Raw genomic sequence first — 57,671 nt, 5'->3', positions numbered from 1 at the left:
ATCGGAGCAGGAATAGGTCTTCAGCTCTTAAATTACATCTTGAGGACGTATTATCCTAAATTCTGATTCTCTCAGATCGCCAATCTCCAGTTTGCCGATCCGGTAGCGGAACAGGTCCAGCACATTTGAATCAAAATGTTCGAACATCCGTCTGATCTGCCGGTTCAATCCCTGCCTGAGTTCAATTTCATAGGTTCTGTTTCCCAGGGATTTTATCAGGCAGGGGAGAGTCATTGATTTGCTTCCGTTTACATCTTTGATTTCCACTCCATGTTCGAATTCAGTAACAGCAGATTCCGAAAGCTCCCTGTCCACTTTTACCCTGTAAAATTTTGCTACATTTTCCTTGTCTGATGAGATCCGATTCAGAAAATCATTGTGATTGCTGAGAATCAGAAGTCCGCGCGAATCCTTGTCCAGCCGGCCTGCGAAGCGCAACCCTGTATCGATATTTTTAGGAATCAGCTCAAAAATGGTCCTGCTTCCACATTCTCTCTTGCGGGAGACCAGGAAATCCACAGGTTTGTTGAGCGCCAGATAGATGAAAGCCTTTGGCTTCACTATCTCTCCGCGCACAGTGATCCTGTCGCGCTGGAAATTGACCGGCTGGGCGGGATCCAGAGTCTTCCGGCCGTCGACAGCTACCAGCCCCAGCCGGATCAGCTGCTTGGCTTTAATCCGGGAGCAGAAGGAGAGCTTGGACAGAGCTCTGTATAAAGGGCAGACTCCGGTTGATTTATTGAAGTGCTTTTGTGGTTTCAGAAAGGCCATGGCATCAGCTTTCCAGAGCTTTTTTCACGGCCAGTGCAAGGGATTTTAATGAAAATGGTTTCTTCAGATATGTATTTGCTCCGAGATTGAGGGTTTCGGTTACACTTTCAGTTTTCGAAAATCCGCTCATGACCACTGCTTTTTGCAGAGGAACGATCTTCTTGATTTCACGAAATGTATCCAGTCCATCCCAGCCTGGGTCCATGATCATGTCAATGAGCACCAAGTCTGCTTTTTCTTTTTGCAGAAAATCCACTGCAGATTTGCCTGATGCAGCCAGACTGACATTGTATCCGAGGGATTTCAAGAGTTCCATGGCCAGTTCCCTCTGTTCAGGCATGTCATCCACCACCAGAATCAATTCTCCATTTCCCCCCAGTTCGGAGATCTGTTGTGAGTCTATCACGATTTTGTCTCTGGAGGCTGGAAAAAAAAGTTCGAAGCTTGTGCCTCTTTTATTGCTTTTAACGTCAATGTATCCCTGATGATCCTGAATTGTGCCCCAGACTACCGTCAGACCCAGTCCGGTCCCGCTGCTGCCCATTGACTTTTTTGTGTAGAATGGTTCGAAGATTTTTTTGAGGTCTGCAGAATCAATCCCTGTGCCTTCGTCCGAGACGGAGAGTATGGCATATTCGCCTTTCAGCACGTTCATATACCCTGAGATGTTCCGGTCCAGAAATCGGTTTTCCGTCATGATACTGATTTTTCCACCTGCAGGCATGGCTTCGGCTGCGTTAATGAGTAAGTTGGAAATGGACTTGATGAGATGATGCGATGAGCCTGAAATGTTCAGCAGTTCGTCAGCAAGCTCCATGCTGACTGTGATATCCGGGAAATGGCTTGACAGAAAACAATGTTCAGGGGAGATCAGGTATTCCTTTATCAGGTTGTTCAGATTGATTATTTTCTTATCTGCCACACCTCTGCGTGTGAGAGTAAGAAGGTCCTGGACAACGGCCGCGGCCCGCTCGCCTGAATCTCTGATCGCTGTAAGCGGTTTGACCATCCTGTGGCCAGGCTCGACCATAGAAAGCAGAATTTCCGGATACCCGATGACTGCTGAGAGAATATTGTTCAGATCGTGAGCCACGCCTCCAGCCAGAAGCCCGAGCAGTTCCATTTTTTCGGCTCTGGCCAGCCGTTCCTCAAGAAGTTTATTGTCATTTTCAATGGCTTTGAGTTCGCTGATCTCATTCCCAAGCGCGAGCAGACATTCCTTGCCGTCGACGATGACTTTCTCCGCGGAAAAAAGGAAAGTCAGCACCCGGCCTGATTTTGTGAAAAATTTGACTTCCTGATTCCTGAAACGCTCGTTCTGCTTAAGCATTGTGACGATCCTGTTCCTGTCATTGAGGTCATACCAGATTGTCATGGTGAGCGCTGATTTATTAAGGATTTCGGTTTTATCATATTCGAACAGCCGGAGAAATTCGGCGTTTACATCAATGAATGTGCCATTTTCCAGGGAACTGAGCGTGATTATGGTGGGACTGGCATTGAAAATCCTGGAGAATTTATCCTCGGAAATGCGGCGTCTCTCTTCATTTTTTTTGAGGACTGTGATATCCAAACCTGAGACGAGCAGAAAATCCAGGTTGTTGATCTTGATTTTATCAGCACCCCAGAGAACTGAGATGATGTTTCCTGATTTCTGGCGGATCGGCAGTTCGAAATTCCTGATGCACCCTTCCTGTTTTAGCTTCGACACAAAATCATCCCGGTCGTCGGTGTTGACCCACATGCCCACTTCAAATGAGGTGTGGCCGTTGGCTTCTGCAGCGGAAAAACCTGTAATGGTCTGAAATGCCTGGTTGACTTCCAGGAAACGCCCTGTGCTCATCTCTGAAAGACTGATGCCTACCGGACTGGATTGGAAAATATTCTGAAACTTTTCTTCAGAAACACGCAATTTTTCCTCGTCTTTTTTATGGGCGGAAATGTCCTTGAAGGTGACTAGAATACAGGCCCTGCCTCCCACGTCGATGGTTTCTCCTGACCAGATTATGGTTATGACGGATCCGGCCTTGGTTTGGATATCCAATTCAAGTTCATGCACAAAACCATCGGTTTTCATTATGTTGAGGACTCTTGATTCCATTTCAGGAGACCATAGCCCGAGTTCGATCACAGTATGTCCTATGGTTTCTTCTTCTGAATATCCGGTGATTCCTGTAAATCCCTGGTTGATCTCGATAAACTTCATGGTTTTCAGGTCAGTCAACGTGATCCCGATCGGGCAGTTATGGAATGTCTTGCGGAATTTCTCCTCGGAAATCCGGCGCTGCTCTTCGGACTGCTTCCAGGCTGAAATGTCCTGGCAGGTGGCCAGCATATGCTCTTTACCGAATATTTTCAGTATCTCTCCGGCCCAGAGCAAGGAAACTATCTTCCCGGATTTGGTTCGGATTTCCAACTCCATGCCTTCGACACGTTTGTTTTTCCTGAATTCCCTGATAATTTTAAAGGGAGTTTCCGGATCGATCCATAAACCAAGTTCGTCCGGTTCACGACCGATGGCTTCCTGAGCTGTATAGCCGGATATTTTTATGAAACCCTGATTCACTTCCACAAATTTCCTCGTTTCCATATCTGAAAGTGTGATGGCTATCGGGCAGTTATGGAATGTCTTGTAAAATACTTCCTCCGATATGCGGAGCTTCTCTTCAGAATTCCTGCGGTCAGTGATGTCGATCACCGAGGAAAGAAGGAACGGCTTATCGTCCAGCTGAATTCGTTCGGCGGTGTAGAGACAGGAGCGGACTTCACCGGTTTTGCTCCTGAAATCAACTTCCACATTGCGTACCCGCCTGCACTGTTTGATTACAGAAACAACTCCGTCCCGTTGTTCGGGTTTAGTCCACAGTTTCAGTTCTGCAGTGGTCTTTCCGATAACTTCTTCTCTTTCCATGCCCAGCTGGCTGAAAAATTCAGCATTTGCGTCCACTATGATGCCTTCGTCGAGGGTCGTGATCACCATGATGATCGGGCTGAAATAGAAAACATCGTAAAATGTGCCGGAACCTGGTTTGAATTTGAATGGAATGTCGCTCATAAGTCTATAGTATCAGTATCAGCGGGGATTGATCAATACTTAAAAATATGATTCAAAGTCGCGTAAGCAGAAGATTCGTTTAACTCTTCAGATCTTTTCCTGCGTATTTGTCAGCCGGAATATTCTGTTGGTTTAATCTGCGGAAGTTTCTTCCACTGTGACTTCAGGAGACAGGAGCAGTGTCGAATTGATCGAATTCTTTTCCAGCTCCTTCAAAAGCTTTGGTTTGGCAGTTAGGGGAAAATCATCGGGGAACGTCACTCTCACTTTGATGTGGGAAAGAGAAGCCGGGGATTTTTTGGGTTGAGCTGAGACTGTCACCTTGAATTCACTGAATTTCTCCAGATTGTGCTTCTTGATGAACCTGGTGATCTCCATTCCTGCTCCGCTTCCCAGAGCTGCCAGAAACAATTCTTCCGGATTAGGTCCTTCATTGTCTCCACCTTCTTCCGGGGAAAGATCGCTGGCAATGAAATGACTGCCTGTAACAATGTCCCACTGAAATCCGTTGTTGTAGGTAAGTTCCACTTGATACATCGTTCGGTCTCCCTTATAATTTGTCCATGATGCGTTATGCCATCGAGCTTTCACCCGCGGACATCTATCTCTGCCTGGAAGCCGACAGCCTGAACCTGCTTTTTCACGCAGGCCTGGCAGGATTATATCATGCGCTTGAAATAAATGGAAACGAATCCGAATCACTTTTTTGGATTTGCTTTTTTGAAAAAGAAACAGCTATCATTAGATCTGATAAAATGAAAAAAATATTCGAGCTGATCAGTGTCTTTATCCTGCAGACAGTACTTTTGAACCTTTTTCTTTTTCTGATCTACTTCTTACTTTTCAGCGTTGCCTGGATTTTTCTAAGTATCAATAAGCTTTTTTCCTTCACAGGCTGGAAAGATTCACTGTTTGTTCAGCCTGAGGATTTTTCTTCGGATTTTGAGGAGTGGAAAAGGCAATCTTAATTTCAAGGAGTAAGGAATGGGCAAGTTTTTTTACATTTTTCGTGAGACAATCTACATGATTAAAAAACACAAACTCTATTTCATTTCTCCGATCCTGATCCTGTTCGCGTTGCTCGCCGTCCTGATCTACACGATCGGACCTACGGCGGTGCTGTCGTTCATCTACGCAGGGCTTTAGATGAACATTCTGGGAATTTCCTGCTACTATCATGACTCAGCAGCCTGCCTGGTCTGCGACGGCAAGGTAGTGGCTGCCGCTCAGGAAGAACGCTTCAATCGCAAAAAACATTCTGCTGTTTTTCCGATCAGCGCTGTTAATTTTTGTTTAAATCAGGCTGATTTAACGATCAATGACATCGATTACATCGTATTCCACGAAAAACCTTATCTTAAATTTTACCGCGTGATCAGTGCCTTTATCCATTCCTTTCCCAGATCAGCCGAGGCATTTTTCCGTGTTTTGCCGCTTTATCTGGGAGAACGACTGATTTTCCCTCTGCTGTTAAAGGGCGAATTGGGTTACGGCAATCAAACCCTGTTTTCCAGGCACCATCTTTCGCATGCCGCCAGTGCCTTCCTGGTATCTCCCTTTGAACGGGCTGTGATTGTAACAGCGGACGGATTGGGGGAAATGGCTACACTGACTGTTGGGATAGGAGAAGGTAATGACATTAAAATGCTGAAGCAGCTTAATTATCCTAATTCCCTTGGGTTGCTTTATTCTGCCCTGACATCCTATCTGGGATTTGAAGTCAACAGCGGAGAAGGCAAAGTGATGGCTCTGGCTGATTACGGGGAGCCGGAGTTTTACCCTGAATTCAAGAAGATCGTGCGGATCAGGGATGACGGCAGCTTTGAGATCGACTTTCGATATTTTGATTTTGAGAGCGGCGGATTGATGTACAAAAAGGAATTCGTGCGAATCTTCGGACCTCCAAGGGAAAAAAACGGGGAGCTGAACTCGAAGCATTTCAATCTGGCTGCCACATTGCAGAAAATCGTTGAAGATTGTGTTCTAACGATTGTAGGGCGGGCTGTTTCAGAAACCGGCTGCAGTAACGTCTGCCTTGCCGGAGGGATTTTTCTCAACTGCGTTTTAAACAGTAAAATCCTTAATCTGACCGATGTCAGGGATATTTACATCCAACCTGCAGCTGGAGACACCGGCTGCGCATTGGGAGCAGCTCTGCTGGTTTACAATGTTCTGATGGTCAAGCACAGGGATTTCGTGATGAAATCAGCGAGCCTGGGTCCAGAGTATGGGAATGGTGAGATCCGGATGATTCTGACTAACAGCGGACTGAAATACCGGGAAATGGAAGAGCCGCAGCTTTTGAAATATCTGGCTGCCAAGCTCGCGGGCGGGAAAACTGCAGGCTGGTTTCGGGGCAGGATGGAATTCGGACCCAGAGCGCTAGGCAACAGGAGCATTCTTGCCGACCCCCGCATCCCGGGCATGAGGGATCATCTCAACCAGAACGTCAAGCATCGGGAGTGGTTCAGGCCTTACGGTGTGAGTGTGCTGCGCGAGAAAATGGGGCAATGGTTTGACAGGGAGTTCACTAATCCATTCATGCTCCAGACAGCGAATGTACTAACTGAAAAGAAGACCGTCATACCCTCTGCAGTTCATATCAATGGCTCGTGCAGGGTCCAGACAGTGACCTGCGACGACGGCCTCTATTACGACCTGATCCGCAGATTCGACGAATTTACTGGTGTTCCGATGCTGATCAACACTTCCTTCAACGACAATCATGAACCGATCGTCTGCACTCCTGAAGATGCTTTGAAATGCTTTCTCAGCACCCAGATCGACATGCTGGTGCTGAACAATTTCGTGATCGAGAAAGATGGGCAGAAGGGAAAATGAGATATACGCGGTGACTGTTTGAAGTTCCTTAGAATCACATTTTTACTGATACTGCTTTGCCTGGTGACCTTTGCATTAAAGGGGAGTATGAGGAAGCCACCGTTGCAGAATAAAGTATCCAGCCTGGACTCGGTTTCACTTACTGTCAGGGAGTTGAAAAATCATGTCTACACCCTGTCCCACGAATTCGGTGACCGCAGTACCCGGAAGTATCATGCAATGCAACAGACAGCGGGCTATATCGCGGACAGGCTGGAAGCCTGCGGACTGGATGTCACTGAACAGAGTTACCATGTTGTGGGCAGGCCGGTTTCGAATCTAATAGCCGAGCTGGCAGGAACGGATCCGACTGCGGAAATCCTGATCGTGGGAGCGCATTACGACACCTGTGACAATCCCGGGGCTGATGACAACGCGAGCGCTGTGGCGGTGCTGATTGAGGTGGCGAAGAAACTCAGTGCATCAAAAACCAGGCGTAAGATCCGCTTCGTGGCTTTTGTAAACGAGGAGCCGCCATATTTTCAGACCGAATACATGGGCAGCAAAGTCTATGCGAACAAACTGCGCGAGAATGGTGAAAAAATATATCTTGCCGTGATTCTGGAAATGCTCGGTTATTATTCAGATGAACCGCATTCGCAGAAGATTCCGCTGCCACTTGTCTGGAAATACCCTTCCACAGGAAATTTTCTCCTCGCTGTCGGCGATAAGAATAGTTCGGCTGCTATGGAGAAGCTCGCTGGCATGTTCCGCCGCTCCTGCAGTCTGCCTCTTTATGAACTGACGAAGTATTCCTTCATCCAGGGAGTAGATTCGTCGGATCACTGGTCTTTCTGGGAGAACGGCTATCCGGCGATCATGATCACAGACACTTCTTATTACCGCAACCCTTATTATCATACTGCAGGCGACACTTACGAGAAACTGGACTACAACCGCATGGCTCAGGCAGTGGAAGGCAACAGTGCAGCAATTCTTGAACTGGCGAAGTAACTCATTTCACTACCGCGGCCTATTCCGGATATTTCGCGTTCAGCAGCAAGTAATCCTTTTCCAGGTCTGCTTCGTAAATCTCAGGTGCCCATTTCAGCGGCATCAGGTCGTCAAAGCTCAGGTTGAAATAGACACGGTTTCCTGTGACTGAGAATTTGGTCTTGTTGCCTTCTGCGGTTGAGAGAATTTCAATGTTATGGTTGAGGATCCTGGTGATGTAGCTCAATCGCCGGTTGAGATCCACAGGCCGGTCGGATTTCCGGACTGCAGAGTCGAGCGAAAACCAGTCCGGTTTCAGCACTTTCAGGGAAAGGACCAGATCAAGCATCGCACATTCCGGATCATTCCTGAACTGGAACGAGATGCCGGCTTTCTTTCCCGGATTGAACCTGGTTTCAATGATCTGCGGGGAATCAGGCGGCTGCCTGGCTGTGAATTTGAGCAGCAGTTTGTTGAGAAGACCGTTGCCTAGAAAAGCCTGGAAATCTTTTCTGCCGTTCAGAACCGGTTTCAGGGAACTGGAGATCACAAGCATTCTCTCCCTCAGCTGGGCGGTCTGAATCCGGATTTTACCCAAAGACGGAAGAAGTGCCAATTCAGAAGGGGAGAGTCTGACAGTGGCAAGATACTCTGCAGAATCCACAAAAGTAGCCGAGATCTTCCGGCCGGGGTTTCCGACAGGAATGGAATTGATGGCGTCAATCAGATAGTGCAGATAGCGTCTGGTGTCGTCTTTTTCTTCTGAAAGCAGGCCGTGCAGGCAGGAATTGATGTTAAGATCCACTGCTCCGCTTTCACAGGTCGACAGCTCCCCTATGAATTTCAGTTCAAGCGGCAGCGACTGAATCCTTATCTGCACTTTGAGGACAAACTGATCCCGCCGCAGGCTGACCGAGGGGTCCGAGATCCGCGTACCGTTGAAAATTACAGGCAGCAGAGAATTCAGCCCTGATTCACTGATGCAGATCTGAAAATCTGCCGGATCAAAGGCATGCACAGCTGTGGAAATCAAAAACAATGCGAGCAGCAGACGTCCGGACATGGACATAGTCTATCAATCAACGTTAAATACTGAAAGTTGAATCTTGACTCGCACCCGTGACCAGACTAAATTGTAAGCATGCTTAGGATTCTGAAAACCAATGATGCGGAACTGGTTGAAATAGATCTGGAAAAGATCTGTCCAGAAGTCTGGATCAATCTTGAAGCTCCCAGAACAGAGGAAATGACTTCAGTTTCGCTTAAAACAGGCATCGGATTCGACATACTGAGAGCAGCCCTCGACCCTGAAGAGAGCTCCCGAGTTGAGATTCAGGATAACTGCATACTGGTGATTATCAATACCCCTAAAATAATGGGAAGCGACCGCTATGACACTGTACCGCTCGGGATAATCGTGTCCGAGAATTTCATGATCACTGTCTGCCTGGAAGAAAATGAGCTTCTCAGGGAGTTCCTCAATTCAAAGATCAAGCATTTCTGGACCGATAAAAAAACCAGGTTTCTGTTCCAATTGCTCCTGAAATGCGCCACCATGTTCCTTAAGCTCCTGACCCAGATCAACCGCCGTACTGACGAACTGGAGAGAAATCTTCGCAGATCGATGCGGAACGAAGAAATCTACCAGCTGATGGAACTGGAAAAGAGCTTGACCTATTTCACGGCTTCATTGCGCGGGAATCAGATTGTGACTGAAAAACTGCTCAAGTTGCGGGCTAACGAGCAGTTCACACTGCTGCAGGCCTTTGAAGAGGACGACGAAATCCTGGAAGATGTAGTGGTCGAAAACAGACAGGCTCTGGAGATGGTCCAGATGTATGGGGATGTCCTCTCAGGCATGATGGATGCATTCGCCTCAGTCATCAGCAACAACCTGAATATTGTGATGAAATTTCTGACCATGGTCACGATCTGCATTGCCATTCCTACCATGATTTCAAGCTTCTGGGGAATGAACGTGAATGTTCCCTGGGGTGTCAACACCACTGGACATCCTTTTGGTTTCTGGTTTGTGGCGGGCCTGTCAGGAGTTCTGTTTCTGTTCAGTCTTTATGTTTTCTGGAAAAAAGGGATGTTTAAATAAAAAAAATCCGGGGTTATGCCCGGATCAGTTGAGGAGGAGAGTATACAATTAAGCTTTTGATCAGGCGACGGTAATTTCAAACCCTTCCTTCAGTTCAGGTTCCGATTTCAGTTTCAGTTCATTTCCCAAAGGTTTGCTCGGCAACAGGTTTTTAAGTTCCAGCTCCTTCTGATCTGTATAGAAAGTCTTGTTGAAACTGTTTTCCAGGTTGTTTTGCTCGTTAAGTTCTTCTCTAAGCCATCCATTGAAGCCATTGTGCATGTTTTTTAAAATGCTTTCCAGGAAAAGCTTCTTTTTCTGCTGAAAATAACCGGTATCTTCTGCTGGAATGATGTCGAGCTCCTGTGCTGCGGGTTTCATGTCCAGTCTGATTGTCCTGTCAGCAGTCCGTCCAAGCGAATAGGCCAGAAATTCCTCGCGCAATGGGTTACAGTCAGCATAAACGGCTGTGAAAAGCAGTACCAGTAAAAGGATTCCAAGTGTTTTCATGATTCCCCCAACGGTCTTTCGAATGTTTATCGTCAGTTCAGGCAGAAACTTGAGCGGATTCTGGCGAGGGACAGTGATTTCTGCTATAATAAAAAAAATAATAAAACGGAGGAAAATATGCATCTGCCGGGCGGTATATACTTTGAACCGTGGCTTGTCTGGGTGCTGGTAGGCATCGCCTTCATCATCTTCGAAATGCTTACAATGGCCACCGGTTTCGTGATGCTGTGTTTCGGCGTGGGCGCAGTATTCACAGGACTTCTGGCTTTTCTCGGCGTTTCATTCAAATTCCAGTTGCTGGCCTTTTCTCTGATCACTCTGATTGTGCTGGCTACTTTCAGGGATGTGTATCTCAAGCTGATCTCGAAAAAAACTGATAGTTATGTCAGCAATGTCGGAGGTTTGATCGGAAGGGAAGCCACTGTCACTGAAGATATTGACAACAAGAATGGAATCGGGCGCGCCAGGGTGGGCGGAGAGCTCTGGGCTGCCCGCAGTGAAAATGATTCGATTGTCAAAGCCGGGATGTTGGTGACTGTAAAGCAGGTTGATGGAAACAAAGTCATTGTTGCACTGAAAGAAAGCAAATAAAGGAGGAGTGGATGTTTTTACTGGAAACCAGTTTTGGTTCATTTGTGCTGCTGATTCTGGCCGTGATGGTGATTGTACTTGGATACAAGGGCATTGTGCTGGTCAGGCAGGCGGAAGTGATGATCATTGAAAGACTTGGAAGTTATTACAAAACCCTGGATTCCGGGCTGCATTTCATAATACCCATGATCGACCAGAACAGGCGCATTGTCTGGAGATACGTGGAAAACGACATGCTCACCAGGCGTCAGGTGGTGAGGATCAGGGAAATCGACAGGATCGACCTGCGGGAAGCGGTATACGACTTTCCCAGACAGAACGTGATCACCAGGGATAATGTCGGGATTGAAATCAGCGCGCTTCTCTATTTTCAGATCACAGATCCTAAAAAAGCCGTTTACGAGATCGCCAACCTGCCTGAAGCCATTGAGAAGCTGACCCAGACCACCTTGCGTAATGTGATCGGTGAAATGGACCTTGACCAGACTCTGAGTTCACGCGAAACGATCAACAACAAGCTGCGCCTGATCTTGGACGAAGCCACTGACAAATGGGGCGTCAAGGTGCACAGAGTGGAACTGCAGGACATCAATCCCCCTGACGAGATCAGAGTAGCCATGGAAAAGCAGATGAACGCTGAACGAACCAAGCGTGCCAATATTCTGGAAGCCGAAGGCTTCAAGAGAGCAGCAGTACTGAAAGCGGAAGGTGTCAGGGACGCTACAGTCGCCGAAGCCGAGGGCACAAGGCAGAAGCAGATCCTGGAAGCTGAGGGCAAAAGGCAGCAGCAGATACTGCTCGCTGAAGGGCAGGCCGTGGCAATCAGAAACGTAGCTGATGCCGAGTCCAATGCCATTGATTTCATCAAAAGGGCGATCGGAGATAAAACCAATCCAGTCAGCTATCTGGTGGCAATCAAGTATATCGAAGCTTTTACCAAAATGTGCACAGAAGGCAAGAACAAGACCATTTTCCTGCCATTTGAAGCATCCACGCTTTTATCTTCACTGGGATCGGTAAAAGAGATTTTCAGCTCGATCAATCTTAACCCGGATGTCGCTCCTGCAGCTGCGAAGCTATCCCAGAACCCGTCCATGGAAACAGGAAAGAAATGAAAGTCGAATTTCTGGGACTGAACCGGCAGTACAGGCAGTTGAAGAATCAGTTGGACTGCGCCCTCCAGGCTGTGATGGCCAGGGGGGCTTTCATTCTCGGACCTGAAGTCCAGCGATTTGAACAATCCATGGCCTCTTATCTGGGAGTGAGGGACGCGATCGGCTTGGCTTCAGGTTCGGACGCCCTGCTGCTTAGCCTGATGGCACTCGGCATCAAGCCAGGCGACGAGGTGATCACTACCACTTACAGTTTCTTTGCCACCGCCTCCTGCATTACCAGGCTGGGTGCGAAACCGGTATTCTGCGACATTGACCTTCGGACTTTTAACCTGAATCCGGAAGAAGTGAAGAAGAAGATCACTGGAAGGACAAAAGCTTTGATCCCAGTGCATTTATACGGTAACCCCTGCGACATGGAAGGATTGTCTGAAATTGCCGGATCACATGGACTGGCGATAGTGGAAGACAGCGCGCAGGCGATCGGTGCGGAATACAGGGGACGGAAAATCGGTTCCTTCGGGGTAGCTTCCTGCTTCTCCTTCTATCCTACAAAAAATCTCGGTGCTTACGGAGACGGCGGTTGTGTAGCAGTGAATGACCCTGAACTTTCCGAACGTATCAGGATTCTGAGAGTGCACGGTGCCAAGAAAAAATATTTTCATAAATTCATAGGTCTGAACAGCCGCCTGGACGAGCTTCAGGCCGCAGTCCTCAATGTGAAGCTGCCACAACTTGACAGCTGGAACCAGCGGAGACGGGAAATAGCAATCCGCTACAACAAGTCGTTTAAAGGCATCTTTTCCATCCCTGAATCTGATCCGGACGTCACTCATGTCTATCATATGTATGTGCTCCTCCACCATCAAAGGGACACCATCAGAGAGCGCTTATCCGAGCTTGGAGTTTCCACCATGATTTACTATCCGCAGGCTCTCCACCTGCAGGAGTGCTTCGCGGATCTCGGCTGGAAATCAGGAGATCTGCCCAATTCAGAGCTGGCCTGCAGGGAGAACTTCGCACTTCCGATTTATCCTGAAATGACCGACGAAGAAGTGGATTATGTGATCGAGTCTCTGCTCAAGATCGCTGATGAACTGAAATGATCAAACACCTGCAGCTTGCCCTGACAAATTACTGCAACCTGGATTGCATCATGTGTCCACATACTCTTGAGACAGGAATGAGAGAGAAGCATGAATTTCTGCCGCTTGGAGTTCTTCAAAAAATCCTGGAGTGCGATGTAGGATTCCAGACCATCTATTCATTTTATCTGGGTGAACCACTTGCTCACCCGGATTTTTACCGGATCATGGAACTGCTTTTTTCCAGGAACCTGGAGCAGAGGTTTTTCCAGAACATTGAATTTTATACAAACGGCACCTATCTGAATCCCGACCTTACCAGCCGTCTTTTTTCGCTGCTAAACTGCCACAGGGAGCAGGGGAGGATCGGCAGAATCTATTTTTCCCTCGACGCTGTTACTGAGGAAACCTATCATTGCATCAGACGAAATGGGGAGCTGAAAAAAGTGGAAGAGAATGTCCTCAATTTTCTTTCGCAAAGAAAGAAATCGGGACTTGACTATCCGAAAGTCAGCCTCTGTTTTCTTGTAATGCCGGAAAATCACGAAGAAACCCGGAAATTTGCAGTCACCTGGCAATCCAGGCTTGCCGAATTCGGGGATGCTGGTCTGATCAGCACTTTAAACAATGAAGAATTTTCCGCTCTGGGGAAAATGGGTGATAATGTATTTATCAGGCCTCTGAGGTCTTACAAAGGCGATCAGGAGGAAATGGACAGGCTTTTCCTGTCCGTTTCAGCTGAGCTGGGGATTTCGGCGATTTCCACCAGGGAGGAGCGGGAGCTGGACAATAGTGTAGGCATGCGATCCGGGGGCAGGAACAATCCCTGTGCGCATCCTTTCACGTCTCCACTGATCGATGCAGACGGCACCCTGTTGCCCTGCTGTCAGGACAACAGGCGTGAACTCAGCCTGGGCAGCCTGCATCACGAGAATTTCCGGGAAATCTGGTGGGGGGAGAAAGCTTATCGTCTGCGAAAGGCGCATCTGAACCGGGATTTAAGTGAATTTGAATGCTGCAGGAACTGCAGTGCCTCCACACCGCTTAAAGATGACGACTGGAACGAACAGGATCTGGAATGACAAAAAAGCGAATTCTATTTATTTCTACGATCATGCCTGGAGAACCGACCGGAGGTTCGCGCCGGACCTGGCAGCTGCTGGATTTTTTCCGTAAAATCGGGGAAGTCACCTACTTTTTCTATGATAAGGAGTTGCGCTGTTTTACAAACCGCGAGCAGAACTTCCCGGTCTCAATTTCCACTTTCAACCTCTGGCCATTCTCTTTGCGGAAATATTACTCTCCTGAACTGATGGAATTCATCCATTCCAGGGAAGCGGATTTCGAAATCCTGGCAGTTGATCATTCCCATCTTCTGTATCTGTTTCAGGGAGTGAAAATCATGAAAGTGGCTGATTTCCAGAACTGCGAGGAGCTGCTGTTAATGGAGCAGGCCAGGCAAACGAAAAATCCCCTCTTTTTCCTGGAGAGCATGCTTTTCAGGAAATATCTGAAAAAATTTGTGCAGCTGGCTGATCTGATCTTCACTCCTTCCCTCGTAGAGCTGGAGCTGATTTCAAAGGATCATCCCCGCGTGGCATATCTTCCGCACTCATACAGCAACCGCATCAGACCTGAGCGGGTTGGGGAGCGGATGCTGATCCTGTTTGGAAATTACGGATATTTCGCGACATTTTCCGGCAGCATGGAACTGCTGAATGTATACAAAAAAGCCCGGAAAACACGGAATCTTCCGGATCTGTATATCATAGGCAACAAAGCTTCCAGATTGTTCAAAACAGAAGCTAATATCAGAGTCAAGGACATGATCATCTATCTGGACGATCTGCTGGGAGTTTCAGATATTTTTCTGATCCCTGTCGGGTACGGTGCCGGGTCCAGGGTGAAACTGATCGACTCGCTGGCTGCAGGCCTTCCATTCATCAGCACTGAAAAGGGTGTTGAAGGTTATCACGCGTCAGTGCGGGAATGCGGGATAGTGGTGCAGCGGATTTCCGATTTTCCCGGAGCTGTCGAAGTGCTGACAGAAGAGAAATACAGACTCTGCAAGGAAGCGATCCTGAAAGTCAGGGAGCAATACAGCTACAAATTCGTGTTCGAAAATTATTTTCTGAAAGCATTCGGGAAGGATGCACTCTGAATGGTTCCGCATTTCATTGATTACCGGAGCTGCTGCCTGAATCTTGAACTTTCCAGCTACTGCAATCTTAAATGCGGATTCTGCTCCCAGTTCAACAACACATTATCTGACAAAGGATTTCTGTCTTTCGAACTTTTCCGGAAAATCATTGACGAGATTTCCGGAAAAGGAGTGACCTTGAAAAGCCTCAACCCTTTCTTCAGGGGAGAGTCTCTTCTGCACCCTGATTTTGTGCGGATGATGGATTACATCTATGATCTCTCAAAAAAGATCCCTGTTTGCGAGTATCTTGTCCTGCATACCAATGCCTTGCTGCTGGACCTGGAAAAACCCGAAGCTATCCTGAAACTTTGCGATCAAAACCGGTTGATTCATCCCGGCAACCTGTTTCTTTCGATTGACGCTGCCTCAGCAATTACTTACAGCAAAGTCCGCGGCGGAGATTTCAATCAACTGCTGCTGAACATCAGTGAATTTCTGGAAATGAGAAAAAAGCGCAAGCAGTGGGGTCCGAACGTCATCTTTCAATTCATCGTAATGGAAGAAAATTATCGGGAAGCCGCGGAATTTTACGAGCTCTGCAGGAACCTCTGCAGGCTGCACAGCCATAAGGAACTGGCAGCTGTGGGTTCTAGAGGCAACCAGCCTTTTGAAGTGAAGGGCGACATTGTTTACTACAGGATGAAGGAAACGGATGCCTGCGGGCAGCGGAAGATGGAAGAACTGTATCTGAAAACATTAGACAAGCTCGGGATTGAAACATTGGTTATTTTGAATGATCATTCTTCATCGGCAAGGCCCGGAAATAGGTCTGCCCGTTAAGCTCGTCCCTGCCGACCAGGCCTTTGTTTTCCAGCCTGGCAAGCAGACGCTCCATCTCTCCGGCGCTGCAGCTGAAGGCGGCGGCCAGTGCTTCCAGAGTCTCAGGCCTCCTGGAGAGGGAGTTGAGCAGATTTTTTTCGTCAGGACTCGTTTTACCAGGTGCTTCAGGATCTGCTCCCCTGCTGATCACTGTGCCATTGAGCCGCTGCGCGAATTCGGCGAGCTTTTCCCGGCTGAGAGACCTGGCGCTCTGATATGCAGGAGGCCTGTCCACTGAATTGATCTGGATCTGGTCTGTGCGGATATCTTTCAAAGCTCTGGTGAGGTCTCTGATGTCTTCTTCAGTGTCGTTCACTCCTTCGCAGAGGAGTATTTCCAGCCAGAGCTTACCTTTAAAGGCATGTGAGAATTCGGCAAGCCCGCGGATGATCTCCTGCAGGGAAAGCTTGGGATGCGGCCGGTTTACCAGGTTGAAGGTATAGAGACCGGCCGAGTCGAGCGAAGGAAGAACCATGTCGAAATTCAGAAGACTTTTCTGCACTTCAGGCATGAAAAGCAGAGAGCTGTTCGTAATCATTACGAGCGGCTTGTCCGTGATTTTTCTGATCTCTTCAGCCAGGTATTCCATGTCCAGAAACAATGTCGGCTCGCCGCTTCCGGAAAAGGTCACGACATCCGGCTGATGGACTTTGACCGCTTCGGCGATTTCAGCGAGCACGATTTCAGGATCCATGAAATTTTCGCGCTTGATGGTTTTTATCCTGGTCGGCCCGCATTCGCAGTAAATGCAGTCGAAACTGCAGATTTTATCCGGGAAAAGGTCTATGCCCAGGGATCTGCCAAGTCTGCGTGACAATACAGGGCCGAAAGTGCATTTTTTCACGAATTTCCCTTTATCAGGAGTATTTAAAAATTCTCTTCATTTCTCTTTTTTCTCCTTCAACAGGTCTGAAGACAGCAGTCTGAACCCTTTTTCACAGTCTCTGATCAGCAGACAGTCTCCTTCTGGTACGCATTCGCTACTGCCAAATCCAAGAAAGAAATTCATTTTTTCAGTTCTGCAGTAGAAAATGTAATGTCTGCACTTCGAAAAGTCCAGGAAATCATAGTCAAAGCAGTAAATCCGCAATCTGGACAATGGCAGATAGCTTTTTCCGCTGCTGCAGACCGTGATCTCTGCAGGCTGGATGAGATACTTCGCATGATCCGGGAAAACAACATCCGGGCTTGATTTGAAATCGATTCCCAGCATGAAATCATGCAGCAGAGCCTGGTGAAAGATTTCCGCATTGCTCCAGTTTAGACAAAGCCCGGACAGCAACGAAAATATTTTCTGCAGAGGGATGCCGTAATAATTCAATCCGCTTTTTTTCCAGCAGGAATTGACTTCAGAGAGGAAATCAGTGAATCCGCCGTGAAATTTAGATACTGCTGACAGGAAAGTGGGAAAACGCTCGGAATTGCAGATCAGTTCAGTCAGACGGGCAAATTCTTCGAGCAGGCTGATTTCCGAGCGACTGAAACCTGGGGTTCTGATTACCTGGTAAGGGGGATGCGGATTAAAATGCAGATCAAGATTTTCCGCTTCCAGATAGAGTGGAGAGCCTTTCAGGACTTTCAACCTGCCAATCTGCAGTGTTTCGGGATTCAACAGAGCGATCCTGTCTATTGTGCTCAGGAAGCTCTGGAAATCATCACCTGGCAGACCGGAAATCAAGTCCAGATGCAGATGCAGCCCGGAGTTTCCGGAAAGGGATTTAACGGCTGCCACGATTTTCTCGGTCCGATCCGCTCGGTTGCACAGGCGCAGAGCTACCGGATTAGTGGTCTGGATTCCGATTTCAAACTGGAACAGTCCTGATGGAACTGTGCTCAGAAATTCATAGTCAGTCTCTTCAAAAAGTCCGGCATCAATTTCGAACTGATAGCGCTTGTCCGGAGGGCTGTTTTTGACTATGTATTCCCAGATCGGATGGTAATGGCTGCGGTCCAGGTTGAATGTGCGGTCCACGAATCTCAACATCTGGAATTGGGAAGCGAAAAAGGCGTCCAGATCGGCTCTGACACGTGACTGCGAAAAATAACGGACCTTGCGGGTAATCGAGCTCAGGCAATAGCTGCAGGAAAAAGGGCAGCCGCGCGAGCTTTCATAATGCAGAAATTTCTTGTCATTGGCATGCAGGCCAAGCTGCAGGGGAGAGGGAATGGAATCCAGATCCTCCATCGATTCCCTCTCAGGGTTGGTGATGATGCATTCTGAATAGCGGAAAATCAAACCATTGATTCCTGAAAACGAAGCATTTTTTTTTGAGAATGAGGCCAGTAATTCAGAAAAAGCATTTTCGCCTTCTCCGCGGATCAGAAAGTCAAAAGAGCGGTTGGTTTCCAGAAATTCTTTACTGTTGAAAGAGACTTCAGGTCCGCCGGCCAGGAGTTTGATTTCAGGCTCAGAGATTTTAAGGTAATCTGCGATCTTGATCGTGTGCTCGATGTTCCAGAGATACACTGAAAAACCGACCAGATCAGGTTCCTGGCTTAGGATTGCACAGGCAATCTCCTCAGAGGTCTGACCGAGATGAAATTCCATTCTCAGGCAGATTGCTTCCGGGAAATTGCGTTTTGCGATCCCTTCCAGGTAGAGCAGGGCCAGGGAACTCTGGGTATAGCGTGAATTCACCGTGACCAGTACGATTTTCATGTTTGTATTTTATCATATAGTTGTTTGCGGTGAAACAATGCTGTCCAGGTGTCTCCATTTATTGCAGTATATATTGTTCGCTGTCCTGAATCTGATAGGTTTTTCCGCATTCTGCAAAGTCGCCGTTGCCGAGCCAGCCTTTTTTGGCTCTGAAGAGCTTGAACCAGATCCTGATCTTCATGTCTCTGGTGAGGCATGTGAGTTCCAGGCTGCGGCTGAAAGTGATGAGATATTTATCCATTTTGACAGGATTGGCATCTTGATTGAAGATTTCAGTGCCGATTTTCTTTTTCGTCACTCCCAATGCAGCCGGAAAACTGGTGCCTGCTTTCAGAAGAGCGGTGTAAGTAGTATCTGTTGAAAAGCACTTGACTTCAGTTTTGGTGATTTCCTGGAGCATTTCCCTGCTGATTTCATCGCCGATCCGGTATTCATATTCCGGATCAGGATAGCCGTAGCCCGGGAAGAGGGTGTCTGGTGTGAAATCCTCATCTTTGTCGATTGACTGTGCTTTATTAGATTCGATAATCCTGTCTGCGACGAGATTCAATGCTTCTCTCAATTCAGGAGCCTGCACGACAGTTTCCTGATACAGTTTGTTAAATCCCCTGAAAGATGACTGGTCATTCTGCGAGAGTTGGGAGATAATCCCTCCTGCGATCTGATCCGCAGTTTTACAAGCGCTGTCATAGGCCTGCTCAGAGCCGTTTTTAGCCTGCCAGTACTCCGAGATCAGCCTGTTCAGAGCCCGGTCCGGCATTTCCAAAGCGGCAGCCTGAAACGCCAGTACCCCTGTCAACAGCAATAAAGCGATTGTCTTTTTCATACTTCCTCCACTGATACTTCTTGAGGCAATTATTGGAGGAAGCCCGCGCTTAATCCAGTTACAAAAAGCTGCAGAAATGGAAAAGGAGGTTTTCACCGCCTTGGACGTCAGAATATATACAGCGCTATTCCATGAAATATTGAGCGTCGTCCTGGATCTGGTAGGTCTTGCCGCATTCTTCCCACTGGCCCAGACTTCCAAACCAGCCCTTCTTGGCCCTGAAAAGCTTGGACCAGACTTTGACCTTGAGGACCCTGGTTTTGCAAGTGATCTGAATGCTTTTAGTGAAGGTCACGGCATACCTGTCCATTCTCTCCTGACCGTTATCAACGCTCACAGTTTCGGAACCGACTTTCTGTACACGCATATAATCAGCAGGGTTGAATTCAACGCCTTCGCGAACCAGCACAGTATAGCTCAGGCCGATGGAAAAACATTTGACTGTTGACTTGATTACTTCCTGGAGTATCTCCCTGTTCTGCTCGCTTCCGATTTTGTAGCTGTATGCCGGATCAGGATATCCATAGCCTGGAAATACCGTGTCAGGGGTGAAATCCTCATTGTCTTTGCCTGCAGTGGCTTTGCTTGATTTTCTGTATTCAACGACCCTGTCAGCTACCAGATTGAGAGCTTCCCGCAGTTCAGGAGCGCTGGCAGTTGTATTCTTGTAATAACTCACGAATTCCTGGAACAGGGACGCATCATTCAGGTCCAGCCTGGCTGTAATGTTACCAGCAATCAGATCAGCTGCAGCGCAAGCTTTATCATAAGCTTGCTCGCAACCGTTCTTGGCCTGCCAGTAATTCTCTATCAGATTGTTGAAGTTTTCGAGTCCGCCGGCTGTGGCCTGGCTGAAAGTGAGAGTTACTAAGAATCCAATGATCAAGATACCTTTTTTCACGAAATCCCCCGGATCCACTTTTTCATATTATGTTCTCTATACTTTTCATAACTTTATCCGGATTCCGAGGATTGTCAAGGGGAAACAGTGTGAAAGAGTGTGAAAAGCCTGCGGCATTTCGCGGCATGATGATCTCTAACGCTTCATTAAAGCGTAAGAGCTCAATAAAAAAAGCCTCCCGTCTGGGAGGCTTTTGGTATGTCTGATAAGGGAATTAATGCTGTGTCGGTGGATTCGGGGTCGGATTCGGGGCAACCGGAATTTCCGTATTGAGCGGGGTGTTGGAGCCCGGTACTTCGACCACAGGCAGTCCGCTCTCTTCGTCGAAAATCTGATAGGTCTTGCCACATTCGATCCAGTCGCCGTGGCTCATGCCCCACCAGGTCTTTTCTGCTTTGTAGAGCTTAAAAAAGGTCTTCACATTCTGGTATTTTATAGTGCAGAGTGTTTTGATGGTGTCTTTGACAGTGATTTCGCACATCACGACTTCCTTGATGCTGCCACCGATGTTGACAGTTTCTCTGGGACCGATTTCCTTTACGTCAGCGCTGCCGCCGAATTGGGCTGAAGCTCCGACTTCGATCTGCATGGAAAATTTTTTCCCTGCTTCCAGGGTGCGTTCGATCCTCTTCCAGTAGACTGAAAGCACTTCAGTAGAGGCTTCCTCACCTCTGCGATAGACAAAGTTCGGGTCTGCGTAGCCGTATCCCGGGAAATAGCTGTCTGGCGTAAGATCTCTGGCTTTCTTGTACTCTATCACCTGGTCTGCGATCAGATTCAGGGGGGCAGTGAATTCAGGTGCTTTGCGGATGTCGGACCTGTTGTACAATTTCACGAAATTGTAATAAGGAAGCGCATCATCTTTCTCCAAAGCTGTGATGATCTCATTTGCGATCAGGTCAGCTTCTGCTTTAACCTTATCCATTGCAGTGAGATTCAATTCCGGATTCTTGCTGATCAGATCAACGGCTTTCCAGTAATCATTAACCATGCTGAACACTCGCCGTTCCATGTCACTGGTCGTGGCGGCATTGACTGCGAAAAGAAGCGCGAGAAACAACCCCAGTACTGCGATCTTCTTCATCTACTTTACTCCTCCTCCTGTTGATTCTGCTTTAATTTTACCCGGAAATACATGCTTTGGCAACCGAATTATTAAAATTCCGGGCGGCAGTCCGCGGCAAATTAAAAACCCCTCGGATGAGGGGTTTTTTCTGTTGCCGGTATTCCGAATTACTTGGGTGTTACGTTTCCGGGAATTTCGACTACAGGCAGTCCGCTTGGTTCTTCGAAACTGTCGTAAGTCTTGCCGCATTCCGTCCAGACGCTTGAACCCTTGGGCTGCTTATAGAGCTTAACCCAAGTCTTGACCTGCTGATATTTCACGGTTTCTTCGAATGTTGTGGATTCCTTGGAAGTGATCTCGTACTCTTTCACCCACTTGAAGGTTCCGCCGACATCGATTTTGAATGCATCGCCGATTCCTGCAATGCTCAAGCCAGCGCTCAGGTGCACTTCAGCTCCGACTTCCAGAAGAACACGGGTTTTGCTGCCGGTTTCCAATGTCTTGGTTATCTTTCTCCAGTTGACTGAGAGAATTTCGCTGTTGATCTCTTCGCCCTTCTTGTAGTTGAAAGCCGGGTCCGCATAGCCGTAACCTGGATAGTAATCAGCTCTGGCACTGACAGTACCGGGAACTTCGACTACCTGAAGTCCGCTTTCTTCATCCTGCATCTCATAGGTCTTACCGCAGATTGACCAGTCGCCATGTCCGCCCCACCAGGATTTTTCGGCTTTATAAAGGTTGAAAAACACTTTGACTTTCTGGAACTTGATTGTGCAGATGGTGTGGATGGTTTCTTTAACCGTGATTTCGCACTGCACTACTTCCTTGATATGTCCGTCGACATTCATGCTGATGGGAGTTCCGGTCTGTACTACATCCGCGCTGCCGCCGAACGAAGCAGCTGCGCCGACTTCGAGCTGGAGTGAGAATTTTTTGCCTTTTTCCAGGATCCTGTCGATCTTCTTCCAGTATACAGAGAGGACTTCCCTGGAGAGTTCTTCACCCTTGCGATAGACAAATCCAGGCTCAGCATAGCCGAAACCCGGGAAATAAGTGTCAGGGGTGTAATCCCTGGCAATCTGGTATTCGTAAATTTTGCCGGCGATCAGATTCAGGGGTTCCCTCATTTCCGGGGCTTTATGAATCTCAGGCTGGTTATAAATGGCTACAAATTCCTTGTAAAGCGTGAAATCTTTCGCTTCCATGCCGGCGATGATCTCTTCGGCGATCACTGTGGCTTCGGCTTCCACAGCGTTCAGGGCGGTGTCGGCTTTGTCGGCCTGGCCGTTGTAAACGGCGTCGACCGCATTCCAGTATTGATGCACCATATTGAAAACCCGCAAATCCATGTCGGATGCAAATGCTGGAACCGAGAGAACCACTAACATCAGGACCATCAGACCTACAACTCTACTCATTTCTACTTCCTCCTAAATTCTTCCCTTATTCCTAGGGTTCTTATCATTATTATAACGATATGAAGCACTTAATCCAGTTACAATTTTGTTACAATTTTATTACCGCGGGAGTTGCGAAGGCACTAAGCGATCAGGATAGTCGAATTATTAGTGAAATAAGAACAACAATCTGACCTGTTCTCAATACCATATGGAGATGAAAGTCTGATTGCTCCGAATGCGGTTTAAGAGGCAGATTTTTCTATAGCTATATTAATAAATGTTTCTGCAGTAAGCAGAGGAACGCAGCGGCTGACGTTCAGGTCTGCGGCAAGTTTAACATCTTCGGCATAGCCTCTTTCGATCAGTTCACGGCCGGAGGCACATGCCGCCAACAGGGCACACAAGTTGATTTCGGCTGCGAGGTAAGCTGATTCGGCGGCCAGCGCTTCGGGCGACCTGGAACCTGGAAGGCCATGAATAATCGCACCTGCCCCGATCCGATCCTCAAATGCGAATCGCACTGCTCCGTCAGGCCATTGTTCGGCTGCCGCGATCACGGAAACAGGATTTCCCGCAGCTGCAGCGTATTTTGCAACTGCACCAGCGTTCCGCAGGCACCCTGCCAGAATTACCGGTGCAGTGCAGGCAAGGGAAATGGTGGAACCATTGGGTGACGGCAAAACAAGTCGTGTCCCAGGTTCGATTTTCAATAATGACTCCGGGGAGAGTGACAGATTCCCAGATCCACGATTTCCAGCCAGAACAGCCTGTTTGTTTTTCGCAGATCCTCCTGCCCGCGAGTCTTTATATTGAAAAGGCAAAATAAAAGCACCCCTTGAACAGGCGATTTCCACGCAAGTGGAAAAGGAAAGCACATCGACAATCACAGCCACATGTCCATGATTAGCGACATTCAGGACACCATTCAGCCCCCAGTCGAAACGCACATCAAATGTATTCTGGGAAGTAAACATTCCTTATTCCCTTGTTCATGCTCAACTGATAATCAACAATCTACATTGTTATCCATTACAACTCAATCTCAGATTTTTCCTCATATCTGCAGGATTTACTGTATAATTAGATTATGGGCCTTGAAAAAGCAATGCTAAATGGCGAAAAAACAGGCTGGCCTGATTTCGGAATTACAGTCAAAGAAGCAGGAACCCTAAGAAATATAAGGTTTGACCGGAACGAGCAGGCCATGCTGGACGATATTTCACAGATTCTGAAAAATATCTATCAGACACGGCTTCTGGGAATCAGGCTTGTGGGTTCGAGGGCAAGAGGAACTCATCAGCCTTTGTCAGACTGGGATTTCCTGGTGCTCCTGGATCAATGTGATTACTCAGTGGAAGTGCCGAAGCTGACGGATTTATGCTATGAAATGACACTGAAACACGGATTAGGTGCATTCAGCTTCAGCCCGCTTTCCAAAGAGCAATTCCTGGGTCTGGACAAAAAATACCCGAACATCTGCGAGGAATTCCGGCGGGATGCGATCATTATTTAGACGCCTGCATTCAATCGCGAATTTTGGAACTAGGTGAGTTGAGAAAGTCCATGCACTCAGCAGAACGAAGCAAGAATAATCTTTCACATTTTTTCCCTGCCTGAAAACAGCAGGTAGAGGAAGAACGGGCCGCCCAGCAGGGCAGTGATGATTCCCACCGGAATTTCGTTATTAGTCATCATGGTCCGGCCGAGAGTATCGCAGAATGTCAGGAAAAAGCCGCCGAAGAAGATCGTCACAAAGGCAAGAGTCAAATGGGCTGAGCCCGTCATCCTGCGTACCATGTGCGGCACCATCAGGCCCACGAATCCGATCGGGCCGCAGACAGCCACTACTGCTCCAACTGAGACTGAAGTCAGGAAGAAGAACTGCAGCTGGATTTTCTTCACTTCCACTCCTTTACTCAGGGCCATCTCTTCTCCGAAGAGTAGGATGTCCAGCTCGCGGTAATAATAGAAAATCAAAAAAATGATCAGCAGAAACCAGGGCAGGAGTCGCAGAATGGGTGAGAAGTCCACTGAATCAAGGCTGCCCATGGTCCAGCGCAGGATCTGATAGGCTTGCGAGAGGTCGCCCAGATACTGTAAAAACATCAGCATGCTGCCGGCAAAAAAATTAAAGGCAATCCCGGACAGCAGCAGGACATACATTCTGTCGCTTCTCTTCAAGAGGCTCAGCCCATAAATAAAAAAGATGGAAATGAGCGCACCCAGGAAAGCTCCCAGGAAAACCGCAGAGACTCCGAACAGGGAAAAATTGAGTCCCAGCTTGATCATCAAGGCTGCACCTAGCGAAGCGCCGGATGCCACTCCAAGTGTATAGGGTGAGGCCAGGGGATTGTTGAAGAGGGTCTGGAAGCAGAGGCCCGAGAGCGAAAGGATCGCTCCGCTCGCAAAGGCGAGCAGCACTCTGGACAGGCGGAGGTTGATGAATATGTCGCGCTGATAGTCATCGTGGAAATCGAGTCTCGGGCCGATCATGGAACAGCAGAGAGACAGGATGAGAAGCAGCAGGGAAAAGACAATCAGTTTTGGCTTCAAATCAGGCGTCACCTGTCACGATGTGTTTGCGGCCGCCATGTTCCAGCATCGTGAATCTAGCGTTGTAGATATTGCTGAAGATTTCGGCGGTGAAGAATGACGCAGGTTCGTAGTAAAGCACCCGTCCGTTCCGCAGGGCCAGGATTTTATCTGAATGACGGACGATCTGCTGCAGATTATGGGAAACCAGCAGAGCTGTCAGCTGCCTCTCTTTCCGGATTTTTTCCAGCAGATTGAAAAAATCCGCTTCAGCTTTAGGGTCCAGATTGGATGTCGGTTCATCACACAGCCAGACCGGTGCATTCTGAACTACAGCTGAGCACAGCATTACCCGCTGCCGTTCGCCGCCGCTTAAAAGTCTGAGATTTTTTTCGAGAAATCCTGTGACTGAGCAGAGTTCGGCTGCCTCCTCGATTTTCCGGGCGGAAGAATTGCGGTTTTCATCATAAGCGTACCTGGAATGGTAGAGGAAATCCTGAACTCTGACGTCAAAATCTACCGAAAAAGACTGGGGAATATAAGCGAAATGCCTGGCTATCACTCTGCGGCTGAGGGTATCAATTTCTCGGCCGCAGATCGAAATGCTGCCGCCAGTTTCTTTATTATGGAACAGAATTGCCTTCAAAAGTGTGGTCTTTCCGGCTCCGTTTTCCCCAACTATGCCTACAATTTCGCCTGGTCCAGCCTGGAAGCTGATTCCAGAGAGGATGCCTGCAAAAGAAAGATCACTGACCTGCAGCATTCGATTCCAGGATTTTCTGGAGTTTTTTCATGGTGGTGAGAAGCCGCGGGCCTGGTATGAAAACTTCTTCCCCGTGCAGCACATCCACCTGGAAAGAATGCTTCAATTTAAGGGATTTCCAGGGGGCGCAGAGCGCCGCTGTTTCCTGATCGCTCAGGTTGTTCTTCTCACTGAGTATAATAATCCGTTCAGGTGAGGATTTCAGGATCTGTTCCACTGAAACTTTAGGATACTCGATATTCCCTTCGTAGGCGTTGATGTAACCAAGCCGGCTAAGCAATTCACCCAGGAAGCAGTCAGGGCCTGCCAGATAGATATCCTTGAGTTCGCCCGGCAGATTCCCTATCACCAGCAGAACCTTGCTGCTGCTTCTGGACTTCACTGCCAGCTCACGGATCTCGTTTTTCATTTCCAGCAGTTTTAGTTCAGCCTGCTCCCTGCGGTCAAGCAGGCGGCCCAGCTTGAGAACTGACTTGAAGATGTCGTCAATATTATCCTGCTTGATCTCGAAATAATTAAGACCCAGGCGGCTGAATTTTTCCTGTGCGTCATGAATCGCAGGAATGCCGATCACCAGGTCAGGTTTGAGCAGCATGATGCGCTCATAATTGATTCCCTGATAGCCGCCGATTTTAGGAAGCTTAAGAGCGCGCTCCGGATAGACGCAATGGGTGGTGACGCCAACCAGGCAGTCTTCGGCCCCGATGAAGGCGATCGTTTCAGTGATGCTGGGAGCCAGTGAAACCACCCTGGGTGACGCGGACAGGAATAGTGTGGTGAGAATCAGGAACAGCAGTGGAATTTTCATGGGGCCCCCGGTTTGTTGATGACAAAATCATAATGGCAGCAGTATTTTCTGTCAAGGTGAAAGGCAAAACACCTTTCAACCCCTTGAAAATAACTGAAAATATGATAAAATAGCAGAGTGAAAATTTGGAGGTAGTATGCCTAGAGGCAGACAAGCAGATAAGAAGAATAATAAGCAGGAATCAATAGAAGCTACGCTATGGCAGTCCGCTGATAAAATGCGGAAAAACATGGATGCTGCCGAATACAAGCATGTCGTGCTGGGGCTCATATTCCTGAAATACATATCCGATGCCTTCGAGGTTCTGCATTCCAGGCTTGTTGAGGGGAAAGGCGACTATGAAGGCTCTGATCCTGAGGATGCGAACGAATACACTGCTGAGAAGGTTTTCTTTGTGCCTCCTGCAGCACGCTGGAAGCAGATCCTGGATAATGCAAAGAAGACAGAGATCATTCTGGCTAACGGGAAAAAGGTGGTCATCGGCGGATATGTTGATGAAGCCATGGAAGCCATTGAACATCAGAACCCTTCGCTCAAAGGAGTTCTACCCAAGGTATACGCACGTCCCAACCTTGACCGAGCAAGCCTGGGTGGCCTGATCGACCTGATTGGCACAATTGCGCTGGGCACTGAAGAAGCCAAAAGCAAAGATGTGCTTGGACAGGTGTATGAATATTTCCTGGGTCAATTCGCGCTAGCAGAGGGAAAAAAAGGCGGTCAGTTCTACACTCCCAGAAGCGTTGTCAAGCTGCTGGTGGAGATGTTGGAGCCTTATGAAGGCCGGGTGTTCGATCCCTGCTGCGGATCTGGTGGAATGTTCATCCAGAGCGAGAAGTTCATCAAAGCCCATCAGGATCATTACCGGCAAGGCAGCTCAGCTGTTTCACTCAACCCGCTGGATCGCATTTCAATTTACGGGCAGGAGTCCAACCAGACCACATGGAGACTTGCCAAAATGAACCTGGCTATCCGGGGAATCGACAGCTCAAACATCAAGTGGAACAATGAAGGCTCTTTCATGAACAACGCGCACAAGGACCTGAAAGCAGACTTCATCATAGCCAATCCGCCGTTCAATGACTCAGACTGGTCCGGAGAGCTCCTGAAAGACGACGCCCGCTGGAAATACGGCATCCCTCCAGCAGGAAACGCCAATTACGCCTGGATTCAGCACTTCATCTATCACATGTCACAGAATGGCAGGGCCGGTTTTGTGCTGGCCAAGGGCTCTCTCACTTCCAAAACCAACAGTGAAGGCGAAATCCGCAAAGCTATTATCGAGGCTGGCCTTCTGGATTGCATAGTCAATCTTCCGGCAAAGCTGTTCCTGAACACTCAGATCCCGGCCTGCCTCTGGTTCCTGTCCCGCAAAAAGGAAAACCGCAAGAATAACGTTCTGTTCATAGACGCTAGAAATCTCGGATATCTGATCAACCGCAGGACAAAGGATTTCACGGATGAAGATATTAACAAAGTAACCAGTACTTATCACAACTGGATCAATGGAAAAAAAGCATACGAAGACATCCCAGGATTCTGCAAATCAATAACCCTCGCTGAAATCCAGGAAAAGGATTTTGTGCTCACTCCTGGCCGCTTTATCGGCCTGCCAGAAGATGAGGACGATTTTGATTTTGTGGAAAGGTTCGGGAAACTGAAGGCTGAACTTGAAGAGCAGATGAAGGAAGAGACAAGGCTGAATGATCTGATTCGTGAGAATCTGGCGAAATTGGAGATCAAGGATTGAAAATCCATAAATTACACGATCGCAAAACAAACCGTCTCCCAGGCTATGATTATTCAACACCTGGCGCGTATTTTGTAACTGTATGTGTTCATAACAGGGAAAATGCATTCGGGAAAATAATCTCAGGAAACGATCACGGCCGTTCCGTACAGGCGAATGAATCCGGAAAAATCGTTGAACAGCAATGGAAATGGTTGTTTAAACAATTTGATCATATCGAAATTGACGAATACGTAATAATGCCGGATCATTTTCATGGAATTATCCATATTGTCATGAACGCAAATGATCCCGTAGGGAAATGCGTAGATAATCCCATTCCCGTAGGGAACGGTCGCGACCGTTCCCTACGAATAAAACCGATACCGCAATTGATCGGTGCATTCAAGACAACAACATCAAAATTAATTCATCAAGCCGGTTTTACGAATTTTCAATGGCAGAAATCCTATTATGACCACATTGTCCGCGATGACGCGGAATTGAACCGCATCCGTGATTATATAATCAATAATCCGATGAATTGGGAACAGGACAGCGGAAACATGCGGGATGAAATAAATGAGGAATGATAATAATCCCGTGAAAAACAATAAGGAACCTGTATTCAGCCAACACCCTATTGGCCAATTAGGGCAACAACCTATTGCCCTAATTGCACAAATTGCCTTATCAGCAGATTGTGGAGTCAGTAACTCCCAATTGAGTGGTGTACTGAAGATCGAAAAACAGAAGAATAAATGAGAGAGGTTCAGGGATGAGTGAGTGGAAGGAATGCAAGTTGGGGGATGTGGCAGAGCTTATCAATGGCTTTGCCTTTAAATCGGAAGATTTTTCTGATAGAGGAATACCTGTTATAAAAATCAAGAATGTTGCAACTGGGAAGCTAGTAGTTGATGATATTCAATTTTATCCTTTTGAAGTAAGCAACAAGTTAAAGCAATTTATTTTGGGTAAACATGACATTTTAATTGCAATGACTGGCTCTCATATTCACCAGCCATCTTCAATGGTTGGAAAAGTAACCCGATATGACAAACCATTTCCAGCTTTACTTAATCAGCGAGTAGGAAAAATTTTCTCTAAAAATTCTCAAGTGTTGGATGAAGATTTTCTTTACTACTTGTTAAAGCAAGATGATGTGACCTTTGATTTGGCTTTAAACGCTGGTGGTAGCGCTAATCAAGCAAATATCTCATCTGAACAAATTAGAAATCTACCAGTTTATCTTCCACCTATATCAGAACAGCGCGCTATTGCCAGTGTGCTTTCCAGCCTTGACGACAAGATCGACCTTCTGCACAGGCAGAACAAAATACTGGAAGGAATGGCTGAGGCGCTGTGGAGGAAGATGTTTGTGGAGGAGGCTGCTCCGGGGTGGAAGAAGGGGAAACTGGGTGATGAAATGAATATTACAATGGGTCAATCACCTTCGGGCTCTTCTTACAATGAAAACGGTAATGGAATTGTTTTTTTTCAGGGCCGTGCTGAATTTGACTTTAGATACCCACAAACAAGATTATACTGCACTGAACCAAAACGATACGCCAAGAAATTTGATACATTAGTAAGTGTCCGTGCTCCTGTAGGTGATATTAACATGGCGGCTGAAGACTGCTGCATTGGTCGAGGACTTGCCTCTGTCAGGCATAAAAAAGAGTTTATTTCTTATACTTTTTATAAAATACGCTCTTTAAAACACGAGTTCGATACCTTCGAACAGCAAGGAACTGTCTTTGGCTCTATTGGGAAGGATGAGTTTAACGGAATTGATACAGCTATCCCGGAGGAAAACTTTATACATGATTTTGAGAAATTCGCAGGCCCAATCGATTCAAAAATATTTTCCAATTCGATACAGATCCTTTCCTTGTCTACCATGAGAGATAAACTACTGCTGAAATTGATGAACGGTGAGATGAGAGTAAAAAATACAAAAAAAGATAAAGGGTGGTAGTTCAGAAGTTATGCAAAATGGTTTCTCAGAGATCAATTCAAGTGTATTACATGAAAGTGACGATACAATCTTCGCCAATCTGCGGAAGTTTTTCTCAGATAATAGAAATGCAAATGATTTAAAAGAATCTATGCTGAATTACGTAAAATCCAAAAATGATTTTGAAGGAAAATTTATTAGCTCAGTACTTGTGAAGATGATCACAAAAGATGTTGTTGCAAAATCCGTTAGTGATGAATTTTTTACTGAGTTTACTGATTCATTGCAAAAAAACGGGAAAGAATTTCTGAAAATTGTGAAGAAAATATGGCCCGTGGAAAAAAAGAGAAAAAACGATATTTTCAGCGGATTTTTAGAAAGGTTGAATAATAAGTGGAATGCGCCTATCGACTTGTTAGAAATGCTTTACTCAATTGTTTTCGAAGTAGGCAATGAAATTAGCAAAAGTGAATTAAAAAATACCCGAAAAAATAACGATTTCAAACTAGCTGCTTTAGTGAAAATTCATGTAAATAGTTGTCTTGTTTACGCTGAAATCATCTCCTTGCTAAAGAACGGTTTCTCTGACGGTGCTATGGCAAGATGGCGGACATTACACGAGTATGCAGTAGTATCATCTTTTCTCTTGGATCAAGATCAGGAAACATCAGAAAAATTTCTTTTACATGAGTTTGTTGAAATTTACGATCAGATGGTTTCATATATGGAGCATTGCAATGCACTTGGTTATGAGAAAATAACTACCGATGAAATGCAAAAAATGGAATGTTTATGTAAGAACCTGTATGAAAAGTATGGCACGGAATTTAAAAATGATTACGGCTGGGCATATCCAGTATTAAAAAACACTACCTTCCGCTCTATTGAAAAAGCAATCGAATTATCTAAATGGCGTCCTTTTTACAAACTATCCTGCTGGGCAAACCATTGCTGCGCAAGAGGATTGACCTATAAATTAGGAAAGATGGATACTTGCTCTGGACTCGGGTTAGCGGGAGCCAGTAATTACGGACTGGCAGATCCTGGGCAGAATGCTGGAACCTCTTTATCAATTGTAACCGCTTCATTGATAGCTCACGCTCCAAGTGTTGAGAGGTTAATGATCCTACAAGCTATTCAAGAACTTTCTCCAGAAATAGGTACTGAATTTTGCAGAGTTCAAAAGGAAGTTGAAGAGGATGAGATGAGATTTAATAACAGAATGCAAGAAGTATGAAGCACTGAAAAAACCATGAGAAAAATTCAGATTCCCGCTCTTTTTCAGCGCGTAGTCGAGATTCTGGAACAGGCTCGCACGAATGTAACCAGAACAGTCAACAGCCAGATGGTGATCGCCTACTGGATGATTGGCAGGGAAATTTTGCTGGAAGAACAGCAGGGAAATAAACGGGCCGATTACGGAACGCGCCTGATTGAGCAGCTGTCATTGAAATTGACAGAACATTTTGGGAAGGGCTTTTCTCCATCGAATCTCTGGGACTTCCGCAATTTCTATCTATGTTACCAGGAACGCACTCCTGAAATTCTCCACGCACTGCGCGGAGAATCTGCAGCTGGAAGCACGGGCTTTTCATCGAGGCTTTCATGGACTCATTACCGTTTGCTCATGCGAGTGGAAAAAGCGGAAGCCCGGTCCTTTTACGAAATCGAAGCTGAAAAAAATGGCTGGAGTTCCAGGCAGCTCGAACGCCAGATCAATTCGCTTTTCTTCCAGCGCTTGCTGAAAAGCAGGGACAAAAAAGGAATGCTGAAGCTGGCAACTGACGGCCAGTTGATCGAGAAACCAATCGATATTATCAAAGACCCGTATATCCTGGAATTTCTTGATCTGCCGGAGTCGAGCCAGCTTAGGGAAAACAAGCTGGAAGAAGCTCTGATCAGTCACCTGCAGGAATTCCTGATGGAACTTGGCAACGGTTTTGCCTTCATTGGCAGACAGAAGCGTATCACCATGGAAGGCGACCATTTTTATCCGGACCTGGTGTTTTATCACATCAAACTGAAATGCTATGTCATAATCGATCTGAAAATCAGCAGGCTGTCTCACGCGGATCTTGGGCAGATCATGATGTACGTTCATTACTATGACCGGGAAATGCGAACCGCTGACGATAACCCCACAATCGGCATTGTCCTGTGCACTGACAAAAACGAAACAGTTGTCAGATATGTCCTGGACGAAAAAAACGAACGGATTTTCGCGAGTCGCTACAAACTGGAACTGCCGAAAGAAGAGGATTTGATAAAAGAGTTAAAAAAAGAACTGGCTGTGATTACCGGAGACTTGAAGTAACGGAGGGCAAATACCCGGTTTTACAGAATCAGACACAGATAAATTGGCAATCAAGGAGCTGGGAAAGTTCAATGCAACTATGTCTCTAGACCCTGCCAAGCAACTGTAACGTTACTTTACAAAGGATGAGGAAGTACTTGGATAAAGACAGACAGATATTGAACTCCATAAAATATTGGTGAAATAATGAACGAATTCAATCTGCAAGATATCATCTCCCTCGCCGAATCCGTTACTCTTGAATGCAAAGCTGCTCAAGGACGCGATGGGAATGGAGAAGTTCCTGTCAGCTTCTGGGAAACTTATTCGGCCATGGCCAATGCTAATGGCGGGGAAGTGTATCTTGGCATTGAAGAAAAACCGCAAGGATCGTTTCACGTTGTAGGGATCAGAGATCCGGAAAAGGTAACAAAGTCTCTCTGGGATACGCTTCACTCAAAATCAAAAGTTAACCGGAATATATTCAGCGATTCCAATGTTAAGGCAATCACTGTTGACGGACTGAATGTCATCCAAATTACTATTCCACGCGCACGACGGCAGGATAGACCCATACACCTTGGGCCTAATCCTTTTGGTCATACATTTTTACGCCGCCATGAGGGAGATTACAGGGCTACCGACGAAGAAGTGAAAAGAATGATTGCCGAAAGCCTGGAAGATTCCCGGGACGAAGCGCTGCTTGAGCATTTCGGGCTTAAAGACCTCGACATGGAGACCATTTCCGCTTACCGTAATCGATTTTCCGCCGTCAAACCAGACAGCCCCTGGCTTAATCTGCAGACAGAGGATTTTTTGCTTCGTATCGGGGCAATGGGAGAAGACCGTGCAACTGGGGAAAAAAGTATTAGAATCGCCGGACTTCTCATGTTCGGCAGGTTCGAAACAATCAGGGAGAAGTTTCCCAATTATTTTGTCGATTATCAGGAATGGTATACTCAAAAAGGAAGCTCCCGCTGGACGGACAGGGTGGTGCCGGACAGCACCTGGTCGGGAAACCTGTATGACTTTTTTCAAAAGGCCTACCGGAAACTGGTTTCCGACCTGAAGGTTCCTTTCAAACTCAGTAACGGCATGCGCATCGACGATACACCTGTGCATGAAGCGATCCGCGAAGCGCTGACCAACACTCTAATTCATGCCGATTATTCGGGCCGAGTTTCGGTCCTGGTTGTGAAACGACCGGATGTATTTGGTTTCAGGAATCCGGGGTTGATGCGGATTCCCATTGAACAGGCGGTTCACGGCGGAATAAGCGACTGCCGGAATAAGCATATTCAGAATATATTCAGGTATATCGGCTTTGGAGACTATGCAGGCTCCGGACTTCCCAAGATTTACTTAAACTGGAATGAACAGCACTGGCGGAAACCGTTGCTTCTGGAAGACGAAAAATTCGAAACCACAGCCCTCGTTCTTAGCATGTTGAGCTTGATACCGGCGGAAACCGTAAACATGCTCGACGGCCTTTTTGGGAAAAAGTTCAAAGCCCTACCGGAACTGGAGCGGATTATCTTAATAACCGCGGCTATTGAGGGTCTGGTCCGGCACGCAAGGATAAAGGAGATTTCAACTGAACATCCCAAGGATATTTCCATTGCGCTGTCCCGTCTTGTGCAGTCCGATATGCTTGTAAAGGAGGGAGAAACAAGGGGAAGCGTTTATCGACTGCCCGGAATGCCAACCGTAGAGCAGGCAAGTTTGTTTCAAGACACCATGACATCAACAAAACATACTTCGTACTCTTCCTCTGACACTGCTACCTCCAAAGCTGCTTATGAAGCCACCCCGCAAGCTACCCCGCAAGCCACCCCGCAAGCTACCCCGCAAGATGAGCGAACGGAAAATATACTTGAGTTCTGTAAAATCCCGAGAACCAGGGATGAAATTCAGGACTATTTAAAACTTAAAGATCGGGAACATTTTCGGAAAAAAGTATTAACACCTCTTGTGGATCGTGGGCTTTTGAAGCTGACTATACCGGAAAAACCTACTAGCCCGAAACAGAGATACTGTTCCGCGTTAACCAAGAGAGAGCAACCATGACCGCCTTCACCGAATCCGAAATCGAAGTACTGGCAATCGAGGAGCTGGAAAAGCTTAAATATACCTATGTCCCAGGCCCTGCCATTGCTCCTTTTGTGGAATATATACACGGATATCTGGAAACAGAATTCGCATTTAATAGCGGATTGGAGAAGAGAACCAATTACGAAGTTGTCGTATTGCGTGATGTGCTGGAACGAGTTGTGAATAAGCTGAACTCCGAGCTGCCTGAATCAGCCAGGCAGGAAGCCATTAAAGCAGTGCTTTCAGTTTTTTCTCCCCAGCTCATCAATGCCAATGAAACATTCCATGAGATGCTGGCTGAAGGTGTACCTGTCACTGTCCGGAAAGACGGGCAGGATCGAGGGGAAAGAGTGTGGCTGGTGGATTTTCAGAATCCTGAGAACAATGAATTCCATGCCATCAACCAGTTCACTGTCCGCGAGAATAACCAGAATAAGCGGCCTGATGTGATCTTGTTCGTCAATGGCCTGCCTCTCGTTGTAGTAGAACTCAAGAATCCTGCTGACGAACATGCTACTATCCGGAAAGCCTTTGACCAGATCCAGACCTACAAGAAAGTCATTCCTTCGCTTTTCTTCTTTAATGTCTGCTGCATTATATCTGATGGGCTGGACGCAAAGGCAGGGACTATCTCATCTGCATTCAGCAGATTTCAGGCCTGGAAAACCATTGACGGGAAAAAGGAATCATCACCCCATGTCAGCCAGCTCGAAGTACTGATTAAGGGCATGCTGAACAAAGCAACACTGCTGGACCTGATCAGGAATTTCATTGTGTTTGAAAAGGACAAGAAAATTGATCCCAAAACCGGGCTGACTCAGATCGAGACAGTGAAGAAGATCGCAGCATATCATCAATATCACGCTGTGAACAAAGCAGTGGACAGCACCAGACTTGCAGTCGAGGAAAAAGGAAACCGCAAAGCTGGCGTTGTCTGGCACACTCAGGGATCAGGCAAAAGTCTTTCCATGGTCTTCTATGCCGGGAAGCTGATCCATAATCTGGATAATCCGACAATAGTGGTAATAACAGACAGGAATGATCTGGACCAGCAGCTTTTTGATACCTTTGCCGCATCCAAGAGCCTGCTCGGACAGTCTCCTGTGCAGGCTGACTCACGCGAACATCTGAAGGCTCTGCTCAAAGTGGCTTCCGGTGGAATCGTGTTCACAACCATTCAGAAGTTTTTCCCGGAAAATGAAAGCTCAACTTATGATCTTTTATCCGAACGCAGAAACATCATTGTGATCGCCGATGAAGCGCATCGCACACAGTATGGATTTAAAGCCAAGCTTCTCGACATCAAAGACGGGGAAGGCAAACTGAGTGGAAAGAGACTGGCCTATGGCTTCGCCAAGTACCTGAGAGACGCCATTCCGAATGCAACCTTTATCGGCTTTACTGGCACACCCGTTGAAAGCACTGACATCAACACACCGGCAGTGTTTGGCGACTATATTGATATCTATGATATTGCGCAGTCAGTGGCAGATGGAGCGACGGTCAAAATCTACTATGAAAGCAGACTGGCCAAAGTCAATCTGACTGAAGACGGCAGGAGGCTGATAGAGGAGTTTGAAAAGGAAATGCTGGATGACGGTGCAACTGAAACCCAGCAGGCTAAAATCAAATGGACCAAGTTGGAAGCCATTGTTGGCCATCCCCTGAGATTGAAGAATCTGGCCAAAGATATAATCGCTCACTATGAAAAAAGATCCTCAGTCTTTGACGGCAAGGCTATGATCGTAGCTATGAGCCGTCGTATAGCTGTTGCACTGTATGATGAAATCATAGCCTTGCGGACAAACTGGCACAGTGATGATTTGAAGGCCGGAAACCTGAAAGTAGTCATGACTTCTTCATCTTCAGATAAGATGGAATATGACCCTGAAGATCCTGACAGCCTGGTGATCCCTGCCTGTCACAGGACAAGTAAAAATGATCGCCGCACACTATCAGACCGGATGAAAGATCCACAAGACCCTCTCAAAATAGTCATAGTGCGTGATATGTGGCTGACAGGCTTTGATGTTCCCTGCCTGCATACACTCTATATTGACAAACTGATGAAAAAGCACACCCTGATGCAGGCGATTGCCAGGGTAAACCGTGTCTTTCTGGATAAGCCGGGTGGACTTGTAGTTGACTACATCGGCATCGGCAATGCGTTGAAAGAAGCTCTTGCCTTCTATTCCAAATCAGGCGGCAAGGGTGATCCTGCAGAAACACAGGCCAGGGCGCTTGCGCTACTGTTGGAAAAGATAGAAATCGTCCGTCAGATGTTTCATGGATTTGATTATATGCGCTTTTTCAAGGTGGGTACTTCTGAACGCCTCTCCTTAATTCTGCAAGCAGAGGAATTCATACTCGCTCAGGAACAGGGCAAGGACCGTTTCATTAATGAATCAACAGCTCTGTCAAAGCTGTTTGCTCTGTCAATGCCGCATGAAGATGCATTGGAACTGTCGGATGAGATTGCCTTCTTCCAATCTGTCAGAGCTCGGTTGCTGAAGTTTGAAGGTGATGGTGAAGGAGATGGAAGAAGAAATTATGATACGGCTATACGGCAGATCGTGAACCAGGCAGTTGAGTCAACTGAAGTTGTAGACATCTTCGATGCAGCTGGGATCAAGAAGCCTGACATCTCTTTGCTTTCAGAGGAATTCCTGCAGGAAGTAAAGAACATGAAGCTCAAGAACCTGGGCCTGGAACTGCTGAAAAAGATCCTCAACAATGAAATCAAAGCCAGGCTCAAGTTCAATCTCACTGAAGGAAAGAACCTCTTAGATATGCTTGAAGCTACCATCAAAAAGTACCAGAACAACCTGTTGACCACTGTGCAGATTATCGAAGAGCTGATAGCTATTGCCAGGGCCATCCGTAACATGGACGGCATGGCAGAACAGTTGAAATTGACCAAGGATGAATTCGCATTCTATTCAGCACTGGAGACCAATGACAGCGCTGTGAAGATCCTTGGAGATGAGATACTGAAAACAATTGCCCGGGAAATAGCTGATAAGGTCCGCAAGAATTCAACGATTGACTGGACAATCAAGGAAAGTGCAAGGGCTAAGCTCATGGTCATTGTGAAGCGGACGTTAAATAAACATGGGTATCCGCCGGACAAACAGCAGAAGGCTGTGGTGACAGTGATGAAGCAGGCTGAGGTGATGGCGGATCATTGGGTAGAAGGGGACAATGGATGAGAAACTGACTAAACTTGAGCAAAAGCTCTGCTATACTTTCGAGGACAAGCAGAATCTTCTGGAAGCCCTGACTCATTCCTCTTATCTGCACCAGCATCCGGACAATACCTCCAATGAGAGGCTTGAGTTCCTCGGAGATTCAGTACTGGGACTGGTGATTTCCTTCTGGCTTTTTCAGAGCTTTCCAGGGGAGAGTGAAGGCAAACTGTCTCTCCTGCGCTCCCAGCTCGTGTCAGGAAGGGCTCTTTACAAACTGGCCTTGAAACTGAAGCTTGAGGAGCATCTGCTTGCCGGAGCGGAATTTCAGGACCAGGAAGTGGTACGCAAGCGCTGCCTGGCGAGCGCGATCGAAGCTCTGCTGGGCGGGGTTTATCTGGACGGCGGTTACGAAGCAGCCCGGGAAATGGTGATGCGCTTCTGGCAGCCTCTTTTCGCTTCTCTGCATACCCATCAGAATTACAAGAATCTCCTGCAGCAGGAGATCCAGAAGGCAGGCAGGGAACTTCCGGTTTATCAGCTCGTGGCTTCCTCAGGTTCGCCTTCGGCCCCTGTCTTTGAAATCAGGCTGCTGCTTGATGGAATCGAACAGACCAGGGGAAGAGGGCGCACCAAGAAGATGGCTGAACAGATTGCAGCACTCAGATACCTGAAACGAAAGCCATGAAGATCATTCCATTTTTTCTGCCTGAACTCGGCTGCCGGCATTCCTGTATTTACTGCAACCAGCGCCTGATCACCGGGACCGGGCTGCAGATTCCGGATATTATTCCACAGCTGAAAGCATTTCTTTGCTCAGTTGCGATTCCAGCCGGAGAATTCGAATTCGCTTTTTATGGAGGAACTTTCACCGCTCTGCCAGAAGAGCTGATCAATGGAATGCTCGGGACAGTCACGGAATTTTTCAAAGGAACTTCTTTCCGCGGCATCAGATTTTCCACCAGGCCGGATGAGCTGTCCGAAAAAATACTGGAACTGGTTTTCAGATTTCCTGTCAGCACTGTGGAACTCGGGGTTCAATCCTTTGACGATCAGGTGCTCGGGAAAATCGGGAGGGGTTATTCAGCGGAAATTTTACCCGGAGTCGTCGAAAATCTGCGCAGACGCAGGACCAGAGTAGGAGTTCAGCTGATGATCGGCCTGCCCGCAGAAACCCGCCGCACCCACAGGCTGAATCTTTCGAGTCTTAAGAACCTGAATCCTGATTTTCTGAGGATCTATCCTTTACTGGTTCTTAAAGGGACTGAACTGGAGGATATTTATCAGAAGGGAGGATTTACACCCCTTTCGCTGAAGCAGGCTATACTGTCCTGTCAGCCGTATCTTGAGCTGGAGAAAATTACGGGCATCAGAATCATCCGTCTCGGCCTGAAAGATGAACCCGGATTGTCTGCCGGTGTTATCGCAGGGCCTCATCATCCGTCCTTCGGTGAACTCTGCCGCACGCATTACTTTCTGCGACGGATCCAAAGATTCCTCAGGAAAAAGGTCGGCGGTACATTTATCGTTAATCCAGCAGATATACAGTATTTTCTGGGCTACAGGCGCTCGAACTATTTGACAATTTTCCATAATTACAATTTTCAGTTACAATATATAGCCGACATGAAACAGCCACGAGGCATACTGAAGCTTCATACGCACTAAGACAAGGAAGGTAACGCTTTATGGAGACACTTAAAATCAGCGCCAAGTCCAATCCGAAATCGGTTGCTGGAGCAATTGCAGCTGTCATCGAAAAAAACGGGGAGACTGAATTGCTTGCCATTGGGGCAGGTGCAGTAAATCAGGCAGTTAAATCAATCGCTATTGCCAGGGGATATATGGCGCCGAAAGGCATAGACCTGATTACGATTATCGCTTTTGCCAAAGTGGAAGTTTCCGAAGTCGAAAAAACCGCCATGAGATTCATAGTCAGACCCTGAATGCGCAGGATCACCTGCGCCTGGTGGGCGCTAACATTTTTTTATCTGTGTGTGATGTTTTACCTGTCCGGACGGACCAGGTTGAATCCTGCTCTTTCAATTTTTCCCGGCGAAGACAAGCTGTTGCACTTCATCGAATATTCCGGGCTCGGATTCCTGCTTTTCCGGAGTCTGACCATCTCCGGTCTTGAGCGCAAGCCTCTGCTGACTGCTTTTTTGATTGCTTCCCTGTATGGAGGGTTTGATGAAATCCACCAGCATTTCGTTCCGGGCAGGGAATCCGGCTGGCTGGATTTTATAGCCGACGCGATTGGTTCTTGGGCCGGAGCAAGAGCCGGACAATTCCTGTTTTTCTTCAGTAGACCTTATCTACGGTGACAGGTAGAATGATTATCCATAAAAAAAGCCCGGCACTTTGGCCGGGCTTTTTGATTGTCTGTTAGGAAAATTTACTTCACTTTCACCTTGCAGAGTACATCCTTGAGTTTCGGGAATCCGATTTCCTCAAGCTCATACGTCACAGTCAGCATGGGTTTGTTGACTTTGACCAGTCTGGTGATGTCGATCGGGGTGGCGGAAATGACCAGATCGCACTTGACTTTGTTGATGGTGGCCTCCAGATCCTTGATCTGCTTGCTGCCGTAACCCATGGCCGGCAGAAGGGTACCGATGCCGGGGTATTTCTTGAAGGTATCAGTGATGGAGCCGACTGTGAAAGGTCTGGGGTCCACTATTTCGGCGGCTCCGAATTTACGGGCAGCTATGATACCTGCGCCATACTTCATTTCGCCGTGTGTGAGTGTGGGACCGTCCTCGATCACCAGTACTCTTTTTCCCTTGACTTTTTCGTAGTGCTCTACAAAGATCGGAGAAGCTGCGTCGATCACGACTGCCTTGGGATTGATCTCCATGATATGGTTGCGCACCAGTTCGATGTTCAGAGAATCTGCACTGTCGATCTTGTTGATCACTATCACATCAGCCCTGCGGAAATTGGTTTCCCCTGGATAATATTTCAGCTCGTGGCCAGGTCTGTGCGGATCTACCACCACGATTTCCATGTCGGCTTTATAAAAGGAAAAATCATTGTTTCCGCCGTCCCAGATGATCACATCAGCCTCTTTCTCGGCTGATCTGATGATGTCCTCGTAATCCACGCCTGCGTAAACTACTACTCCACGCATGATGTGCGGTTCGTATTCCTCGCGTTCTTCAATTGTGCACTTGTGTTTGTCCAGATCCTTGAGAGAGGCGAAGCGCTGGCAGCGCTGGGCGTTGAGGTCCCCATAGGGCATCGGGTGCCTGATCGCCACAACTTTTTTACCCCGATCTAGAAAGTACTGGCAGACAGCCCTGGTTGTCTGGCTCTTTCCGCAGCCGGTACGGATTGCGCAGATCGAGATTACCGGTTTCTTGGATTGGATCATGGTATGCATCGGTCCGAGTATGCGGAAATCAGCGCCGGCGGCTGTTACGATGCTGGCGCGGTGCATTACATATTCATGAGTCACATCGCTGTAAGAAAAAACCACCTGATCAGCGTTGTGCTTTTTGATCAGTTCCACGAGCTTCTCTTCGGGCTGGATCGGAATACCTTTGGGATAGAGTTTTCCAGCCAGTTGTTTGGGGTAGACCCGGCCTTCAATGTCAGGAATCTGGGTGGCTGTAAAGGCTACCACTTCATATTCCTCGTTATCCCGGAAATAGGTGTTGAAATTGTGGAAATCCCTTCCCGCAGCCCCCATGATGATTACTTTTTCTCGTTTTTTAGCCATGCAGTTCCTCCTTTAAATTTTACTGAATATTTCTCTCAAAATATCAATACCCTGGGCAATTTCTTCCTCACTGGAAGTGAGCATCGGAGACAGGCGGATCCCTCTGCCGAAATGGTCAATGGCAACTATCAGACCATAATTTCTGCATTTATCCAGCACTTTTTCCTGCTTTTCCCTGTCCATCACCAGCAGGGCAAACAGGCCGCTTGAATACAACCCTGTAATGGCACAGTCCCGCAGCAGATTCAGCTTATGAGAAAAGAAAACGATTTTATGTTCAAGGTCTTGCTGGGATGCGATTTCCAGATTCTGCTCAACGCGCCTGATGATCTGCGGAGAGACAGGAACTGAGATCAGACAGTCGGACTTGAGATGGGACCCGATGCCAAGAAAATAAAACGGTAAACCGTTGCCCCAGGATTCACCGCCCATGATCAGGTCAGGGAAAGGTCCATTTTCAAATGAAAATAGTGTTCCGGTCTGCTGGAAAAAATCAGCTTCATCAAAAATGAGCAGGGATTTTTTACCGGAGAGATACTTCGCATAAGTGTCCGGCAGCTGTGCAACCGGAAAATCCCTTAAGAAGGATGCCATCAAGGTAAATCTGGTTCTGTCGATTTTAAGGAAATCCAGTTCCTGGTCCAGCCGGGTAGTGCAGAAAGCTCCGCAGGTGTCTGGTCTAAGGCTGCATGATTCGCAAGTCCAGGGATAGTAAAATCTCGAACCGGGAAAAAGCTTGAGTAGACTTGGTTCGCAGCAATACACTGCATCGGTTCTGCTTGAGAGGAACTCTGACAGCACAGATAAGGCAGTGGACTTGTCCTGGAAAAAGATGAATCTGTATTTATTCTGTAGCTTTGAGGAAATCCTTGCAGAAAGTCTATCTAATTCTTTTTCTGAAGCTGCAGGTGGAAAATCTCCGGTGATCGAGACTCCATCGTATCCAAGGGGAAAAAGTCCTCCTCCAGAAGTCAGATCCTGATATTTTTTTCCTGACTCATCACGAAGATAAGAACCCTTGTCAGGGGTTAGAGTGTTAAAGATTGAGAAATCCATGGTTTTTTTATTCTATCTGAACTCGAATCAGATTTCAATAACTGGTGTGAAATGATATTTCTCACTGTATAATATGATGATGGCCAGAAAGCGGATTTTGTTCCTGCTGCCTACCAATGTCGGCGATTTTATTCTCAGCACTCCTGTACTCAGATTTTTTCAGGAGAAAATTCCCCATTCCATCTGGGATGTGATAGTCGGAGAAGGAGCCAGCAACTTGATCGAAAAATACCCGCTGATCGGCAATCTTTATTTTCCTGAAAATTTCAGGGGCTTTCGTGGGAAAATGTCGCTTTACGATCGGCTCCGAGAGTTCAGATACTATGCGGTGGTTGATCTCAGGAAGACCGCCTTTCCTTTTCTGCTCGATACAAGACGGAGATATTACCGTTTCAGGAAAGCGCGGGGGCATGCGGTTCACGAATATTTCAGCATCCTGAGAAAAGAGCATGTTAAGCAGTTCCCGGGTTTTTTCACGGTCACGACAGAAGCCGACCTGCTTTCTGTACACAGGATATTGAAATCAAGGGGGATCGAGCCCAATTCCAGCTTCATCGGCTTGAATCCGGACGCTAACTGGGACCGCAAAAGATGGGAGCCGGAAAAATGGGAGGAGTTGATCAGGATCTTGAAAGACAGGCTTCCTGAAGTGATTTTTCTGGTGACAGGATTAAAAAAAAGGCTCAGAGCAATGCCTGATGTCTGCGACCTGAGTGGAGAGCTTAATCTGCGTGAACTGGCGGAAGTACTGAAACTATGCCGGTTATATATTTCCAATGATTCCGGTCCCATGCATCTTTCTGTGGCAGTAGGCACTCTCACACTGGGGATTTTCGGACCTTCTCTCCCGGAGCGTTATGCGCCTTACGGCATGAAAAATTCATACTACAAGAATCAATCACTCTGTAAAATCTGCCTCACGACTTCCTGCGACAAGGATTTCTGGTGTCTTAAAAACACTGATCCCGGGGAAATTGCTGAGATTGCATTAGAGATGGTGGGCAAGTAGGGGTGCAGCATGCTGCACCCCTACTTACCCTGCTTGCCCTTGCCAAATTCGAAGGTATGACTTAAAATTGTGATCATGGCAAAAACAATCAACTGTGAAAACCATCCGATCGGAGTTTTCGACTCAGGACTGGGCGGCTTGACTGTTTACCGTGAGTTGAAAAAGATACTTCCCGGTGAAAAATTCATCTATTTTGGCGATACCGCCAGGGTACCTTACGGCAACAAGTCTGCTGACACGATCAAGCGCTATGCCTTCGAAATTTCCTATTTTCTGGCCAGGAAAGGAATTAAACTCCTGGTGGTGGCCTGCAACACCGTCTCGGCCATCGCCCTGGACGATCTGCAGGAAGCCTTCCGTTTTCCGGTGGTGGGTGTCGTACAGGCGGGAGTTGAACTGGTGGCCGGACTACCCGGACAGTCTCGCGTGGCAGTGATAGGAACCACCCGCGCCATTAAAAGCAGGGCTTACCAGACTCTTCTATCTCAGAAACTGCCGGCAGCCAGAATATACGGGCAGCCTTGCCCTCTGTTTGTTCCCCTGATTGAGGAAGGGCTTGAAGAAACCGTGCTGCTGCCAGCGACACTTGACCATTATCTGGCAGCACTCAGGCGAAGAAAACCGGATTCACTGATCCTGGGCTGCACCCATTATCCTCTGATCGAACATGAAATCGGGGATTATTTCGGGAATTCCACCAGGGTCATCAATTCAGGGAGGGCGGTGGCGATGAAAGTGGCGGAAGTGCTGGGTGGTGCGCGCAGCAGGATACTTTCCAGTTCAGATGAATTTTACCTGACAGACAAGCAGGCCAATTTCCAGAAAATATCCCGAAAATTCCTGGGCTTTTCGATTCCCAAGATCAATATCATCAGAAATTCAATTATTTGAGGTAAAAATGTCTGAGCGCATCCGCAAGTTGAGAAACATCAGATTCACCAGGAATTATACGTGTTATGCAGAGGGATCGGTACTTGTGGAATTCGGAAACACTAAAGTGCTCTGCACTGCATCCGTGGAAGATAAAGTTCCTCCTTTCATGAAAGACTCTGGCAGAGGCTGGGTCACTGCCGAATATGCCATGCTGCCGCGCTCAGGCCAGATCAGGAGCCAGCGTACCACTTCCACAGGCAAACAGGACGGCAGATGCGTGGAGATTCAACGCTTGATCGGAAGGTCTCTCAGGGCCGTGATTGACATGAAAAAGCTCGGTGAACGCACCATCATCATCGACTGCGACGTGATCCAGGCTGATGGGGGTACCAGGACCGCCGCGATCTGCGGAGGGTTTGTAGCACTCAGCGATGCTGTCGCTAAACTTCTCGAGTCTGGAAAGCTCAAGCAAAATCCTGTGAGAGAGTATCTCGCTGCGGTTTCTGTAGGGATTGTAGGAGGTGAACTGCACCTCGACCTGGATTATGACCTTGACTCAAAGGCTGAAGTGGACATGAATGTGGTGCTGACCGAATCAGGCAGATTCGTTGAGCTGCAGGGAACTGCCGAACATAATCCATTTTCGGAAGCCGAGTTAAAAAGCCTGCTGGTCCTGGCCCGCAGAGGCATTAAAAAAATCATCAGTCTCCAGAAGAAAGTCCTGGCATGACAATCTTCCTTGCTACCAAAAACAGGCATAAAATAGCTGAAATTGCAGCCATTTTTCAAAAAAAGAAATATGAATTCCAGACTTGCTGGGATTACCCTGAATTTTCAGATCTGGAAGCTCCGGAAACCGGGCAGACTCTGGAGGAAAACGCCAGGGAAAAAGCTTTGTTCTGGGTTAAACGGATCAGGTTACCTGTGATCTCGGATGACACAGGCCTGTTTGTGTCTTCGCTGGGCGGAGAACCCGGGGTATACAGTTCGCGATTCGCCGGATTGAATGCCACCTATCAGGAAAATGTCCATTTGTTGCTGTTAAAGCTTTCCGGGATCATCGAGCGCGGCGCTTATTTCGAAACAGTTTCTCTGCTTTGCGATCCTGATGGCCGCGAAATCCTGGGACGAGGCAGGCTGCCAGGCAGGATCAGCTCAAAACAGGCCGGATCTAACGGATTCGGTTATGATCCTGTCTTTCTGCCTGATGGATATCAAAAGACTCTTGCGGAACTGACTGATGCAGAAAAGAATTCTATCTCGCACAGATATCTGGCTTTCATGGATCTCGCGAGCAGGATTTGATTATTCCGTTTCTTTGGTGTCTTCGATGTAGCCGAATCCCAGCAGTACGCCTTCCTTTACAGGTTGAGCGTCCCTTACCTTGACAGTGAATTCTTCGGGCAGCTGATAAGCCTCTCCAGGCTGCACCAGAATTTTAGTGGCACGCTTATCGTGGTCAAGTTCGATCCTGATGATTCCTTCCACTGGTGAGAGAATATGAGCGATCTTTTCTTTGACCTTGACATTCTGGCCATTTGTCACAGTCAATTCGAATCCTTCTGAATGATATTCTTCAGCTACTTTTCCATCCTTGCCCAGGATGGCTATTTTGGTGGGAGTGATCTTCACGGTTCCGGAATTTTCTACGTAGATTGCGGCTATTTCATCCTGGATTTCGATCGGGAAACCGTTTTCCACCAGCACCCAGGCGCCGGGTCTGGATTTCAGGGGTCTGAATTTGAGGAAAGGATCCTTGAATTCCACCTGGAATATCTCATCTGCGGCAATGTCTTCCGGATACACGAAAATCCAGGCATTGGGAAGAAGGACTTTGCGGGCTGGTGAAAGCTTGAGGGAGTAAAAACTGACGATGCCCTCGATTTCACTCCTGATTGAGAGCCCTTGTCTCATGAATCCTCCTTATTATCTTCTTTTAAATAGTTATTTCGGGATGCATTCCTGCCAGTATATGGCTAAAAAAGGCCTGGCTCTAAGAAAATCCACCCTAGCCATTCATGGATAATAAAGTCTTTGCTCTCATTTGTCAAGAAAAAAGACATAAAAAACCCGCTCCGAATTCATTCTGCAGATTCCAATTATGACCTGTTTACTGATAAAATGGAGCAAACATAATCTGGAGAGTGACTTGAAAAAAAAATCATACAGTGACAAAGATCTGCGCGAACAGGTGTTGAAAATGAAGGACAGGGGAGAGAAGCTCCTGCTGAAAAAACGGAAATTTCTGGGATTTGATACTGGATTCACTATATTAAACAATGCCACAGACGGATTCCAGGATGAACTATACCTGCTGGCAGGCGGATCTTCCATGGGCAAGACAACCTTTGTCACCCAGCTCTGCTGGCAGATGTGCATGAAAAACGAGTCTGAAGACCTTCGCATCATCTATCTTTCGCTCGATCAGAAGGCTATCGACATCACTGCCAAATTCGTGGCTCAGGCGGGAGAACTACCAGTGGACTATGTGCTGCATCCATTTCCGGTGGATGAGGAACTGGACGAGTTGAGGATAAAGGCTATCTCCAAAGTCAGTTCATTGAAGGAACGCATCACTGTGATCGACGAGGAGGAATTCTCCACCAGGGAGCTGGAGGATGTTCTGATTGCAGAGCGCAAGGCCGGAGTGGAAAAGCTCTTCGTGATCATAGATCCGCTCTTCAAAATCAAACCGGAAAAAGAAGAGGAGAGGTTTCTCGACACTTACAGACGTGTGATGCTGGAACTGAAAAAGCTGTCCGGCAGATACGGCTGTGGAATCCTGATCACATACGGCCTTTCCAGCAACGCCGAACTCCGCCGCCCTGAACGAAGAGACCTGCTGGAAATTCCCGAAATTCTTTCCATACCTTATGTGGTGATGTCACTTTACTGCGATTACATGGTGAATTTCGAGACTCCCTTTCTGGAATGGGACTGGTCCGGGCGTGATATCATGGTTCCGATTTCAGAACTTAACATCATCAAGAATAAGATGAGTTTTTTCATGGGGAGGCTGTTCTACCGTTATTTCGCTTCGCTTTCCCTATACCGCGAATGCGTTGACCAGGAAAACGAGAATTACAGCCAGATGATTGGGAATATCGTGTATCACAAGGAAAAAGCTCATCGCAAGGACCGGCAGCTGCTGGAGAAGCAGTTGCAGAAGGACGACAAGGTAGATGTCTGAAAGACCTCTGCTCAACATTGTGATCGAAGATAAGCTTCAGGAAACACCTGGCATCCGCTATGCGCTTACTCATATTTCAAACTGGCTTGGACTGAAACCGAACTTTGCCTTGAATCCTGATCCGGACGGATTGAATTTTTATTACGGGTCTGACAAAAGTGTGGAAGGTTTTCAGATTACAATCAACGCTTCCAATTTCTGGGACAATGGAATATTCGGGAAAAAGGGTGCCCCTGAGCTGCCTTGTTTATGGGAATCGAATGAAATCATACTCATTACCTGCGAAAACGAGCTGATAGTTCCATACATTGGCGGCACTGAACCACCCTATCTTCGTTTTAACGGGAAGCAGCTTTCCACAAACCTGGATTTTGTGGCCTCGATCTTTTTTTTCCTCTCCGGTTATGAACAGAGAATTGACCCTGTATCTGACGAATCCGGAAGATATGATTACCGGCGATCTTTTGCTTTCCGCACCTGTTCTCTCCGGCGTCCGCTGGTCAATGAATACCTGGAAGTTCTACGCTACTATCTCAGCAAAATAGACCCGTCTTTCAGTTTTCCTTATCCGCTTGGAGATAAACCGGTATTTTTTTTATCGCACGATGTGGACGTGATCAGGAAATACTGCTGGAAATATCTGTTGAGGCGGATCGGAGCGGACATTTTTTCATTGAGATTTTCAGATTTGATCAGGTTGTTCACTGAATTTTACAGGGTCAAGTCAGGGAAAATCGGGGATCCATTTTACTGCTTCAGTCAGCTTTTGGAAATCGAGCGTGAGCTGCACCTGGAATCGAGCTTTTACTTTTTCGGAATCGACAGGCCGTTCTCCTCTAATGTTTGCTATGGCCCGGACAGTCTAGCCCGACTTGCCCATTATCTTGAGCGGAACGGCAGGGAAGTGGGACTGCATTTTTCAGAGCAGAGTATCCATTCGAGTAAAAAACTGCGGGCTGAAAAAGCCTTGCTGGAATCAACCTGCAAAGCTTCTGTGATCGGAGGACGCAGCCATTATCTCCGTTTTATTATCCCGGAAACTCCCAGACATCTGACTCAAGCAGGTTTCTCCTATGATGCCTCGGTTGGCTGTGCACAGGTTCCCGGATTCGCTTCTTCAGTATGTTATCCATACAAACTGTACGATGTTGACAGAAATTGTGAGCTGCCTCTCTGGGAAATTCCTCTGACTGTGATGGATGGTACTCTCAAAGACTACCTTGCACTTGACCCTGAGCAGGCGAAGCTGCAGATGGATAGACTGTTTCTGGTCTGTACCAGATACAGAGGAGTTTTCAGTCTGCTCTGGCACAATTCGAGTCTGTTCGATTTCCGCTGGCAGGACTATCGGGATGTCTACCAGCAGTTCCTGAAAAAAGTGGCAGGTTCGGGTATAATCTCACAGACAGGAGCCGGAATAATCCGCCTGCTGGAATCCTCTCAGCTTGCCAGCAGACTTTAAACTGTGTTCTACATAATCGCTCGATCACTGCAAGAAGTTGGTAAGTTAGTATGTTGGTAGGTTTTTATGTTGGAGATTAATGCAAAAGATACTGCTTACGATCCACTTGATTATAGTACTGTGATATAATCACCCGGGGTGATGAACTTGAACCTGGAATTCGGAAATTTCAATGCTCTCTCGCTCACGCTGGTGCTGATCTCGGCAGCGGCACTCTTTACCCTGCTGCAGAGGAAAAAACTCAGCTGGGAATACGGGGCAGTCTTTCTGCTCCTTTCGTTCCTGATTTTTGGCCCGCAACTTGAATTCAAAAGTCCAAGGGAGAAAGAAATCAAGCGCCTTCTGCTGGTGGACAACTCCCGTTCCATGTCATACTGGGGAGAATCTTTCAGGAAGGAACTTAACGGATTTCTGAAAAAAAACGAGCTGACAGTGATTCCAGAAAAAATCACTTTTGATGGCGAACAGAGTCCGATTCTGGACAACCTGAATCATTTCGGCCAGGGATATGATGAAATCTATCTGATCAGTGACGGGTTCGATAATGCTTCCAGAAGCACAGTCCCTGGATCATACAGGCTGTTCATCTATCAGCCTGAGGAACGTCAGATCAAGGATATTTCGGTTTCATTCGAGACTGAGCCGGATTTCCGTCTCGGTGAAAACAGGCTGGAACTGGCCATCCGTGACTGCAACTACAAGGACACGAGCTGCGAAGTAAGGGTTTTTATTTCCGGGCGAACACTGTTCAGGGAAGAGTTTCCGCTGAAACCCGGGTTGAATCTGTTTTCCAGGAAATTCACTATCGATCAACCTGGTAAGTATGAGTTGTCGGTTGAAATTCCGAACCTTAGCGGTGAAGAACTACTCGACAACAACCGCTTGTCCTGCCAGTTTGATCTGGAAAAATCAGAGTGCAGAGTCCTTCTAATCGGCACACTGAGCGACAATCTCACCTGCTGCCTGAACCTCCTGCGCAAGCTTGGCAACCTGGAAACGTTCTTGTTTCTGACTGAAGGGAAACCCCCGAACACTGAAAATATAGCCAAGAAGCTGGACCCTGATTACAGCCTGTATTTTGTCTTTCTGGGAGTTCCTCTCCCTGACGATACTGTTTCATTCCTGCATGGAGAAATGCTGAAAGGCAAGGGAATATTTTTCATCTGCGATGGAGAAACCATTTCCTGGAAAAATGACGAGCGATTCCCGTTCTTTTTCAGATCATTCAGCCGTAATTCGCATAAGACCCAGATCAGTTATTTTGATTCTTACTATTTTCCAGTGACTGCCCTGGAAAACGGCGTTAACTGGCTTTCATACCTCCCTGAACTTTCCGGATACTTCGAGCTTTCCAATCCCGGCAATGGTGTGCAGATTCTAAAGTGCGGCACCGATCCTCTGCTGATTTACTGGGACAAAAACGGGAAAGTTGCAATGGCATTATCGAATGAGCTTTTCAGGATCGCCAGATATCCTTTCAATTTCAGCCCTAACGATTATTTTTTATTCTTTTTCAAGGAATTCCTGCCGGTACTGATGGGAAAAAAAGAGCAGCCTTTTCAGTTTTACCACCCAGAACGGATGATTTCAGGTGAGCCTTGTACGCTTGGAATCAAGCCTGATCAGCCTGACGAGAGGATTCTGCTCAAAGGAGCCGCTGCCGGGGACTCGCCTGACGTGATCGGCCTCTGCCTGAAAGACGGCCTGTATGAGACCGAATATACTACTGACAAGAGCGGGAAATACAATTTTTCTGTGGAATTTCCTGATTCCAATGCTTCCTGGGAAGTGGAAGTTTTCGTGCACAAATCGGATGAATTGAGGAACATCGGATTCAACAGGGAGTATTTTGCCAGGCTCTTTTCAGGGCGTGAAGTGCAGTATTTTGATTTCAGTCACAAGTTCAAAAAGGAATTCGAAAAGGATTATCTGGTAAAAAAATGGTCTCTTGGGAATTCCTGGGCTTTGTACCTTTTGATAATTTTTCTGTATTGTTCCTATCTGATCAGGGATTTTATCGGGGAGAGGAAATAGCTTTAGCGATACTACCTGCCCATTGGTGCTGCCAGTGCTGGTGTATAAATCACGGTTCCGCTGGTATCTGATTCAGGCATCACTCCGGCTATTGGTGTAGGAGTATTCCAGCCTGCCACGGTCATGCATTCGATAGTGTAGGGAGCTGATTCGGCAATTTCCACTGTTTCCCCGCTTTTCCTCCACCAGTTCTCGCCGGAAAGCCTCCAGCCGCAGCCGACAGCCACGGCTTCTGCCGGGGAGATGGTCACTGTAAGTATGTGGGTAAGCTGAAGGTAGACAATGGATTCGGTGCAGTCAGTACTGCCCATCTCAAGAGTGATGTCCGCAGGGGCTAAAAAATCCGGGACCGGATAGAAGCTGATTTCCAAAGTAGCTCCTTCCTGAACTTCGATGGAAGCCCCGCTGTCATTCCAGCCCTCGCCGCCATCGCAGCTCCAGCAGGCACCACTTGTGACCGCTGCTTCAGGTGTGATACTGACAGTCAGCGAGTGGAATGCTCCACTGTAGTCTGCTGTTATGGACACATCAGCAGGGGAAGCAGGGACTTCAACCACCCTGGGGGTGATGAAACCAGCTACAGGTTTGAAAGTCACTTCGCAGCTTGAAGCTTTGGCTATTTCTACTGTAGCGCCACTGCTGTGCCAGGTTGATCCGTCTACGCTCCACTGAGCGTCAGATGAAACGGCATCATCAGGCAGCATGCTCACTGTCAGGATTCTGTAAATTGAGGAATAGGTGACTGATTCGCAGGTATCGGAATTGCACATGATCCCCAGAATGTTCATTGGAGTAGAGTAACCAGGAACAGCTTTGAATTGGATTTCGTAGCTGGTCCCTTCCTGTATCTCCATGGTTTCTCCGCTCGCTTTGAAATTGGCACCTCCATCCGGTGTCCAGCAGGCGCCCAGGCAGCTGGCGTCTTCCGGAGCAATGGCCACGGTCAGGATATGGGAAATTCCACTATAGTCAGCTGATCTTGCTTCGTCTGTCCCACTCATGATGCCCGAAAAATCGGGAGGCGTAGTAAATCCCGGGACCGGCTTGAAAATGACCTCAAAGCTCGCTCCTTCATAGACTTCAGCGGAAGTACCGCTCAAGCGCCAGGTTGTTCCTTCGTTCAAGCTCCAGCGGCCTGTTTTTCCTGCCTTCGGGGGTGCGATGTTGATCGTCAGAAGGTGTTTGATACGAGTGTATGAGACTATTTCAGTCGTATCGGAGCGTTTCATGACTTTTCTGATTCTGCCTGGTTCGATGAATCCTGTAATCGGCAGGCAGCGGATTTCATAGTTTGCGCCAACTGCAACCTCTACCGATTCCCCGCTTTCTTTCCAGGTCAGGCCCTTGTCCAGGCTCCACCTGCCTTCTGCCGCTTCTTTCGGGTTGAGCAGTACTTTCAGATAATGAAATGGCTGGGAAGAAACAGTAATCGTACAATCTTTGCTGACAGGGGTGTTTTCTGAATAGGTGGCGGAAAGTCTGGCGCTGCCGGGTCTGGCCGGCGCTTTGAACAGATTGCCGGTCAGTGTGCCCTCGGATTTGAGGATCCAGGTGACGGGTACTTCGGCAGTGAGTCCGCTGTCGTAGCGGACTTCGCCGTTAGCAGGCAGGCTAATGGATTGATTTGGAAAGACCGTTTTGGGAGTAACCAGGGAGAGTTTTTGAGGGGAGTGCCTGATAAAAAGAGGAATAATCGTACTGCGGGAGATACTGCCTGTCAGATAATTAACCGTGATTTCCGCTGTGCACTGGATTAGCGGAGCTGAGTAAATGGAGCCGTTGATCTGGCCGGGGCCTGTGAGAAGGTAAGAAGCGGCATTCACAAGCCTGGTGCTGCCGTCCGCGAAATGCGCGGCGACAGTGAGGCTTCCGAGATCCAGGGTGGAGCCGGGAAAAACAGTTTCTGAGGTCTTCGCAATGCTGATTGATGAGATCAGGGGAGAACCGATGGTTCCAAAAACAGCATAATAATCTCCGATCGCGCTGTTCGTGATGCGCTGCGGTCCGGAACCATCAGAATGCATCAGGAAAATGTCGCTGCGGCCGTCTCTGTCACTGGTGAAGGCGATCAGGCCTCCGTCTGGAGAAAAAGCAGGATATGTGTCATCAGCTCTGTTTTCGGTAAGTCTGACCGGATTTGATCCGTCCCGGTTGATGAGATACAGTTCATAATTACCGTCCCTGTTAGATGAGAAAATTATTTTATCTCCGGTAGGGGACCAGCGCGGTTCGATGTCCTCCCATACTTCTGGAGTCGTAAGCCGCTGAACCGAGTTGCCGTCTTTCTGCATTGAATAAAGAGAGCGGATCCCGTCGCGGTCCGAGACAAAGACGATCTGGTTTCCATCCGGTGAAAAGTTTGGATAATAATCATCAGCAGGATTGTGGGTGAGGTTGCTCTGATTGCCCCCGTCCGCATCCATCAGATAAATCTCACCCTTACCGCCATCCAGCCTGGTAAAGGCGATCCTGCTTCCGTCAGGAGAGTAGGCAGGGATCAGGTCATCTGTCTGGCCCTGGGTCAATGCAGCAACATCTCCTCCATCGATGCTCATCCGGAGAATCTGCTGATGGCCATTTCTGTTACTCTGAAAAATCAGGCGGTTCCCGTCAGGAGAGAAGCAGGGAAAGCTGTCGAAGTCCCAGTTTACAGTAAGTTGCGTCAACTGTGTTCCGTCGATTGAGGAAAGCACAATTTCATCAGTACTGGGAGCGATGGTGACAAAAGCCAGACGCCAGTTTCCAGAGAGCGGACCAGTGCTTGCGACAGTCAGCGCGAGGTCTGCGGAATAATTTTCTGGAGCCTGGTAATTCATGGTCAGAACTACTTTTCCGGGTTTCTGGGGGGCAGTATAGATGTTTCCGGTAAGGGTTCCGCCTCCGGATTTGATTTTCCAGTCCACAGTAGTGATTTCTATAGTAGCGCCGTTTTCATAGATTCCGATGATCCTGGAATTGGACAGATCGATGGTGTTGCCGGGATGAATGATGGATGCCGGCAGCGAGGCAAGCAGGCTTATCAGTTTCTCCTTTGGCAGCTTTTTCACCGCAGAGCCGAATACCAGATTCTGGGAAAAAACATGGTCGATGCCGGCTGCTGCGAGTTCTGAAAGAGCCAGGCTTTCGTTGCGATTGAGCATGATGTTCACGGAATTGACTGCGTCAGGCAGCACTCTGATTCCGCTTTTCAATCCGCAGAATCCGGGTTTATTTTTTTTATCTAAAGACATCACGAACAGGAAATAATCGCTTCCTGTAAGAACTGGAATCTCAGCGCTGTCCTGATTCCCGTTTAAAGCTGCAAAACCTCCGAATGACATCATGTAATCGCCGTTCCTCATTGTTTTCCCATAATTCGGAGCCGGGTCTGCCGGGTCGAAGATTTCAGCGCTGACCTCGACGGTAATTGGAGTGAGCTGCCAGAATGAGAGATATGTTTTAGTCAGATCGCTCTTTTTCAAACCACCCTTTTTGGACTTATCGAATTCAAGGTTGACCCTGACCTGGGTCAGCACTTGTTTAGGAGCGATCAGCATTCTGAAAAAATGGAGACCCGAATAAAGAGCCGCAATCAGAATCAAAACAGGCAGGAATCTGCTAATTTTCATCGAAATCCCGAAGAATCAATTGAAACTTCCAATAAAACAGTTTCAGGTCCCTGGTTGCAGACGCAAGCGCAATCCGCAGCCGTTATCACTGAAATCAGGACTGATATTGAAGCGGAAAGCGCTGTACAGGTGATAACTTCCCCAACCCCAATAGCCGCCTCTTAAAATTCGATAACTCCCGCTTTCCGGTCCAGTCGGATCGGTTGCAGCTGAACTTCCGTAATCTCCATACCAGTCCTGGCACCATTCGTCGACATTTCCTATTATGTCATACACTCCCCAGGCATTGGGAAGCTTGCCTCCCACGGCATGAGTGATGTCCTGGCTGTTTTCATCATACCAGCAGTAGTCGGCTTCAGCAGTATCGCCCCAGTAAAACAGGGAGGAGCTGCCTGCCCTGCAGGCATATTCCCATTCCGCTTCTGTGGGTAGTGAAAAGGTTCCTTTCCCTAGATGATTGATTGCAGTAATGAATTCCTGACAACCGGTCCAGGAAACGCTTTCCACAGGAAGAGTAGGTCCCTGACTATAACTTGGGTTGCTTCCCATCACCTGCTGCCATTGAGCCTGGGTCACCTCATATTTCCCGATCCAGAAACCCTGGGTGAGAGTCACCTGATGCTGGGGATGTTCATTAGCTTCACCAACTCCATCGGGGTTGCCCATATAGAACGTGCCTGCAGGTATCCAGACGAACTCCATTGACACTTCATTGCTCAGGCTGACTGTTTTGTGATCGCCCGGGTTGTTCGCTCCTCCTCCGGAGAGGACTGTCACAGTCAGGTCAGCGGTTTTCGCGTTTCCGTTTTCAGAGTAGCAGCAGGTCAAAATCGCGCTGCCGCTCGCAGGGGCTGTAAAATACCCGTTTGCAAGCGTTCCGCCTCCGTTTTTGATCGACCAGCTGCTGCTCTTCGCTTCCAGTGTGCCGTGGTCACTGTATCCGGCGATCAGAGGTATATTCAATAGATTCTTTGTCGCGCCTGCAGCCATTGAAATCGCTGAAGGAACAATCGAAAGCGAGGTTAAAGTCGGAAATGAGGTAATGATGGACGCGGTACAACCGAACAGCTTGGTCTGATCGAAGCCTGCAGTCATGCCTGCTCCGTTTAACTGATCTGTTGTCAGGCAGCTGCCGGCATACAGTTCCAGAGTCCCTGCTTCGTTCATCACACCCGGCAATACGTTGATCTGGCCTTTCAATCCGCAGTAGATCGGATTCTCGGCACTGTCTGTTGCCACTGAAAAAAGATAATAACTCTGTCCTGTCAATACAGTCAGATCGCCTTCCCGCTGGCTGTAATCAAAATTCGCATAACCGCCGAAAGTTCCGACTAAGCCGCCCAGTATCATTTTTTTCCCATAACAGGAATCAAGATTGGTTGTAGGATCCAGGACATTCAATTCCTGGCTGTCTGTAGCTTGTACCAGCTGCCACAGGATAAAAAAGATCTTTTCAGGGCTGCCTGCTTTAAGCGCTGCGCCCTGGAGCGCGTGGTTGGCGGAACACAACTGCACTCCAACCCGCATTTTGGTCTTTTCAGCCGGAGCAGAGTTCGATCCGAGAGGATCAGAAAGTACGCTTCCGCCACCTCCACAACCGTAAAAACAGATCGAAGCCAAAGTAAATAGGGTAATGATAAATATTGATGGGAACAATTTCTGTCCGGATATTCTGTTCATATTTCCCCGCTTTTCATAATAATTAATATTCATGATAAAGAAATACTAATTAAATGTCCAATTCCCCTTCACGGACTGTTCGTCACGCTCACATGTGTCGTGATAGTCTTGCCTCCCTCAATATATGTAATTTCGATCGTATCGACTCCTGGAGTTCCCGGAGCATTGTAAGTATTGACGGCAAAGCTGCCACGCACTGCGGCGTAACTCACTGCTGACACTTCGCTGGAGCTGTTGCTTGAGTAGAACACGTATTTGTGCAGATTAACCCCGCAATCATAGCCCGTGCTGGCCTGAACTTCGAGTGTCTTCGGGCTGGTTTCCATGTAAATTGGTGTGACTTCACCATTGGTGTAAGATGACCAGGCATCATTTTTGCGGTTATTACCCGTAGTTCCACCGCCGCAGATCACCCAGATTTTGTTATTGAATGCAAGACTGGTATGTCCGGCCCGTATCGGAAAAGCAGCTGTTGGCGTAGCCTCAGTCCAGTTTGAGCCATCAGTGGAGAACCAGATATCGTTTTTATAGGGACCTGACCAAGTATCGGCGATTCCCCCGATTATCCACATTTTGTTGTCCAGCACAATACTAGAATGTTGACATCTTGGAGAAAATGAAGCGCTGGCAGTGGCCTGAGTCCAGGTGACACCGTCTGTCGAGTAGTAAACATCATTCCAAACAGCAGAATCGTTGCTGCCACCGATAACCCACATTTTGTTGTTGTAAACAAGGCTCTGGTGGTTTGTTCGTATAAGTTTAGCGCTGGTCGTGGCCTTGGTCCAAGTG

General features: G+C 47.6%; 52 protein-coding genes (1 of these 52 only partly in view). 31 read left to right on the top strand and 21 right to left on the bottom strand.

Going from position 1 to position 57,671, the window contains the following annotated elements:
* Positions 1-27: 27 nt before the first annotated feature.
* From PHW04_05265 to PHW04_05255, 3 genes are all read right to left on the bottom strand, one after another.
* Complete coding sequence (locus PHW04_05265; GenBank protein MDD2715286.1) at positions 28-771, bottom strand: pseudouridine synthase; 744 nt, start codon at positions 769-771, stop codon at positions 28-30.
* Between the two features lie 4 nt (positions 772-775).
* Positions 776-3,826 (bottom strand): PAS domain S-box protein, encoded by a 3,051-nt coding sequence (locus PHW04_05260; protein ID MDD2715285.1) that lies wholly within the window; start codon positions 3,824-3,826, stop codon positions 776-778.
* Positions 3,827-3,958: 132 nt separating this feature from the next.
* Positions 3,959-4,363, bottom strand: a complete 405-nt coding sequence (locus tag PHW04_05255; protein MDD2715284.1) for an OsmC family protein — start codon at positions 4,361-4,363, stop codon at positions 3,959-3,961.
* 26 nt (positions 4,364-4,389) lie between these two features.
* Here PHW04_05255 and PHW04_05250 point away from each other — a divergent pair, with 26 nt between their 5' ends.
* The 4 genes from PHW04_05250 to PHW04_05235 all read left to right on the top strand — a co-directional run bounded on the left by PHW04_05250 (position 4,390) and on the right by PHW04_05235 (position 7,660).
* On the top strand, positions 4,390-4,794 hold the full coding sequence (locus tag PHW04_05250) for a hypothetical protein (GenBank protein ID MDD2715283.1): 405 nt from the start codon (positions 4,390-4,392) through the stop codon (positions 4,792-4,794).
* A 16-nt stretch (positions 4,795-4,810) separates the two neighbouring features.
* Positions 4,811-4,972, top strand: a complete 162-nt coding sequence (locus PHW04_05245; GenBank protein ID MDD2715282.1) for a hypothetical protein — start codon at positions 4,811-4,813, stop codon at positions 4,970-4,972.
* The gene (locus PHW04_05240) at positions 4,973-6,667 is read left to right on the top strand and encodes a carbamoyltransferase N-terminal domain-containing protein (GenBank protein MDD2715281.1); all 1,695 of its coding nucleotides are present in this window, start codon (positions 4,973-4,975) and stop codon (positions 6,665-6,667) included. It begins immediately after the preceding gene.
* 102 nt (positions 6,668-6,769) lie between these two features.
* A complete protein-coding gene (locus tag PHW04_05235) occupies positions 6,770-7,660 on the top strand; it encodes a M28 family peptidase (GenBank protein ID MDD2715280.1) in 891 nt (296 codons plus the stop codon).
* Between the two features lie 19 nt (positions 7,661-7,679).
* Here the strand turns inward: PHW04_05235 and PHW04_05230 are convergent, their stop codons facing one another.
* Positions 7,680-8,702, bottom strand: a complete 1,023-nt coding sequence (locus PHW04_05230) for a hypothetical protein (GenBank protein MDD2715279.1) — start codon at positions 8,700-8,702, stop codon at positions 7,680-7,682.
* Positions 8,703-8,780: 78 nt separating this feature from the next.
* Here PHW04_05230 and PHW04_05225 point away from each other — a divergent pair, with 78 nt between their 5' ends.
* Positions 8,781-9,743 (top strand): magnesium transporter CorA family protein, encoded by a 963-nt coding sequence (locus PHW04_05225; protein MDD2715278.1) that lies wholly within the window; start codon positions 8,781-8,783, stop codon positions 9,741-9,743.
* Between the two features lie 60 nt (positions 9,744-9,803).
* Here the strand turns inward: PHW04_05225 and PHW04_05220 are convergent, their stop codons facing one another.
* Positions 9,804-10,232, bottom strand: a complete 429-nt coding sequence (locus tag PHW04_05220) for a hypothetical protein (protein MDD2715277.1) — start codon at positions 10,230-10,232, stop codon at positions 9,804-9,806.
* A gap of 117 nt (positions 10,233-10,349) precedes the next feature.
* Here PHW04_05220 and PHW04_05215 point away from each other — a divergent pair, with 117 nt between their 5' ends.
* The 6 genes from PHW04_05215 to PHW04_05190 are packed head-to-tail and all read left to right on the top strand — an operon-like array spanning position 10,350 to position 16,003.
* Positions 10,350-10,823 carry an NfeD family protein gene (locus PHW04_05215; protein ID MDD2715276.1) on the top strand — a complete coding sequence of 158 codons (474 nt, stop codon included), beginning with the start codon at positions 10,350-10,352 and terminating at the stop codon, positions 10,821-10,823.
* 11 nt (positions 10,824-10,834) lie between these two features.
* Complete coding sequence (locus PHW04_05210) at positions 10,835-11,938, top strand: SPFH/Band 7/PHB domain protein (protein MDD2715275.1); 1,104 nt, start codon at positions 10,835-10,837, stop codon at positions 11,936-11,938.
* Positions 11,935-13,041, top strand: coding sequence for a DegT/DnrJ/EryC1/StrS family aminotransferase (locus tag PHW04_05205; protein MDD2715274.1), 1,107 nt, complete (start codon positions 11,935-11,937; stop codon positions 13,039-13,041). Before PHW04_05210 ends, PHW04_05205 begins: the two co-directional genes overlap by 4 nt.
* Positions 13,038-14,102 carry an SPASM domain-containing protein gene (locus PHW04_05200; GenBank protein MDD2715273.1) on the top strand — a complete coding sequence of 355 codons (1,065 nt, stop codon included), beginning with the start codon at positions 13,038-13,040 and terminating at the stop codon, positions 14,100-14,102. The genes PHW04_05205 and PHW04_05200 overlap by 4 nt, the downstream gene beginning before the upstream one ends.
* On the top strand, positions 14,099-15,181 hold the full coding sequence (locus tag PHW04_05195; protein ID MDD2715272.1) for a glycosyltransferase: 1,083 nt from the start codon (positions 14,099-14,101) through the stop codon (positions 15,179-15,181). Before PHW04_05200 ends, PHW04_05195 begins: the two co-directional genes overlap by 4 nt.
* Positions 15,182-16,003: a radical SAM protein gene (locus PHW04_05190; protein ID MDD2715271.1), complete on the top strand. Its 822-nt coding sequence runs from the start codon at positions 15,182-15,184 to the stop codon at positions 16,001-16,003.
* Here PHW04_05190 and PHW04_05185 read toward each other — a convergent pair.
* From PHW04_05185 to PHW04_05155, 7 genes are all read right to left on the bottom strand, one after another.
* Complete coding sequence (locus PHW04_05185; protein ID MDD2715270.1) at positions 15,948-16,886, bottom strand: radical SAM protein; 939 nt, start codon at positions 16,884-16,886, stop codon at positions 15,948-15,950. The two genes, PHW04_05190 and PHW04_05185, sit on opposite strands and share 56 nt — an antisense overlap.
* A 36-nt stretch (positions 16,887-16,922) precedes the next feature.
* Positions 16,923-18,701 (bottom strand): radical SAM protein, encoded by a 1,779-nt coding sequence (locus tag PHW04_05180; GenBank protein ID MDD2715269.1) that lies wholly within the window; start codon positions 18,699-18,701, stop codon positions 16,923-16,925.
* 58 nt (positions 18,702-18,759) lie between these two features.
* Positions 18,760-19,527, bottom strand: a complete 768-nt coding sequence (locus PHW04_05175) for a hypothetical protein (protein MDD2715268.1) — start codon at positions 19,525-19,527, stop codon at positions 18,760-18,762.
* Positions 19,528-19,651: 124 nt separating this feature from the next.
* On the bottom strand, positions 19,652-20,428 hold the full coding sequence (locus PHW04_05170) for a hypothetical protein (GenBank protein ID MDD2715267.1): 777 nt from the start codon (positions 20,426-20,428) through the stop codon (positions 19,652-19,654).
* 214 nt (positions 20,429-20,642) lie between these two features.
* Positions 20,643-21,512, bottom strand: coding sequence for a hypothetical protein (locus PHW04_05165; GenBank protein ID MDD2715266.1), 870 nt, complete (start codon positions 21,510-21,512; stop codon positions 20,643-20,645).
* Positions 21,513-21,661: 149 nt separating this feature from the next.
* Positions 21,662-22,912, bottom strand: a complete 1,251-nt coding sequence (locus PHW04_05160) for a hypothetical protein (protein ID MDD2715265.1) — start codon at positions 22,910-22,912, stop codon at positions 21,662-21,664.
* A gap of 224 nt (positions 22,913-23,136) precedes the next feature.
* Positions 23,137-23,868, bottom strand: a complete 732-nt coding sequence (locus PHW04_05155) for a 2-phosphosulfolactate phosphatase (protein MDD2715264.1) — start codon at positions 23,866-23,868, stop codon at positions 23,137-23,139.
* 113 nt (positions 23,869-23,981) lie between these two features.
* On the opposite strand from PHW04_05155, the gene PHW04_05150 reads away from it, so the two are divergent.
* A complete protein-coding gene (locus tag PHW04_05150) occupies positions 23,982-24,407 on the top strand; it encodes a nucleotidyltransferase domain-containing protein (GenBank protein ID MDD2715263.1) in 426 nt (141 codons plus the stop codon).
* An 83-nt stretch (positions 24,408-24,490) separates the two neighbouring features.
* On the opposite strand, the gene PHW04_05145 is transcribed toward PHW04_05150, so the two are convergent.
* From PHW04_05145 to PHW04_05135, 3 genes are read right to left on the bottom strand one after another with little or no spacing between them, the layout of a single operon-like run.
* A complete protein-coding gene (locus PHW04_05145; protein ID MDD2715262.1) occupies positions 24,491-25,447 on the bottom strand; it encodes an iron ABC transporter permease in 957 nt (318 codons plus the stop codon).
* Between the two features lies 1 nt (position 25,448).
* The gene (locus PHW04_05140) at positions 25,449-26,189 is read right to left on the bottom strand and encodes an ABC transporter ATP-binding protein (GenBank protein MDD2715261.1); all 741 of its coding nucleotides are present in this window, start codon (positions 26,187-26,189) and stop codon (positions 25,449-25,451) included.
* The gene (locus PHW04_05135) at positions 26,173-26,997 is read right to left on the bottom strand and encodes a helical backbone metal receptor (GenBank protein MDD2715260.1); all 825 of its coding nucleotides are present in this window, start codon (positions 26,995-26,997) and stop codon (positions 26,173-26,175) included. The genes PHW04_05140 and PHW04_05135 overlap by 17 nt, the downstream gene beginning before the upstream one ends.
* Before the next feature lie 136 nt (positions 26,998-27,133).
* Here PHW04_05135 and PHW04_05130 point away from each other — a divergent pair, with 136 nt between their 5' ends.
* From PHW04_05130 to PHW04_05075, 12 genes are all read left to right on the top strand, one after another.
* Positions 27,134-28,744, top strand: a complete 1,611-nt coding sequence (locus tag PHW04_05130) for a class I SAM-dependent DNA methyltransferase (protein ID MDD2715259.1) — start codon at positions 27,134-27,136, stop codon at positions 28,742-28,744.
* Positions 28,741-29,316, top strand: coding sequence for a transposase (locus PHW04_05125; GenBank protein ID MDD2715258.1), 576 nt, complete (start codon positions 28,741-28,743; stop codon positions 29,314-29,316). The genes PHW04_05130 and PHW04_05125 overlap by 4 nt, the downstream gene beginning before the upstream one ends.
* A gap of 10 nt (positions 29,317-29,326) precedes the next feature.
* Positions 29,327-29,488 carry a hypothetical protein gene (locus tag PHW04_05120; GenBank protein ID MDD2715257.1) on the top strand — a complete coding sequence of 54 codons (162 nt, stop codon included), beginning with the start codon at positions 29,327-29,329 and terminating at the stop codon, positions 29,486-29,488.
* Positions 29,489-29,501: 13 nt separating this feature from the next.
* The gene (locus PHW04_05115; GenBank protein MDD2715256.1) at positions 29,502-30,701 is read left to right on the top strand and encodes a restriction endonuclease subunit S; all 1,200 of its coding nucleotides are present in this window, start codon (positions 29,502-29,504) and stop codon (positions 30,699-30,701) included.
* Between the two features lie 10 nt (positions 30,702-30,711).
* Entirely contained in the window at positions 30,712-31,917 is a 1,206-nt protein-coding gene (locus PHW04_05110; protein ID MDD2715255.1) for a DUF5677 domain-containing protein, read from the top strand.
* A 15-nt stretch (positions 31,918-31,932) separates the two neighbouring features.
* The gene (locus PHW04_05105; protein ID MDD2715254.1) at positions 31,933-32,994 is read left to right on the top strand and encodes a PDDEXK nuclease domain-containing protein; all 1,062 of its coding nucleotides are present in this window, start codon (positions 31,933-31,935) and stop codon (positions 32,992-32,994) included.
* 186 nt (positions 32,995-33,180) lie between these two features.
* Positions 33,181-35,040, top strand: a complete 1,860-nt coding sequence (locus PHW04_05100) for a putative DNA binding domain-containing protein (GenBank protein ID MDD2715253.1) — start codon at positions 33,181-33,183, stop codon at positions 35,038-35,040.
* The gene (locus tag PHW04_05095) at positions 35,037-38,273 is read left to right on the top strand and encodes a type I restriction endonuclease subunit R (GenBank protein ID MDD2715252.1); all 3,237 of its coding nucleotides are present in this window, start codon (positions 35,037-35,039) and stop codon (positions 38,271-38,273) included. The genes PHW04_05100 and PHW04_05095 overlap by 4 nt, the downstream gene beginning before the upstream one ends.
* Positions 38,266-38,937, top strand: a complete 672-nt coding sequence (gene rnc / locus PHW04_05090; protein MDD2715251.1) for a ribonuclease III — start codon at positions 38,266-38,268, stop codon at positions 38,935-38,937. Before PHW04_05095 ends, rnc begins: the two co-directional genes overlap by 8 nt.
* Positions 38,934-39,917 (top strand): radical SAM protein, encoded by a 984-nt coding sequence (locus tag PHW04_05085; protein ID MDD2715250.1) that lies wholly within the window; start codon positions 38,934-38,936, stop codon positions 39,915-39,917. Before rnc ends, PHW04_05085 begins: the two co-directional genes overlap by 4 nt.
* 20 nt (positions 39,918-39,937) lie before the next feature.
* A complete protein-coding gene (locus PHW04_05080; protein ID MDD2715249.1) occupies positions 39,938-40,195 on the top strand; it encodes a stage V sporulation protein S in 258 nt (85 codons plus the stop codon).
* The gene (locus tag PHW04_05075; protein ID MDD2715248.1) at positions 40,196-40,573 is read left to right on the top strand and encodes a VanZ family protein; all 378 of its coding nucleotides are present in this window, start codon (positions 40,196-40,198) and stop codon (positions 40,571-40,573) included. It abuts the gene before it with no gap.
* A gap of 71 nt (positions 40,574-40,644) precedes the next feature.
* On the opposite strand, the gene PHW04_05070 is transcribed toward PHW04_05075, so the two are convergent.
* Together PHW04_05070 and PHW04_05065 are read right to left on the bottom strand one after the other, a co-directional pair.
* The gene (locus PHW04_05070) at positions 40,645-41,970 is read right to left on the bottom strand and encodes a cyclic 2,3-diphosphoglycerate synthase (GenBank protein ID MDD2715247.1); all 1,326 of its coding nucleotides are present in this window, start codon (positions 41,968-41,970) and stop codon (positions 40,645-40,647) included.
* A gap of 12 nt (positions 41,971-41,982) precedes the next feature.
* A complete protein-coding gene (locus PHW04_05065; protein ID MDD2715246.1) occupies positions 41,983-43,026 on the bottom strand; it encodes a hypothetical protein in 1,044 nt (347 codons plus the stop codon).
* 79 nt (positions 43,027-43,105) lie between these two features.
* Here PHW04_05065 and PHW04_05060 point away from each other — a divergent pair, with 79 nt between their 5' ends.
* From PHW04_05060 to rdgB, 4 genes are all read left to right on the top strand, one after another.
* Positions 43,106-44,035 carry a glycosyltransferase family 9 protein gene (locus PHW04_05060; GenBank protein MDD2715245.1) on the top strand — a complete coding sequence of 310 codons (930 nt, stop codon included), beginning with the start codon at positions 43,106-43,108 and terminating at the stop codon, positions 44,033-44,035.
* A gap of 75 nt (positions 44,036-44,110) precedes the next feature.
* A complete protein-coding gene (gene murI / locus PHW04_05055) occupies positions 44,111-44,926 on the top strand; it encodes a glutamate racemase (protein ID MDD2715244.1) in 816 nt (271 codons plus the stop codon).
* A 7-nt stretch (positions 44,927-44,933) separates the two neighbouring features.
* Complete coding sequence (gene rph, locus PHW04_05050) at positions 44,934-45,638, top strand: ribonuclease PH (GenBank protein ID MDD2715243.1); 705 nt, start codon at positions 44,934-44,936, stop codon at positions 45,636-45,638.
* Positions 45,635-46,213: an RdgB/HAM1 family non-canonical purine NTP pyrophosphatase gene (gene rdgB, locus PHW04_05045; GenBank protein MDD2715242.1), complete on the top strand. Its 579-nt coding sequence runs from the start codon at positions 45,635-45,637 to the stop codon at positions 46,211-46,213. Before rph ends, rdgB begins: the two co-directional genes overlap by 4 nt.
* On the opposite strand, the gene PHW04_05040 is transcribed toward rdgB, so the two are convergent.
* On the bottom strand, positions 46,214-46,822 hold the full coding sequence (locus tag PHW04_05040) for a hypothetical protein (protein ID MDD2715241.1): 609 nt from the start codon (positions 46,820-46,822) through the stop codon (positions 46,214-46,216). It abuts the gene before it with no gap.
* Positions 46,823-47,057: 235 nt separating this feature from the next.
* On the opposite strand from PHW04_05040, the gene PHW04_05035 reads away from it, so the two are divergent.
* The 3 genes from PHW04_05035 (at position 47,058) to PHW04_05025 (ending at position 51,594) form a co-directional block, all read left to right on the top strand.
* Positions 47,058-48,098, top strand: a complete 1,041-nt coding sequence (locus tag PHW04_05035; GenBank protein ID MDD2715240.1) for a DnaB-like helicase C-terminal domain-containing protein — start codon at positions 47,058-47,060, stop codon at positions 48,096-48,098.
* The gene (locus PHW04_05030; GenBank protein ID MDD2715239.1) at positions 48,091-49,560 is read left to right on the top strand and encodes a polysaccharide deacetylase family protein; all 1,470 of its coding nucleotides are present in this window, start codon (positions 48,091-48,093) and stop codon (positions 49,558-49,560) included. The genes PHW04_05035 and PHW04_05030 overlap by 8 nt, the downstream gene beginning before the upstream one ends.
* Positions 49,561-49,701: 141 nt before the next feature.
* Entirely contained in the window at positions 49,702-51,594 is a 1,893-nt protein-coding gene (locus tag PHW04_05025; GenBank protein ID MDD2715238.1) for a hypothetical protein, read from the top strand.
* Positions 51,595-51,605: 11 nt separating this feature from the next.
* Here the strand turns inward: PHW04_05025 and PHW04_05020 are convergent, their stop codons facing one another.
* From PHW04_05020 to PHW04_05010, 3 genes are all read right to left on the bottom strand, one after another.
* Positions 51,606-55,202: a DPP IV N-terminal domain-containing protein gene (locus PHW04_05020; protein MDD2715237.1), complete on the bottom strand. Its 3,597-nt coding sequence runs from the start codon at positions 55,200-55,202 to the stop codon at positions 51,606-51,608.
* Positions 55,203-55,244: 42 nt separating this feature from the next.
* Positions 55,245-56,822 carry a formylglycine-generating enzyme family protein gene (locus PHW04_05015; protein ID MDD2715236.1) on the bottom strand — a complete coding sequence of 526 codons (1,578 nt, stop codon included), beginning with the start codon at positions 56,820-56,822 and terminating at the stop codon, positions 55,245-55,247.
* Between the two features lie 128 nt (positions 56,823-56,950).
* Positions 56,951-57,671: the final stretch of an Ig-like domain-containing protein gene (locus PHW04_05010; protein MDD2715235.1), read on the bottom strand. Its footprint extends 8,735 nt past the window's final position; only the last 721 of its 9,456 coding nucleotides appear in the window; the start codon falls outside the window, past its right edge; it ends in the stop codon at positions 56,951-56,953.

The organism is Candidatus Wallbacteria bacterium, from assembly GCA_028687545.1.
Lineage (GTDB): Bacteria > Muiribacteriota > JAQTZZ01 > JAQTZZ01 > JAQTZZ01 > JAQTZZ01.
This window is presented reverse-complemented; position numbering and strand designations above follow the sequence as displayed.

Coding starts and splice junctions, on each gene's coding strand:
- rph (MDD2715243.1), top strand. CDS start 44,934: ATGTCTGAGCGCATCCGCAAGTTGAGAAACATCAGATTCACCAGGAAT.
- PHW04_05240 (MDD2715281.1), top strand. CDS start 4,973: ATGAACATTCTGGGAATTTCCTGCTACTATCATGACTCAGCAGCCTGC.
- PHW04_05250 (MDD2715283.1), top strand. CDS start 4,390: ATGATGCGTTATGCCATCGAGCTTTCACCCGCGGACATCTATCTCTGC.
- PHW04_05175 (MDD2715268.1), bottom strand. CDS start 19,527: ATGAAAAAGACAATCGCTTTATTGCTGTTGACAGGGGTACTGGCGTTT.
- PHW04_05020 (MDD2715237.1), bottom strand. CDS start 55,202: ATGAAAATTAGCAGATTCCTGCCTGTTTTGATTCTGATTGCGGCTCTT.
- PHW04_05070 (MDD2715247.1), bottom strand. CDS start 41,970: ATGGCTAAAAAACGAGAAAAAGTAATCATCATGGGGGCTGCGGGAAGG.
- PHW04_05205 (MDD2715274.1), top strand. CDS start 11,935: ATGAAAGTCGAATTTCTGGGACTGAACCGGCAGTACAGGCAGTTGAAG.
- PHW04_05260 (MDD2715285.1), bottom strand. CDS start 3,826: ATGAGCGACATTCCATTCAAATTCAAACCAGGTTCCGGCACATTTTAC.
- PHW04_05230 (MDD2715279.1), bottom strand. CDS start 8,702: ATGTCCGGACGTCTGCTGCTCGCATTGTTTTTGATTTCCACAGCTGTG.
- PHW04_05220 (MDD2715277.1), bottom strand. CDS start 10,232: ATGAAAACACTTGGAATCCTTTTACTGGTACTGCTTTTCACAGCCGTT.
- PHW04_05200 (MDD2715273.1), top strand. CDS start 13,038: ATGATCAAACACCTGCAGCTTGCCCTGACAAATTACTGCAACCTGGAT.
- PHW04_05190 (MDD2715271.1), top strand. CDS start 15,182: ATGGTTCCGCATTTCATTGATTACCGGAGCTGCTGCCTGAATCTTGAA.
- PHW04_05030 (MDD2715239.1), top strand. CDS start 48,091: ATGTCTGAAAGACCTCTGCTCAACATTGTGATCGAAGATAAGCTTCAG.
- PHW04_05150 (MDD2715263.1), top strand. CDS start 23,982: ATGGGCCTTGAAAAAGCAATGCTAAATGGCGAAAAAACAGGCTGGCCT.
- PHW04_05095 (MDD2715252.1), top strand. CDS start 35,037: ATGACCGCCTTCACCGAATCCGAAATCGAAGTACTGGCAATCGAGGAG.
- PHW04_05195 (MDD2715272.1), top strand. CDS start 14,099: ATGACAAAAAAGCGAATTCTATTTATTTCTACGATCATGCCTGGAGAA.
- rdgB (MDD2715242.1), top strand. CDS start 45,635: ATGACAATCTTCCTTGCTACCAAAAACAGGCATAAAATAGCTGAAATT.
- PHW04_05085 (MDD2715250.1), top strand. CDS start 38,934: ATGAAGATCATTCCATTTTTTCTGCCTGAACTCGGCTGCCGGCATTCC.
- PHW04_05025 (MDD2715238.1), top strand. CDS start 49,702: ATGAACTTGAACCTGGAATTCGGAAATTTCAATGCTCTCTCGCTCACG.
- PHW04_05180 (MDD2715269.1), bottom strand. CDS start 18,701: ATGAAAATCGTACTGGTCACGGTGAATTCACGCTATACCCAGAGTTCC.
- PHW04_05255 (MDD2715284.1), bottom strand. CDS start 4,363: ATGTATCAAGTGGAACTTACCTACAACAACGGATTTCAGTGGGACATT.
- PHW04_05060 (MDD2715245.1), top strand. CDS start 43,106: ATGGCCAGAAAGCGGATTTTGTTCCTGCTGCCTACCAATGTCGGCGAT.
- PHW04_05140 (MDD2715261.1), bottom strand. CDS start 26,189: ATGCTGCAGGTCAGTGATCTTTCTTTTGCAGGCATCCTCTCTGGAATC.
- PHW04_05215 (MDD2715276.1), top strand. CDS start 10,350: ATGCATCTGCCGGGCGGTATATACTTTGAACCGTGGCTTGTCTGGGTG.
- PHW04_05100 (MDD2715253.1), top strand. CDS start 33,181: ATGAACGAATTCAATCTGCAAGATATCATCTCCCTCGCCGAATCCGTT.
- PHW04_05155 (MDD2715264.1), bottom strand. CDS start 23,868: ATGTTTACTTCCCAGAATACATTTGATGTGCGTTTCGACTGGGGGCTG.
- PHW04_05075 (MDD2715248.1), top strand. CDS start 40,196: ATGCGCAGGATCACCTGCGCCTGGTGGGCGCTAACATTTTTTTATCTG.
- PHW04_05105 (MDD2715254.1), top strand. CDS start 31,933: ATGAGAAAAATTCAGATTCCCGCTCTTTTTCAGCGCGTAGTCGAGATT.
- PHW04_05065 (MDD2715246.1), bottom strand. CDS start 43,026: ATGGATTTCTCAATCTTTAACACTCTAACCCCTGACAAGGGTTCTTAT.
- PHW04_05210 (MDD2715275.1), top strand. CDS start 10,835: ATGTTTTTACTGGAAACCAGTTTTGGTTCATTTGTGCTGCTGATTCTG.
- PHW04_05245 (MDD2715282.1), top strand. CDS start 4,811: ATGGGCAAGTTTTTTTACATTTTTCGTGAGACAATCTACATGATTAAA.
- PHW04_05130 (MDD2715259.1), top strand. CDS start 27,134: ATGCCTAGAGGCAGACAAGCAGATAAGAAGAATAATAAGCAGGAATCA.
- PHW04_05225 (MDD2715278.1), top strand. CDS start 8,781: ATGCTTAGGATTCTGAAAACCAATGATGCGGAACTGGTTGAAATAGAT.
- PHW04_05135 (MDD2715260.1), bottom strand. CDS start 26,997: ATGAAAATTCCACTGCTGTTCCTGATTCTCACCACACTATTCCTGTCC.
- PHW04_05160 (MDD2715265.1), bottom strand. CDS start 22,912: ATGAGTAGAGTTGTAGGTCTGATGGTCCTGATGTTAGTGGTTCTCTCG.
- PHW04_05080 (MDD2715249.1), top strand. CDS start 39,938: ATGGAGACACTTAAAATCAGCGCCAAGTCCAATCCGAAATCGGTTGCT.
- PHW04_05165 (MDD2715266.1), bottom strand. CDS start 21,512: ATGAAGAAGATCGCAGTACTGGGGTTGTTTCTCGCGCTTCTTTTCGCA.
- murI (MDD2715244.1), top strand. CDS start 44,111: ATGGCAAAAACAATCAACTGTGAAAACCATCCGATCGGAGTTTTCGAC.
- PHW04_05115 (MDD2715256.1), top strand. CDS start 29,502: ATGAGTGAGTGGAAGGAATGCAAGTTGGGGGATGTGGCAGAGCTTATC.
- rnc (MDD2715251.1), top strand. CDS start 38,266: ATGGATGAGAAACTGACTAAACTTGAGCAAAAGCTCTGCTATACTTTC.
- PHW04_05110 (MDD2715255.1), top strand. CDS start 30,712: ATGCAAAATGGTTTCTCAGAGATCAATTCAAGTGTATTACATGAAAGT.
- PHW04_05040 (MDD2715241.1), bottom strand. CDS start 46,822: ATGAGACAAGGGCTCTCAATCAGGAGTGAAATCGAGGGCATCGTCAGT.
- PHW04_05265 (MDD2715286.1), bottom strand. CDS start 771: ATGGCCTTTCTGAAACCACAAAAGCACTTCAATAAATCAACCGGAGTC.